Source organism: Mesorhizobium sp. (genome assembly GCF_004963255.1).
GTDB lineage: Bacteria > Pseudomonadota > Alphaproteobacteria > Rhizobiales > Rhizobiaceae > Mesorhizobium.
This window is the reverse complement of sequence record NZ_SUGA01000001.1, coordinates 344,205-401,875: the sequence shown is the minus strand read 5'-3', so window position 1 is coordinate 401,875 and position 57,671 is coordinate 344,205. Positions and strand designations below refer to the sequence as shown.

Genomic DNA, 57,671 nt, shown 5'->3' with positions numbered 1-57,671 from the left:
CATTATCGCGACAGCGCCGACAGCCTGCTGAAGAGCACCACGGTGACCGACGTCGACCTCGAAAACGTCATCGGTCCGCTCGATCAGCTGCGCAACCTGCCGGCGGGCTTCGAAAATGGCGACCAGGGCAGGCCGATCGAGGAGACGTTCGGGCTCAGCCAGCGCGAGCGGCTGCTGTCGGCTTCCAAGACCGCCTACCGGCAGGCACTGGAGCGAAGCTTCCGCTCGCGGCTGCTGGTGCAGGCCGAGCGGACGATCCAGGCCAGGATGGCCGATCCGATAGCGCTTTACGAGCCGCTCAAGATCTATCTGATGCTGGGCGGCAAGGCGCCGAAGGTCGACGACGAGCTGATCGTCTCCTGGATGAAGCAGGATTGGGAGGAGAACCGCTATCCCGGCGAGAACAACCGCGAGGGCCGCGCGCAGCTCGAAAAGCATCTGCGCGCCATGCTTGCGCTCGACGACGCCTATGATCCAACCTTCGCGCTCAACCAGCCGCTGGTCGAGGCCGCGCAGCGCTCGCTCGGACGCATGAGTCTTGCCGACCGCGCCTCGGCGCAGATCAAGTCGGCGCTCTACGCGGCGAGGCTGCAGGATTTCTCCGTCGCCGCGAAAGCCGGTCCGGAAGCGCAGCTGTTGTTCGAGCGCATAGACGGCAGCGAGCTCGCCGATCTCCGCGTTCCCGGCCTTTACACGCGTGCCGGGTTCAACCGCTTCTTCCTGCCGCAGCTGTCGCGCATCGCGCAGATGCTCGTCGACGACCGGTGGGTGCTCGGCGGCGGCGGCGAACAGGGCGGTATCGACCAGGACCTGCCCAAGCTCGGTCCCGAACTCATCGACCGCTACGGCAAGGAATTCGCCGCCGCCTGGAACGGCGTGCTCGACCAGCTGAAGCTCAAGGCGATGCTGAAGGACAAGCCGCAATATCTCGCGCTTTCCGCCCTAGCCGCGCCGGACTCGCCTCTAGACCAGCTGTTCACGGCGATCGCCGACGAGACCGCGTTAACCAAGGACCCTGCCGCCGGCCAGGGCGACACCGGGACGACTGAGCCGGATCCCGCGAGCATGGCCAAGGGCCTCGCCCGCATCGGCCTGCAGATCGCCGGCGGCAAGTCGCAGAGCCGCGCTGGCACAAGCGCGGCCGTCGCGCAGAATGCCGGCGCGAGCGTCGAGGCGCAGTTCCGCTCGTTCCAGGCATTGGTCAGCGGCAACCCCGGGCGCCGGCCGCTCGATGCGCTGACGCAGAACTTCCACGACATTTTTCAGAGCGTGAAGCTCGCCGCCGATGTCCCCACGCAGACCGAACGCGTCAACGCCAATCTGCAGCTGCAGATCTCGACCTTGCGGGCCAATGTCTCGCGTCTGCCCAAGCCGCTGGCGCGCATGGTCAATGCGGCGGCGGACGAATTCGAGGGCAATGTCGCGGAGACCTCGATCGCCAACCTCAACCAGAGCCTCGACCAGACGGTGACGCGCGCCTGCGAGGAGGCGGTCAACGGCCGCTATCCCTTCGCCGGCGACAGCAGCGAGGACATCTCGATGGCGGATTTCGCCAAGCTGTTCGCGCCTGGCGGCCTGATGGACCGTTTCTTCGCGCAGAACCTTGCGCCGCTGATCGACATGACCGGGCAGGAATGGAGCTGGAAGCAGAATGCGCGCTCCAGCAAGGACCTTGCGAAATCGACCTTGAAGGCATTCCAGGCGGCGGCGGAAATCCGCGCCGCCTTCTTCCCGTCGGGCGGATCGACGCCGTTGGTGTCGATCACCTTCACACCCACCTCGCTGAACAGCGAAGCCGACAGCGCGGTGCTCAACGTGGACGGGCAGACGGTGCAAAGCGCCCAGGCCGGCAACGCGCCGAGCATCGTGACATGGCCGAGCGGCGCCGCGTCCGGATCGGCGAGCCTCAGCCTCATGCCGGAAATGCCCGGACGCGAGTCGGCGCTCAAATTCGAAGGGCCGTGGGCGTTGAAGCGGCTTTTCGACAAGGCGACGATCAGCGGCGACGGCGCCAGCACCGAGGCGCGCTTCGTGATCGGCGGACGCGATGTCGCCTACACGATCCAGGCCGGCTCAGGGGCCAACCCCCTGATCTTGCCAGCCTTGTCAGGCTTCAGCTGTCCGAAGGCGTTCTGAGATGGCCGGAGCGCGTCTTCATTTCGATACTCTAATGTACACGCTTATGGCAGAGTGGCGTGGGCACGCGGCCCATGGCTGGTCACAGAGGACGCTCGCCGAGCGCTTGGTGGCAAATTGAGCACTGTCGGCCTTCCCATCGACAGCTTCGGCGTGAGCCACAAGGGCTGCGTGCGCGACCACAATGAGGACAATTACCTCATCGAACCGCAGACCGGGCTCTGGGTGGTGGCCGACGGCATGGGCGGGCATGAGGCCGGCGAGGTCGCCTCGGCCAGTATCGTCGACCATCTGGCGACAATCGGTATCGCGAGTTCCGCGCCGGACCTTCGCGCCCGCTTCGAGGACCGGCTCAGCCGCGCCAATGCCGAGATCCGGGGCATATCGCGATCGCGCGGCATCACCATCGGCTCCACTTTCGCGGCCCTGCTTGCCATGGACGGGCGCTTCGCCTGCCTGTGGGCCGGCGACAGCCGCATCTATCTCGTGCGCAACGGCTCGATCTTCCAGGTCTCGAAGGATCACACCGAGGTGCAGGAACTGCTCGACCGCGGCATGATCAGCGCCGAGGAGGCGCGCACCTGGCCGCGCCGCAATGTGATCACGCATGCGGTCGGCGTCAGCGACGAGCTCGAGATCGATTTCCAGCAGGGCGAATTAATGCCGGGCGACGTTTTCGTCCTTGGCACCGACGGGCTGACGGCGCATGTCAGCGACACCGAGATCGAGGCCGCGGCCAGGTCCGCCACGCCGCGGGCGGCATGCCAGGCCCTCCTGGATACGGTGCTGGCGCGCGGCGGTACCGACAATGTGACCATCGTACTTGTGAAGATCGGCGGCGGGCGCAACGGCGCGCCCCATCCGGATCGGTCCGCATCGGAGGGCCTGGCCAGATGAGCGACGACGACAAGACCCGGATCTCGGCGAACGTCACCTATGCTGGGGTCGGCACGCAGCTCAGCGGCATCTACGAGCTCGACGAGAGGATCGCGTCCGGCGGCATGGGTGAGGTCTATCGCGGTCACAACATCCAGACCGGGGACCATGTGGCGATCAAGATTGTGCTGCCCGAATTCGCCCGCGACCAGACGATCCTGTCGCTGTTCCGCAAGGAAGCGTCGATCCTCAACCACCTATCGCATGACGCGGTGGTGCGCTACCACGTGTTCACCATCGATACGGGGATCGGCCGCCCCTATCTCGCGATGGAGTTCGTGGACGGCCAGTCGCTGTTCGACATGATGCGGCGCGGGCCGATGCCAAGCGACGATGTGCGCCGGCTTTGCCACCGCCTCGCCTCGGGCTTGAGCGCCGTGCATCAGGCGGGCGCGGTGCACCGCGACCTCTCGCCGGACAACATCATCCTGCCCGGCGGCCGGGTCGAGCGCGCCAAGATCATCGATTTCGGCATCGCGCGCTCGGCCACCGTCGGCGGCGAAACGCTGATCGGCGGCAAATTCGCCGGCAAGTATAATTACGTCTCGCCGGAGCAGCTCGGCCTCTATGGCGGCGAGGTCAGCGAGCAATCGGATATCTACAGCCTCGGCCTGGTGCTGGCCGCGGCGCTGCGCGGCAAACCGCTCGACATGAGCGGCTCGCAGTACGAGGTCATCGAGAAGCGCCGGAGCGTACCGGACCTGTCGGATATAGATCCCGATTTCCAAGAACTCATCGAAGCCATGCTGCAACCGGATCCGCGCGACCGGCCGGCCAGCATGGCCGAGATCGCCCGAGCAACGCGCGGTGAGGATCTTGAGCCGACATTGCCGCCGCCGGTGCCGTTCGGCGCGCGCGAACGCTCGGGCCTGCCGCGCGCCGGGTGGACGGCGCCGCCGGACTCCAAGCCCCAGACACCGGCTCCTTCCGGCGAACCGCGTTTCGTCGAGCATGTGCGCCCCGCCTACCTTTCGGAGCCACGGCCCGCGGCGCCAGCCGTTCCAGCCAGCGCGCCCGCACCGGCCGCGCCCAAAAAGCCTTCGCGCATGCCTGCCATCGCCGGCGGCGCCGCGGCGATCGCCGTCCTGGCGGCGGCGGGCCTCTATTTCGGTGGCGTCCTGGCGCCCACGCCGGTGGCGCAGACACCCAAGCCGCTGACTCCGAAGCCGGCCATCGAGACCGCCAAACCAGTGGCCGAGGCGCAGCAAGCGGAGACGCCGAAACCTCAGCCGCAGGCGCCGGCCGCGGCTCAGCCGGAAGCACCGAAACCTGACAGCGCGAAGCCATCCGCCCAATCGGATGCGGAGGCCAAGACGCCCGTCGAGCAGCCAGCCACTCAGCAGGCGAGCGAGGCCAAAAGCCAGACGCCTCAGGTCGAGACCAAGCCGGTGCAGCCCTCAGCGCAACAGTCGCCTGCGCCGGCTCCCGGGCCAACGGCCGAAGGCCAGAAGCCGACGCGGCCGGCAAGCGAGCCGGCGGTCAAGGCGCCGGAACCGAGCCAGGCGGCTGAGAACAAGCCGGCGCAAGAGGCAAATCCGCCGGCAGCCAAGCCCAGCGTGAAAGACCTCGTGGACATGCTTTCCAAGCTGCCCAAGCCGAACCCATCCCCGCCCCCGGCTTCGCAAAGCCAGGCGTCGACGCAGCCGACCCCTGCGCCATCAGCGCCGAAGGCGCAGACCTCGACAGCCAGCCCGCCGGAAACGTCTACCGCGCCAACCCAGCCAGCGCAGCAGCCGCAACAGCCGGCGACAAAGCAGCCCGAGACCGACGTCGCCATCAATGTGCCAAAGCCGTCGCTTCCGTCAGCGGAAGATGACATGGCCAAGTGGAACGAGCAGCGCTCCTGGGTGCGCGATTTCAGCGGCGGCAATTGCTTCTACGCCAACGTGACATCCGGACCCGGCGGCGCCCCCAGGATCGAGGGCTACGGAACGGCGGTCCAGCCCTTCGAACAATTGCTCAACGATTTCCAGACCAGGTTCCATATCGAGCCGGACATCAGCGTGCGCCTCATCACGCTCTCCCAGTGCGGCGTGCCGACTTTCCTTCGCTTCCTCGACCGAAGCTCGGCCGCGAAGCCGCAGCTTGTGCTCGACAAGACATCGATCCCGGATGGTGCGCCGGTCAGCGGCGCGCTCTATACGGGCGGCGGACTCGTCTCCAACATCATGCTGATCGACCACAAGGGCGTCGCCTTCAACCTTGACGACCGCATGGTGGCGCAAACCGACAAGGTGACCTTCAACATCCCGATCGGCCTTGCCGCCGCAGACAAGGCGGCCGGCAAGGCGGTGCCGCAGATCATGCTGGTGATCACCGGGCCCAAGGACATCCAGGCCGCCATGTTCTCGAGGCCGACGCCGGCCTCGGAGCTGTTGCCCAAGATCCTTGAAGAGATTGAGGCCGACGGCTCGCAGTTCTCTGCCACAGCCACCTATTTCCGGCTCGGCGGATAGCATGGACGCCGATGGATCTTCGCAGCCCGCGTTCCTTGTGCCCGCCCTCGCCACGCAAGCTGCGTAGCCGGCTTCGATTGCCGTTGCCGGGTCGCATGACGCTTGCCGTGCTGCTCGGCGCGGCGCTGTTCTCGATGCTTTCGCCCGGCAAGGCGCGTGCCGAATTCACCGTCTGCAACCAGACGCTCGACGTCGTCAATCTCGCGGTCGGACAGAAGGTCGACAATGCCGACCAGACGGACGGCTGGTGGACGATCGGCGCCAACCAGTGCGTCAACGTCATCCGCGAGGAGCTGACCAACCGCTACATCTATCTCTACGCCACGGACGTCTTCGGCCACGCGATCCTCGACGGGTCGACCGAGATGTGCATCGACCGGCGGCGCTTTTCCATCCGCGGCATCGAGGAGTGCTGGCAGCGCGGCCATATCGCGGCGCGCTTCGTCGAGGTCGATACGCTCGAGCAGGTGCGCTGGACCTATTTCCTGACCGGAAACAGCCCGTGACGCACGCGATCGACACGAGCTTCAAACAGAAGAAGCTGGCGCGGCTGGCCGAGCGGCGGCGCAAGCTTTGGCGCCGGGCTCTTGCCGGCCTTGCCACGCTCGCCGTCGTTGCCGTCGCTACCGGCTTCTATCTGACCAGGGACTATTGGTCGTTCGGCGACGAGGACGAGGAGCTGCATCCGGTCGAGGGCATGGAAGACGTGCCGCCCGACGCGTCGGTCTATGTGCCGGCGATCATCGACCTTGCCGGCGATCCGATGTGGATCACGCTTGCGCCCGACGCCGACACCGCAACGAAGGGCAAGACCGTCGCGCGTCCGGCCGAGCTCGACAGTTCCGGGGCCTCGCCGCAGATCGAGATCCTCTCCGACGTGATGCTGAGCGCCAGCGAGAAGTTCATGACGACGATCCCGTCGACGCAGGAGGATTTCGCCTTCTTCCAGGCGCAGCGGCAGGCCGCGCCCAAGCCTTCGGCTACGGCGCCCGACGACCAGCAACCGGCCCCGCCGGCTCCGGCCGCGGCGCCGGACGATCAACAGGGCGATCTGCAGAACGATCTCCAGGCGGCGCCGGACGAGAGCGATGCCGGCTCGGCGCCCAAGGCGGACGCCGGAGACCCCGAGGCCGGCTGGGGCGAGACCATCGACCAGGGCGAGGCAGCACTCCCCGCCTTCAAGAAAACCGCGATCGAGAACAACACGACCGTCGCGACCGTCACCAGCGAATATCAGCGCTTCGAGGCGACCGAGGACACGTTCGTGAAGATCCTCAACGACCGCAGCCTGGACAGCGTGGCGCTCGACGCGCATTTCTCCGCCGATGACGCGAAGCTTGCCGGCGAGGCGCTGAAGACGCTGTTCAACCGCGACGGGCTGGAGGCCGGCTTTGTCGTCGCCATGCGCGGGTTCAGGCCGAACCGCGAAACGACGACCATGTCGCTGATGCAGGTCTCCGTCTACGCCAAGAACGTCTATGTCGGCACGCTGACGCGCAATGCGGCCGGCGCCTTCGTGTCGGGTGTCGACCCCTGGGTCCGCGAGGACCTGTTCAACTATTCCGGCGCCTCGGACCAGGGCGGGCCGAAGCGGCAGTATCGCCTGCTCGACGCGATCTATTCGACGGCGGCGCGCAATAAGGTGCCGACCAGCGTGATCGGCGAGGCGATCATGTATCTGTCGCGCGGCCAGGACCTCGACGCCTTCGCCAGCGAGGACCAGCGCCTGGTGCTGATCTATTCGCAGACGCCGCGCGGCCAAGGCGAGATCTCCGGGCGGGTGCTCTATGTCGGCGTCCAGGGCGCGGACCGAAGTCTCGCCTGTTTCGTCTTCCAGCAGAGCGACGGCCAATATGCCTGCGTGACCGGCGACGACCAGGTGCGCTCGCTGACCGTCACCAACGGCATGGTCACGCCCGTCGCCGGGGTGATGACCTCGACCTTCGGCCCGCGCAAACATCCGATCCTGGGCACGGTCCGCATCCACAAGGGCGTCGACTGGGCGGCGCCGGTCGGCACGCCGATCATGGCCGCCTTCGACGGCCAAATCTCCTTCCAGGGCGATGGCGGCGGCTACGGCAATCTGGTGAAGATCACGCACGCCAACGGCCGCGAGACGCGTTATGCACATATGCAGAAATTCGCCATCGCAGGCGGCGTCGGCACCAAGGTGAAGGCCGGCGACGTCATTGGCTATATCGGCACGACGGGGCTTTCGACCGGCCCGCATCTGCATTTCGAGCTCTACCAGAACGGCGAGGCGATCGATCCGCTGGGGACAGTCACCACGGTGGCCACCGCCGTTGCCGTCAGCTCCGGCGGTTCCGGCGATACCGCCGTCGAAACGCTTACGGAACGGATCGTGCACGTCGAAAGCGGCGGCAGCGCGCGGGCCAAGAACCCGCTTTCCTCGGCGACCGGCGCCGGCCAGTTCATCTCCAAGACATGGATCCGGATGATGAACACCTATCGGCCCGACCTCGCGCGCTCGCTTTCGACGGCCGACCTGCTTGCGCTTCGCTACGACGCCACGCTGTCGCGTGAAATGGTGCGCAACCTGGCGCGCGAGGGCGAGGCCTATCTGCGCGCGCGCGGCCACCAGATCACCGCCGGCCGCCTCTATCTTTGCCATTTCCTCGGCATGGAAGGGGCGGCCCAGGTCCTGGCGGCGCCCGGCTCGACGCAATTGAGTGCCGTGCTCGGATCGGCCGTCATCCAGGCCAACCCGTTCCTCACCGGCAAGACCGCGAGCTATGTCGTCGACTGGGCCGAGCGGAAGATGGGGCAGAAAGCGCCGCGCGTGGCGACCGACCAGGGCCAGCCGACGACGACCACGACCGAAGTGCGGCAGACGTCGCCGGAATTCGAGAAATACAAGCAGGCGATCACCGCGCTTATAGGGTCCCTCGAGGAGACGCTGGAGCCCGGTTAGCCGGTTCACCAACCTCGCATAGCTGGAAGGTCGATTGGTTTTCAGGCCCGCCAATGGTAAATTAGCGGATACTCACGGAGGAAATTTCGAGCCTCCGTGAACCAAATCTGTGGTCGAGATCACAGACGCTCAAGGACGATTTTGGCAGAAGCGACGTTGTCGCTTACGACATTCAGCATGCGCAGACATCGATAACGCGCCCCAAGGGGCGGAGGGCTGATCCATGAAAGCGTTCGCCATCCTTTTGGGCGGGTTGATCCTGCTTTTCCACGCCGCGTTCGGCGCCCAGGCCGCCACGCCCGACGGCAAGCGTGTCGCGCTGGTGATCGGCAACAGCAAATATGTCAATGCCGTCGCTTTGCCCAACCCGGCGAACGATGCCCGCCTTATCGCGTCCACGCTGCGCAACGCCGGCTTCGAGGTGATCGAAGGCGTCGACCAGGACAATGCCGGCATGCACAGCCTGATCAGCAAATTCACCGAAGAATCCTACAATGCCGACCTCGCCGTCATCTACTATGCCGGGCATGGCATGCAGGTCGACGGCAGGAACTACCTCATTCCGGTCGATGCGGAGCTGACGTCGCCGGCCTATCTCAAGACGCGTACCGTCCAGATCGACGAATTCATGGCGGCGCTGCCGGCCGATCCCGCCGTCGGCATCATCATCCTCGACGCCTGCCGCGACAATCCGCTGGCGCGCACGCTGGCAGCGGCGCTGCCGAAGAGCCGCTCGCTCGGCGCCGGCCTCGCGCCGGTCGACGCAAAGGCCGACGGCATGGGCACGGGCGGCGTCCTGATCGCCTATGCGACCGACCCGGGCGCCATCGCCTTCGACGGCAACGGCGTCGACAGCCCCTATTCGCTGGCTCTGGCCAAGCACCTGACCGAGCCGGGCGTCGAGATCCAGAGCGCCTTGACGCGTGTGCGCGGCGAGGTGACGGAAGCCACGCAAGGCCGGCAGCGGCCATGGCACAATGCCTCGCTGGGGCGCGAAGTGTTCCTCGGCAAGCCCGCGACGGAAACGGCCTCGCCCGCCGCGACACCGGTGGCCGACACGGCCAAGGCGACGGCAACCCCTGCCCCCGTGGCGAGCGAGCCGCCGTCCTGGGAAGTCGAGCAGCGGCTTTGGGACGAGGCTTCGAAGAAGAACGCCATCCCCTATTACGAGGCCTATCTCGACCAGTTTCCGAACGGCCGTTTCGCCACGGTGGCGAAGCTCAACATCGACCAGCTGAAGGATCCGGCGACGGGCAAGCAGGTGGCGGCGCTCGGCGCGGACGATGCCAGTGCCAATCCCGGGTCGGCCGTCCGCACCTCGGTCGGCATCACCGACGAGATGAGAAAGACGCAAGGCACCGAGCTGACGGAAAGCGCCATCGGGCTCGACCGCAACGGCCGCATCGACCTGCAATTGCGCATCGAAGCGCTGGGCAACGAGCTCGGCCAGGTCGACGGCAATATCGGCCCGAGGACGCGCCAGGCGATCGGCGTCTGGCAAGGCAAGAACGGTTTGCCCTCAACCACCTATCTGACGCGCGAACAGCTGGCTCTGCTGGTGATCCAGACCGACCCGATGATGGATGCCGTGCGCGCCAGGAACGCCGCCGACCAGGCGCGCGCCGCGCCGACCAGGAAGCAGGTCGTGCAGAAGACCCGCACATTGGACCCGACGGCGCAGCAAAAGCCGCGCCGGAAACAGACGCAGGTCGTTCAGCGCCGCCGCAACAGCGACACCGTGGTTCGCGAGGACGAGCCGCCGCCGAGAGAAAACAACGACTTCCTGACCAAGGCGCTGATCTTCGGCAGCGGCGTTGTGATCGGCAACGCGATCAAGAATTGATCGCTGAGCAATTTCGGGAAAAGTGTGAAGCGGTTTTCCGCCTGGAATTGCGTCGAAACAAACAGCAACAAAGGGGAGCCGGCGCTTGGCCGAGCTCCCCTTGACCTGTTTCGCTGTTGACGGGTCGGCTTGGCTGTGGCCGTCTATTCCGTCCTGATGCGCATTTCCACACGGCGGTTGACCGGGTCGTATGGATTGGCGACCCGCGGATGCGACTTGCCGAGGCCGATCGCTTCGAGCCGCGCCGATTCAACGCCGTTGGCTTCGAGGAAGGCGGCCACCGATTGCGCCCTTCGCTGCGACAGGCCCTGGTTGTAGCTGTCCGTGCCGGTCGCGTCGGTGTGGCCTTCGACGACGAAGCTGAACGTGCTCAGCCGGTTGTCCTTAAGCGCCTTGGCGAACTCGTCCAGCTCCGTGCGGGCGGTCTGGTCGAGCTGGGCCGAATCCAGGGCGAAGTTGATCATCATGTCGAGGCCAGCCTTCTGGGGCGGCGCCTCGCTCTTCTCGGCCTTGCTCTTGCACTCTTCCTCGGTGCCGACGCAGATGCCGCGTGAGGCGCCAAGATTACCCTGGCCGGCGAAGAATTTTACGATGTCTTCCGATTTCTGAAGCGGATCGGCGTAAACGTGCGTTGAAAAAAGCACGGCCGCCAATGCCAAGGCTGAGCTGCCCCACCGCATGACCGTCACTCCTTGTTTTGACCTGTTCGAGCGGGTTTTCGCTGGCGCGGACTATATCAAATCCCAAAGCGATTGTCTGTGAACAAGCGCACGTTGCCGATGGCCGCCGCCTGATAAGGTTGAGGCTTGACCGGCGCTTGGCCGCGGGTTTCAGTGCTGTTTGTGCCGATGCTCGGGGTGTGGCAGCGATGGCCAATGAACTCGGATACAGAACGGCAAGGGATCTGTTTCTTGCCTGTCCCGCGATCGCCCGGGACATGAAGTCGCCGGCCGTAGCCCAACCTCCGCTGGAATTCTGCCGCGCGCTGCTCGCCGGGCGCGTGCCGGAGGAGGCCGTGACCTTCTGCGCCTATCTGCTGCCCGAGCGCGCCGCCGTCTGGTGGGGGCATGAATGCCTGAGCCATCTCGCCGAGCTCCTTGCCGAAGGTGATCTCGAATTGCTGGCGCTCGTCAGCGATTGGGTGAGCGAGCCCGGCAATCCTCGCCATCGGGCGGTGCTCAGCAGCGCTGTCGATCCGTCGCCGGCAACGCCTGCTGCCTGGATCGCCTTGTCGGCGGCGTGGCGCGACCCGGCCTTCGATATGCTGTCGACCGGGTTCCCCGCCGCCCACGCCGTCAATGCCGGGATTCTGGCGGGGCTGGCGCGCGTCTCGACCGCCGACCGCTTCGCCGTGCTTTCGGCCTTCGTCGAAATGGGCATCCAGATGGTGGAGATGGAAGCGCAGCGGCAATCGGTCGACGCGTATTAGAGGCGCATGATCTTTTCCGAAGCCGGTTCCCGCTTTTCTGGATCAGCTTAGGTGAGCACTGAGTTGGATGCGCGCTGAAGAGTGAGGTCTTATCCCCAGCCACCGCCACCGCCCAAAGGAGCAACGACCGGTGGGGTTTCGTTGACTGGTTTGATCAGTTTCTTTGCAGTGACCTTCTGTTGCTTGACAACTTTTGGCGTCGTGGTGCGGACGACCTTCGCCTGAGGTCTCGCCGCCACCGGCGTCGGCTCTGGTCCGGGCGGCAACATGGACGTACAGCCCATGAGCGCCGCCAAAACCGTAGAGAAAGTTGTCCCAACGATTACCTGTTTCGATGCCCAGCCCACCACTTTTGCCTCCTGTTGATCAGAACAAGTCCCGGCGCGGATTGGCTTGTTCCCAGACCGCCCTGGCCGTCTTGACCAGTTGATCGTCCAACGAGCCGTCCGCCGAAATCTTCGATTTGAGTTCCCCACGCATCTGTTTCAGAGCCGCTGTCTTCGCCTTCGCGCCGAATTTCGCGAGCGTCGCCTTTGCGTCCGGGATTTCGTTGCGAAGATCTAGCGCGGCTGCGAAAGCAAGGTAGCGCGCGGCCACCGCCTGATTGGCCTTGTCGCCCCTTTGCATCTCCAGCGCCGCGCGATCATAGGCGGCCGACTGATCGCCACGGTCGGTCGCCAGCTCGAAAAGCCTTTGCGCTTCGGCCAGATCCTGCTGAACGCCGACTCCATCCCTGTACATGCGGGCAAGGCTGCCGGGCGCATAGGGCTGGCCGAGATCCATAGACTTCTGGAACAGCGAGAGGGCGGCCTTGGGGTCCTTCTCGACCCCCGTGCCGGCGAGATAATTGCGGCCGAGCAGGTTCATCGAATACATATCCTGCCGCTCCACGCCAGCTTTGAGGAAGGCCACCGCGCGCGCCGGATCTGCCGGCACGCCGTTGCGGCCCTCAGTGAAGATCGCCGCAAGATCGTTCATCGCGTAGGTATGGCCCATCGCCGCCGCCTTGAGCAGCAGGTCAAGCCCCTTGCCGGTATCGCGGTCTACACCGTAGCCGTTGAACAAAGCGCGGCCCCATGAGGTCATGCCATAAGGATCGCCCTTGTCGGACGCCGCCGCATAGAAAGTGTTGGCCTGCTTGCGGTTGGCTGGCATACCCGTCCCGGTTGCGTTGAGATAGCCGAGCTCGAACACAGCGCGGACATGTCCCTTGTCGGCGGCGACCTGGATCGCCTTCTTCGCCTCGTCGACCTTGCCGGCGGCGAGCAGCGCGCGGCCGAGTTCGTAGTGGAAACGCGCGACATCGGGATAGGCCTTCACCGCCGCCCGGCAGGCGTCCACCGCGCCGGCGCCGATCTCATTCGGCAACAGGCCGGGGACGACGCCCTGCAAGTCTAAAGGCTCGCCTGCCTTCTGGTCGCACGGATCGACACTGGGCGACAGCTTCATCGTCGCCGGCTTTGACGGTGTGTTGTCGGCCGTGATTTCGACGCCGACGATCAATGGCTGGACCGTGCCTATCTGCGGCTCGTAGCGCAGTTTATCGACTTCATCGGCCGTCAGGCTCGACTGCGGCGACAGGGTCCGATCCGGCAGGGACAGCGTCCCGGTTGCCGGATAGCTCGCGAGCTTCACGCTGACCGCCGGATCCTTGGTCGGCAAATCCAGCTTCAGCGGGACCGGACCGACACCGACCGGAACGTCCACGTCATGGTTCTCGATCGCGTCGGCGGCGCCGGCGATGTGGATGCCGCGCTCCACCACCTGCTGCTTCTGCTCGGACTCCAGCGAGGCCACGAGCTGCTTGCCGGCGGCGCCGTCGCCGTTCTTGACCCGGAACACCAGTATGCCTTGCGATCCGCCGCCCCATTCGTCATGCGTGGCATAGGCCAGCATATCGACCTGGTCCTCGGCGTCGGCGACCTTCGGCACGTCCATCTGGACCCGCGGCAGATCCTTGCCCTCTATCGGCTGGCCCGTCGCGACCGGCTTGCCGTCCAGGATCAGATGCCCCAGCTCCGGCGGCCTTTCGATGCTGATGGTGATGGCGCCGCCGTCGACATCGACGGGCACGGGCAGGTCGAGCGCGACCGGCCCGACTCCCGACGGCACCGTCTTTTCCAGCACCGGCGGCAAAGCCGGCCGGCTGGCTCGGCGCATCAGCACCACCTCGTCGATCAGCGAGGAATTCTCCCACGGAACCTGCGTCCCCTTGGTGACCTCGACCACATCGCGACGCACGGCCGCCATCACGGAGCGTATCTCCTGGTTCGGCGCCAGCGCGCGGCGGGAGAAGGCGGATGAGAAGGGGCTGAGATTGCCGGAGCCGTCATAGGCGACGGCGCCGGGCTCGGTGGCGAAGGCGATCAGCGTGTTCAGCGAGCTCTTCACCTGCGCAAGGCCGGTGCCGCCGGCCGCGATCAACTGGTCGCGCAGCCAGTAATCCTTGCGCGGGAAAGGATTGTTGCGGCAGGCATCGAGGATGATCACCTGGATCTTCGATTTGGCGCGCAATTGCTGCAGGACATCGTCGAGCTTCACCGCCTGGACCTCGATGTCGGCCGCAGCCTTGAGCGACGCATCGACCGGGATCAGGAAGTTCTCGCCGCCGATCTGAAAGCCGTGGCCCGAATAATAGACGACCGCCAGATCCGCGCCGTCCGCCGCCGCGAGGTAATTGCGGAACTCCTTCTCGAACTGGAGCTTGGTCAGGTCCTTGGCGACGAACACATCGAATCCGGCCTGCCGGAACGTGTTCGACACATCCTCGGCATCCTTGTCGGGATTCTTGAGCGCCGGGATTTCGCGGTATTGCGAATTGCCGATGACAAGCGCAACCCTTCGATCGGCCTGGGCCTGCACCGTCGTGAGGCCCACGACGATCAAGGCCGCAATCAGCGCGTAGCGTTGCAGCATGGCAAAATCCCCAACCGCTATGACCTGTCAGCCACAAGAATTCAGCTTGCAGCATCGCGGTCTGTTAAAGACTTCACAATCTGCCAAGGCGGCAAGGAACGCGCCCGTGATGGCAGGCAGGCGTATCCAATAAACTGCTAAAATAGCTCAGAGGCCCGGACGCCGCAATGACCTGGGCAAGCGCATCGCCGACTGCGAGGCGAGGACGCCCCGGTTTGTCCGGGCGTCCTCGAACACGCACGCCTGGAAGGCGTTTACTTCCCGGCGTATATCGGCTTGCCGTCCGCAGTCGCCGCGCTGGATATAGCGGCGGCTGAAGCCGCGCCGGGCGCTCCCTTCAGGATCAGGCGCCGCTCCACATCGCATCCGGCACCACGACCAGCTTGCCGACAAAGTCCTTGCCCATGAAGTCAGTCTGGGCGCGGTGGAAGTCCGACAATTTGTAGATCCCGCCGACCAGCGGCTTGATCTTCTTTTCCTCGATGTAGCGGACGATGCGGCGGAAGTCGGCGCGCGTGCCCTGGCTCGAACCGTGGAGCTGGAGCTGCTTCAGATACATGGTGCGCAGATCCAGCTGCACGACCGGCCCGGCAATGGCGCCCGCCGTGGTGTAGCGGCCCTCGGGCCGCAGGATGCGCAGCAGGTCGTTGAAGATGGCGCCGCCGACGAGGTCGGCGACCACGTCGATGGGCTGGCCGCCGGTCGCTTCGTTGACGGCGGCGGGCAGGTCGGCCACGCCGCGCGTGATCACCTTTTCGGCGCCGATGTCGAGCACGGCCTGCTCCTTGCCCTTGCCGACAATGGCATAGGGGACGGCGCCGCGCGCCCTTGCCAATTGCACGATGCCGGAGCCGACGCCGCCGGAGGCGCCGGTGACCAGCACGCGCTCACCGGCCTTCAGCGCCGCGCGCTCCAGCATCTGCTCGCCGGTGAGATAGGCGCAGCAGAAGGTGGCGAGCTCGACATCGCTCAGCTCGGTGTCGACGACATGCGCGTTCTCGGCCGGCAGCGCCTGGTATTCGGCGTAACCGCCGTCGCGCCCATGGCCCATATAGTCGATGTCGGCCAGCGAATCGTCGTCGCGGTTGTAGATCGAGAAGTCGACCATCACCCGTTCGCCGACGCGGTCGGCAGGCACGCCGTCGCCGACGGCGACGATCGTGCCCACCGTGTCGGTGCCCTGGATGCGCGGGAAGGTGAGCGTGTTGCCTTGCCGGCGCCAGGTCGATACCGCGGCCGCATCCTCCTCCGTGCCATAGGCGCCCTGGCGCACCCACACGTCGGTGTTGTTCATGCCGCAGGCGCTGACCTTGACCAGCACTTCGCCGGCGGCAGGTGCCGGCACCTTCACATCGGTGCGGTAGACGAGCTTCTCCAAGCCGCCGTGCCCGGTAAGCTGCACGGCGGCCATGGTGGCGGGAACGGTTCTGGTCATGGCATTCATGTCGTTTCTCGGATGTCGCTTCTCAGATGCTGGCGAGGACGCTGTTCACCGCGTCGGCGGTCTTTTCGACGACAATGTCGGCCTCCTCGCGCGTCAGGCAGAGCGGCGGCGCGAAGCCGAGGATGTCGCCCTGCGGCATGGCGCGACCGATGACGCCGCTGGCGGCAAGCGCCGTGGCGATCTGCGGCCCGACCTTCAGCGCGGGATCGAAGAAGACGCGGTCGTCGCGGTCCTTGACGAACTCGACCGCGGCCAGCATGCCGTCGCCGCGCACCTCGCCGACATTCCTGTGGCCGCCGACGGCCTTGGCGAGCTCGGCGCGGAAATAGGCGCCGGTCTCGCCGGCATTCCGCACCAGGTCCATCTCGTCGATCAGTTCTAGATTGGCGACGCCCGCGGCAACGCAGATCGGGTGCGCCGAATAGGTCCAGCCATGGCCGAGCGAGCCAAGCTTGTCGGAACCCTTGACCAGCACCTGCCAGACCTTGTCGGAGACGATGACGCCGGAGAGCGGCGCATAGGCCGAGGTCAGGCCCTTGGCGATGGTGATCAGGTCCGGCTTGATGCCGTAATGGTCGGAGCCGAACATGGTGCCGAGACGGCCGAAGCCGGTCACCACCTCGTCGGCGACGAGCAGCACGTCATATTTGTTCAGCACGGCCTGGATCTTCTGCCAGTACCCAGCCGGCGGCGGCACGATGCCGCCGGTGCCGAGGATCGGCTCACCGATAAAGGCGGCGACCGTGTCCGGGCCTTCGGCGAGGATCATCTCCTCGAGCTTGTCGGCGCAATGCTGCGAGAACTGCTCCTCGCTCATCGAGCGGTCGGCGCGGCGGAAATAATAGGGCGCCTCGGTGTGCAGGATCGGCGCGCGCGGCAGGTCGAAGGCGTTGTGGAACAGCTCGAGCCCGGTCAGCGAGCCGGTCATCACGCCCGAGCCGTGATAGCCGCGCCAGCGCGAGATGATCTTCTTCTTTTCCGGCCGCCCGAGAACGTTGTTGTAGTACCAGATCAGCTTGATGTTGGTCTCGTTGGCATCGGAGCCGGAAAGGCCGAAATAGACTCGGCTCATGCCCTCCGGCGCGCGATCGATGATCATCTTCGCGAGGGTTATCGAGGCCTCGGTGCCGTGGCCGACATAGGCGTGGTAGTAGGCGAGGTTCTTCGCTTGGCTTGCGATGGCGTCGGCGATCTTCTGGCGGCCGTAGCCGACATTGACGCAATAGAGGCCGGCGAAGGCATCGATGCTCTTCTTGCCGGTGTTGTCCCAGACGGTGACGCCCTCGCCGCCCGCCATGATGCGGGCCGGCGATTCACCGCGAGCATGCGTGCCCATATGCGTCGATGGATGGAAGAAGTGGTCGCGATCCCAGGCGGAGAGTTCATTGGACTGTTCGAGCATTTTTTGACTCCTGACGAGAATGAGGGCCTGCGCAGCTTAGGCTACATCGAGGCAGAGGTATTTGAGGTCGGTAAAGGCTTCGAGGCCGTGGCGCGAACCTTCGCGGCCGATGCCGGACTGCTTGACGCCGCCGAAGGGGATCGGCGCGCCGGTGATCTTGACCCGGTTGATCGCGACCATGCCGTAGTCCAGCGCACGCCCCATGCGCGCCTGCCGGGCGCCGTTCTCGGTGACGACATAGGCGACGAGGCCATATTCGGTGGCGTTGGCGCGGGCGACGACTTCCGCCTCATCGTCGAACGGCGTCACAGCGGCGACCGGCCCAAACGTCTCCTCGCGCATGATCAGCGCTTCGTCCGGCACATCGACAAGCAGCGTCGGCTGGTAGAACAGCGGGCCGGCAGCGTGGCGCTTGCCCCCGGTCAGGCAACGGGCGCCGTGAGCGATTGCGTCGGCGACCTGTTCCTCGACCTTCTTGGCCGCGCGCTCATGCATCAACGGCCCGATCTCGGCGTCCGCGGATAGCCCATTGCCGACGCGAAGCTTCTCGATGCGGCGCGCGAAAGCGGCGCAGAAGCGGTCGTAGATCGGCCGCTGCACATAGATGCGGTTGGCGGCAAGGCAATCCTGGCCCGAGGTGGCGAATTTGGCATCGAGCGCGATCGTGACGGCCTTGTCGATATCGGCGTCGTCGAAGACGATCAGCGGCGCGTGGCCGCCGAGCTCCATCACCAGGCGCTTCATCGTCGCAGCACTTTGCGCGGCGATCAGCCGGCCGACTTCGGTCGAGCCGGTGAAGCTCATGGCGCGGACTCGCGCATCGGCGCACATGGCGCCGACAATAGTGCGCGCGTCACCGGTGACGACGTTGAAGATGCCGGCCGGCAGCCCAGCGCGCTCGCCGAGCTCGGCCAGCGCCAGTGCCGACAGCGGCGTTTCGGAGGACGGATGCGCCAACACCGTGCAGCCGGCAGCAAGCGCAGCCGCGGCCTTGCGGGTGAGCATGGCCGACGGGAAATTCCAGGGCGTGACGACGCCGACCACGCCGAGCGGCTCGCGGCGCACCGACATCTCGGCGTTCGGCAGATGGCTGGTGACGCCTTCGGCGTTGAGGCGTTTCGCTTCCTCGGCATACCACTCGACGAAGGAGGCGGCGTAGTCGATCTCGCCAAGCGATTCCTTCAGCGGCTTGCCCTGTTCGAGCGTCATCAGCAGCGCCAGATCGTCCTTGGCTGCGACGATCAGATCGAACCATTTTCGCAAGATTTTCGAGCGCTCCTGCGGCAGGGCAGAGCGCCAGGCAGGAAACGCGCGGGATGCAGCGTTGATCGCCTTCGTCGTCTGGGCGGCGTCGAGTGCCGCCACAAAGGCGACGGTAGCGCCGGTCGCCGGATCGGTGACTTCAAAGCTTTCGGCCGCCTCGCTCGCCGTCCAGTGGCCATCGACATAGGCGAGCGCGCGCAACAGCCGGCGATCGGCGAGGCGGTCGAGCGCTTCATGGTGGTTGGTGCGGGCAAATTGCGCGGACATCGATCAGGTCTCCGGTGCCGGGGCGATATGGAGAGACTAGTCGCGTGATCGAGACAAAGAGGCTGTTTCGGCAAGCTGATAGAGAGAGATTGTCTCTATTGGCCGGCTGTCGCAGACAATCCTTCTACTTCAAGGTTGCTCCGGCAGCAGGTCGGCCACCGGCAGCACGGTCTCGTCCTTGACCGTCTTGGTGACGATGTAGGTGAAGTAGCGGTCGATGCCGATCTCGCGTTCGAGCAGGCTGTCGACCAGCCGCTGGTAGGCGTCGATGTCGCGCGCCATCACCTTCAGCACATAATCGACGCCGCCGCCCACCGACCAGCAGGCGACAATCTCCGGGACATCGCGCACCACGCGCTCGAAGCGATCGAAATCCGCCTGGCGGTGGTTGGCCAGCGTCACCTCCATCAGCACCGTCGCCACCGGCGCGATGACGCGCATGGCGATCGCGGCGTGATAGCCGGAGATGATGCCGGCTTTCTCCAGCTTGCGCAGCCGCATCCAGCACGGCGTTGGCGACAGGCCGACCTTCTCGGCCAGCGCCAGCTTGGTGATGCGCCCGTCGCGCTGGATGGCGTCGAGAATCCTGAGATCGATCGGGTCGAGCTTCGCTGCCGCCATGCGGTATCCGCCTTTCGTTCAGGACACCATGACGATGCATTATTTCGATTGTCAATTGCACTGATTTCGATCTCTAATAAGTCATGACATTATGGCAGCCAGATCCTGCTCTCATCCGTCGTCCGGCCTATCTCTCGCTGGCCGATCAGTTCGCGCGCGCGATCCATGACGGGCGGCTGGCCAACGGCACGCGGCTGCCGACGCATCGCCGGCTGGCGGACGACCTGAAACTTTCGGTGCAGACCGTCAGCCGCGCCTATGAGGAATTGATCCGCCGCGGGCTGATTTCCGGCGAGGTCGGCCGCGGCAGCTTCGTGCAGACACAGCGCCGCGAACCGGAGCCGCCCTACATCCCGGAACGGCTGGGCGAGGTCATCGACCTTTCCATCCTGAAGCCGGTCTGCGAGCCGATGCATCTGGAGAAATTGAAGCAGGCGCTGGGTTGGCTCGCCGAGAACCTGCCGTCCAGCTCGGCCCTGTCGTTCCGGCCGAACATGGTTTTCCCGCGTCACCGCGCGGTCGCGGTCGAGTGGCTGAAGCTGTGCGGGCTGGAGGCGTCACCGCAGAACATCAGCCTCACAAACGGCGCCACCGCCGGCATGACGGTGGCGTTGATGAGCGTGGCGCCGCCCGGCTCGACCGTCGCCACCGAGGCGATCGGCCACCACACGCTGGTGCCGCTCGCGCGCTATCTCGGCTTCAACCTGGAAGGGCTGCCGATCGACGGCAATGGGCTGATCCCCGAAGCGCTCGACGAGGCCTGCCGTCTCTCGGACATCCGCGCCGTCTTCGTGCAGCCGTCGGTGATCAACCCCACGGCGACCTTGATGGACGCCACTCGCCGCGAGCAGATCGCCGCGGTCGCGCGCAAGCACGACATCGCCATCATCGAGAACGATGTGCTGGGGCCGCTGGTCGAAGGCCGGCCGCCGGCGGTAGCCGCCTTCGCGCCGGAGCGGACACTCTACGTCACCTCCTTCACCAAGATCACCGTGCCCGGCCTGCGCATCGGCTATCTCGCCGTGCCGGACCGCTATGTGGCCGCCGTCGCCAACCGCCACCTCGTCTCGAACTGGATGGCGACGCCGATGGTGGCGGAGATCGCCACACGCTGGGTGAATGACGGCACGGCGATGGAGCTGGTCAACTGGCAACGCCAGGCGTTGAGGCGGCGCCAGGAGATCGCCGCGGAAGTCCTGGCGGGCGTCGACCATCGCGTCCACCGGGACGGGCTCCATCTGTGGCTGGAACTGCCGGGCGACCGCGCCGAGGAGAGCTTTGTCTCTCAAGCGCGCCTGCGCGGCGTGGCGATCGCGCCGGGCACCTCGTTCCGCATCGCCGACACGCCGTGGCGTCCGGCCGTACGCATCTCGCTCGGATCGACCACAGAGGGGGAACTGCGTGCGGGCCTGAGCGTTGTCGCCAAGCTGCTGCTCGGCGATCCGGAGCATCTCCTGCTCGCCATCTGATGCACAAAAGGAGTCCAGATTGCCCTGAAATTGTGCCACGCCGGAAATATTGTCATGATATTATTTTCCCAATTGACATGATTTGACGCGTTTCGCATCGTTAAGGGCATAGGCTTCTCCAGAACGGGGAAATGGATTGCCCGCGCCCATCATCAAGATCGATGCGATTTCGAAGAGCTTCGGCACCTTCAAGGTGCTGGACGGTTTGTCGATGCAGGTGATGCCCGGCGAGAAGCTGGCGCTGATCGGGCCGTCAGGCTCCGGCAAGACGACGATCCTGCGCATCCTGATGACGCTCGAGAAGATCGACGGCGGCCATATCCAGGTCGATGGCGAGCAGCTCTACCATATGGAGCGAAACGGCCAGCTGCTGCCGGCCGACGAGCGGCATCTGGCCAGGATGCGCCAGAAGATCGGCATGGTCTTCCAGCTCTTCAATCTCTTCCCGCACAAATGCGTCATGGACAACGTAACCCTGGCGCCGATGCTGACCAAGGGCGTCGCGCGCGCCGCCGCCGAGAAGCGGGCGATGGAACTGCTCGACATGGTGGGCCTCGCCGACAAGGCGAAAGCGATGCCGGCGCAGCTCTCCGGCGGCCAGAAGCAGCGCGTGGCGATCGCGCGCGCTTTGGCGCTGTCACCGAAGATCATGCTGTTCGACGAGGTCACCTCAGCCCTCGATCCGGAGCTCGTCGAGGAAGTTCTCAACGTCATGCGCAAGCTCGCGGCCGAGACCGACATGACGATGCTTCTGGTCACCCATGAGATGGGCTTCGCCCACGACTTCGCCGACCGCGTGCTGTTCTTCGACCGCGGCAGGATCGTCGAGGAAGGCAAGCCCGATGAGATTTTCCGCCATCCCAAACAGGAAAGAACGCAGAGCTTCCTGAAGAAGATCATCGCGGCCGGACATCGCGTCTGACCGCTATGCAGACGGGCGGCGCAAGCCGTCCACGGGCGGCCCAAGGCCGTCCTGAACCCGAGCAAACCAATAACAGAAACAAGGAGTTGGGAACGATGAAGAAACTTGGCATTCTGGCTGGCGTCGCCGGCCTCGCAGTGAGCACGATGCTGCTCGCCTCCGGCGCGCGTTCGGCCGACGATGCAAAGCTGGAGCAGCTCAAGCAGCAAGGCTTCGCCCGCGTCGCCATCGCCAACGAGCCGCCCTATACGGCGGTGGCCGCCGACGGCAAGGTCTCGGGCGCCGCGCCGGACGTGGCGCGCGAGATCTTCAAGCGTCTCGGCGTCAACGACATCGTCGCTTCCATCTCCGAATATGGCGCCATGATCCCCGGCCTGCAGGCTGGACGCTTCGACGTCGTCACCGCCGGCCTGTTCATGAAGCCGGAGCGCTGCGCGGCGGTCGCCTATTCCGAGCCGGTGCTTTGCGATGCCGAGGCGATGCTGGTGAAGAAGGGCAATCCGAAGGGCTTCAAGAGCTACGAGGATATCGCCAAGGACAGTTCCGCCACCGTCGGCGCGCCCGGCGGCGGCACCGAAGAGAAGCTGGCGCTGAACGCCGGCGTGCCGCGCGACCGCGTCATCGTCGTGCCGGACGGCCAGAGCGGCCTGAAGATGGTGCAGGACGGCCGCATCGACGCCTATTCGCTGCCGGTTCTGTCGATCAACGACCTGATGAAGAAGGCCAATGATCCGAACCTCGAAGTGATCGCGCCGGTGCAGGGCGCGCCGGTCTATTGCGACGGCGCCGCCTTCAAGAAGGGCGACGAGGCGCTGCGCGATGCCTATGACGTCGAGCTCGCCAAGCTGAAGAAGTCTGGCGAGTTCGCCAAGATCATCGAGCCCTACGGCTTCTCCGCCAAGGCGGCGATGTCGACGACGCGCGAGAAGCTCTGCGCGGCGAAGTAAGCTCTTTTTCCTTCTCCCCGTTCACGGGGAGAAGGTGTCACGAAGTGACGGATGAGGGGCGGCGCCAAGATATCAGAAGCTGGCTCCCGCACCTCATCTGCCTGCCGGCTTTCGTCGCTCGAAAAGCCAAGCAATTGGCTTTTCGTTCGCTGCGCGAACCGCTCCTCAACTCCCCGTTGAACGGGGAGAAGGGACTTGTCGCGGCGGCCCCGCACAACCGCAAACGATGGGAAATTTTACACCCCTATGACCCAGTGGTCCGGCTATCTCGGCCTGATATTGCAGGGAGCGCTTGTCACCATCGAGCTGACGCTGATGGGGTCGGTGCTGGCGCTGATCATGGCTTTCCTTGCCGGCATGGGGCGCGTGTCGCGCTTCTTCATCCTGCGCGCGATCGCCACGGCCTATATCGAATTCTTCCGGGGCACCTCGATCTTCGTGCAGCTGTTCTGGGCCTATTTCGTGCTGCCTTTCGCCGGCCTGTCGCTGACGCCGCTGCAGGCCGGCGTGCTGGCGCTGGGCTTGAATGTCGGCGCCTATGCGGCGGAAGTGGTGCGCGGCGCCATACTGTCGGTCGGCCGCGAGCAATATGAAGCCTGCACGGCGCTCAATCTCGGCCGCTGGCAGGGCATGCGCCATGTGATCCTGCCGCAGGCGCTGCTCGTCATGCTGCCGACCTTCGGCAACAACGCGATCGAGCTGCTCAAGGCGACCTCGGTCGTCTCGCTGATCTCGCTCGCCGACCTGACCTTCCAGGCGCAGGTGGTGCGTTCGCAGACCGGCAGCACGCTGATGCCGTTCCTGTCCGTGCTGATCACCTATTTCGCGCTGGCGCTGATCATTTCCTGGGGCGTGCGCACGCTCGAGCGCCGCATGGCGCGCGGCCTCGATGGAGTGCGGATCTGATGGATTGGGATTGGGATTTCGTCTGGCAGATCATGCCGACCCTGATCCAGGGGGTGAAGATCACCATCCTGGCAACCATTCTGGGCTCGATCCTGGCCGCGATCGTGGGGCTCGGGATTGCGCTGGGGCGGCGCTCGGAGAACCCGCTGGTGTCACGCAGCATCAGCTGGTTCGCCGAGTTCATCCGCGGCACGCCGCTTTTGGTGCAGCTCTACTTCATCTTCTACGTGCTGCCAGATATCGGCATCCTGCTGCCGCCGCTGGTGGCGGGCGTCATCGGGCTCGGCCTGCACTACGGGACCTACACGGCCGAGGTCTACCGCGCCGGCATCGACAACGTCCCGCGCGGCCAGTGGGAGGCGGCCAAGGCCTGCAATCTCAATGGTCGCCACACCTGGACGCATATCATCCTGCCGCAGGCGATCCCGCCGATGATCCCTGCCCTGGCCAATTACTTCATCGCCATGTTCAAGGAGACGCCGCTGCTCTCCGCGATCACAGTGCTTGAGCTGATGAACCAGGCCAAGAGCGTCGCCAACACCTACTACCGCTATATCGAGCCGATGACGCTGGTCGGCGCCTTCTTCCTCGTCATCAGCCTCTGCTCCGTCGTGCTGTTGCGCTGGCTGGAGCATCGCTACGGCAGGATCGAAAGATGAAAGTCATGAAAGCATTGCCCGAGATCCGCGTCGAAACGGCGCGCCCGATGCTTGACGCGCGTCCGCTGGAAAAGCGCGTCGGGCTGATCGCTCTGGCCACCGACCACACAAGCGAGGTCGACTTCCGCCGCATGGTGGCGAGCGAGCGCATCGGCGTCTATGTCGCGCGCATCCCTTACGCCAATCCGACGACGCCGGAGAATCTGCGCAAGATGCAGCCGTCGCTCTCGGCGGGCGCGGCGCTGATCCTGCCGGACGAGACGCTCGACGCCGTCTGCTACTCCTGCACCTCCGCCTCTGTGGTAATCGGCGATGCCGAGATCGAACAAGCCATCCAGGCAGCCAAGCCCGGCGTGCCCGTGGTCACGCCGCCGATGGCCGGCATGCGCGGGCTCAATGCTTTTGGGGTGAAGCGCATCAGCATTCTGACCCCCTATACGGTCGAGACCAGCCGGCCGATGGCGGCCTATTTCGAGACGCACGGTTTCGACATCCAGAGCTTCACTTGCCTCGGCTTCGAAGATGACCGCGAGATGGCGCGCATCAAGCCGGCGTCGCTCATTGAGATGGCGCGGAAGGTCACGCATCCGCAGGCCGACGCGCTGTTCGTCTCCTGCACCGCGCTGCGCGCCGCCCTCGCCGTCCCCGGCATGGAAGAGGCGATCGGGCGTCCGGTCGTGACCAGCAACCAGGCCAGCGCATGGAACTGCCTGCGGCTCTGCGGCGACGACACGCCACGACCGGAGTTCGGCCGCTTGTGGACCAAGCCGCTGGCCCAGTGATCGTAATGCCCGTGATCGAAATGCCAGTTACGCTTCAGCATATTCGCGCCGCGCGCGAACGCATTGCCGGCAAGGTCGAGCGGACACCCTGCGCGCTGTCGCAAAGCCTGTCGGAGCGCGCAGGCCATCCTGTTCATCTCAAGCTGGAGCATCAGCAGCCCACGGGCGCGTTCAAGCTGCGCGGCGCCTCCAATGCCATCGCCGCCCTGAGCCCGGAAGAAAGATCGCGCGGCGTCGTCGCCGCCTCGACCGGCAATCACGGCCGCGCGCTGGCGCATGCGGCCAAGCTCGAAGGCATTCGCGCGGTGATCTGCATGTCGAGGCTGGTGCCCGAGAACAAGCTCGATGCCATCCGCCGCCTGGGCGCCGACATCCGCATTGTCGGCAACAGTCAGGATGATGCCCAGCAGGAGGTCGACAGGCTCGTGGCGGAGGAAGGGCTGGTCATGCTGCCGCCCTTCGACCATCCCGACATCGTCGCCGGGCAAGGCACGCTCGGGCTGGAAATCATGGAGCAGGTTCCGGACGCGGCATGCGTGCTGGTGCCGCTCTCCGGCGGTGGGCTCGCGGCCGGCGTGGCGGCGGCAGTCAAAGGCGTGAGCCCGGGCGCGAAGGTCATCGGCATCTCGATGGCGCGGGGCGCCGCGATGAAAGCCAGCCTCGACGCAGGCCGGCCCGTGCAGGTCGAGGAACTGCCGACGCTGGCGGACTCGCTCGGCGGCGGCATCGGCCTCGACAACCAGCTAACCTTCGCCATGTGCCGCGACCTGCTCGACGACGTGGTCCTGCTTTCAGAGGACGAGATCGCCGCCGGCATTCGCCATGCCTATGAAGAGGAACGCGAGATCGTCGAGGGCGCGGGCGCCGTCGGCATCGGCGCGCTGCTTGCCGGCAAGGTCAAAGTGAGCGGCCGGACTGTGCTCATCCTTTCCGGCCGCAACATCGACATGAGCCTGCACCGCCGCATCGTCTGCGGCGAATCCTCCGCAAGGGAGCGCGCCGCATGAGCCGGATGACAATTCTCACCGAAGGCGATCTTCGCAAGATCGTGACGCTCGACCTGGACGCCGTCGCCTGCGTCGAGAACGCCTTTCGCGCCCTGGCCACGCTGCCGGTGGCGATGCCTCCAATCTTGAGGCTCGATATTCCCGAGCATCGCGGCGAGGTCGACGTGAAGTCCGCCTATGTGCCGGGCATAGACGGCTTCGCCGTCAAGATCAGCTCCGGCTTCTTCGACAATCCTGCCCTCGGCCTGCCGAGCGGCGGCGGCATGATGGTGCTGCTTTCGGCCAAGACCGGGGTGGTCGAGGCGCTGCTGCTCGACAATGGATATCTGACCGATATCCGCACGGCCGCCGCCGGCGCGGTCGCGGCCAGGCATCTGTCGCGCGAGGACTCCAAGATAGCCGCAATCTTCGGCGCCGGTCTGCAGGCCGGCCTGCAATTGGAAGCGCTGCGCCTCGTGCGTCCGATCGAGGAAGCGCGGATCTGGGCGCGTGACGCCGCCAAGGCCGAAGCAACCGCCGCCCGCTTGCGCGACAGGCTGGGCATCATGGTTCGCGCCGAGCCGGATGCGGCGAACGCGGCAGCCGGCGCCGACATCATCGTCACCACGACGCCGTCGACCGAACCGCTGATCAAGCCCGGTTTCGTTTCCGCCGGACAACACATCACCGCGATGGGCTCGGATGCCGAGCACAAGAACGAGATCGCGCCGGCGATCCTGCGCATGGCCGACCTCTATGTCGCCGACAGCGCCAGGCAGACACGGCGCCTCGGCGAGCTCCATCACGCGATCGAGGCTGCGGTCTTCGCAGCCGACGCCGAGGTCACCGAACTCGGCCAGATCATCGCCGGCAAAAAGCACGGCCGGCGCGCGGCAAGCGACATCACCATCGCCGACCTCACCGGCACCGGCGTGCAGGACACCGCGATCGCCACGCTTGCGCGGGATCGCGCGCGGGCGGCGAACGCCGGAACGATTTTCGAGAGCTAGTACCGGCCGCAAGGCCCAACAAACGAGGACCAGAACGATGCAGCCAAACCTGAAATTCTCGCGGGGCGAATTTGCCGATCGCCTCGCCAAGACGCGCAGAGCGATGGAGGCCAAGGGCGTCGATCTGCTGATCGTCAGCGATCCCTCCAACATGGCCTGGCTGACGGGTTACGACGGCTGGTCCTTCTACGTGCATCAGGCGGTCATCGTGCCGCCTTCCGGCGAGCCGGTCTGGTACGGACGCGGCCAGGATGCGAACGGCGCCAAGCGCACCGCCTATCTCGCGCATGACAACATCATCGGCTACGCCGACCACTATGTGCAGTCGACCGAGCGGCACCCGATGGACTACCTCGCCGGGGTGCTGGCCGAACGCGGCTGGGACAAGCTCTCCATCGGCGTCGAGATGGACAATTACTGGTTCTCGGCAGCCGCCTTCGCGTCGCTGCAAAAGCACTTGCCCAACGCCCGCTTCGCCGACGCCACCGCGCTGGTCAACTGGCAGCGCGCGGTGAAGAGCCCGACCGAGATCGAATACATGCGCAACGCCGCCCGCATCGTCGAGGCGATGCACCAGCGCATCGTCGACAAAATAGAGGTCGGCATGCGCAAATGCGATCTCGTCGCCGAGATCTACGATGCCGGCACGCGCGGCGTCGCCGGCATCGGCGGCGACTATCCGGCGATCGTGCCGCTGCTGCCGTCGGGAGCGGACGCCTCAGCGCCGCATCTCACCTGGGACGACAAGCCGATGAAGGCGAACGAGGGCACGTTCTTCGAGATCGCCGGCTGCTACAACCGCTATCATTGCCCGCTGTCGCGCACGGTCTTCCTCGGCAAGCCGACGCAGGCCTTCCTCGACGCCGAGAAGGCGACGCTGGAAGGCATGGAGGCAGGCCTGGCCGCCGCCAAGCCCGGCAATACCTGCGAGGACATCGCCAATGCCTTCTTCGCCGTCCTGAAGAAATACGGCATCGTCAAGGACAACCGCACCGGCTACCCAATCGGTATCTCCTATCCGCCGGACTGGGGCGAGCGCACCATGAGCCTGCGTCCCGGCGACCGCACCGAGCTCAGGCCCGGCATGACCTTCCACTTCATGACCGGGCTGTGGCTGGAGACGATGGGGCTGGAAATCACCGAGTCGATCCTGATCACCGAGACCGGCGTCGAATGCCTGGCCAATGTGCCGCGCAAGCTCTTCGTGAAGGACTGAACGATGTCCGCTCTGCGTCCATCGCCGATCGCGCCGACCGTCGACTTCGAGCGCGACGGCGTCCAGCACGGCTTCCTGCGCCTGCCCTACAGCCGCGACGATTCTGCCTGGGGGTCGGTGATGATCCCGGTCTGCGTCGTACGCAACGGCAAGGGCTCGACGGCGCTGCTGACCGGCGGCAATCACGGCGACGAGTATGAAGGGCCGTTGGCGCTTTACGAGCTCGCCCGCACGCTCGATCCGAAACAAGTCTCCGGCACGATCATCATCGTGCCGGCGATGAACTATCCAGCATTCCGGGCCGGCACGCGCACCTCGCCGATCGACAAGGGCAACATGAACCGCTCGTTTCCCGGCCGTCCCGACGGCACGGTGACGGAGAAGATCGCAGACTATTTCCAGCGCGAATTGCTGCCGCGCGCGGACCTCGTCTTCGACTTCCACTCAGGCGGCAAGACGCTGGACTTCGTCCCGTTCTGCGCGGCGCACACGCTGCCGGACAAAGAGCAGGAGAGAAAGGCCTTCGCCGCGGTCGAGGCTTTCTCGGCGCCGTTCTCGATGCGCATGACCGAGATCGACGCGGTCGGCATGTACGACACGGCGGCCGAGGAGATGGGCAAGGTCTTCGTCACCACCGAGCTCGGCGGCGGCGGAACCTCTCGCGCAGAGACCGTGCGAATTGCCCGGCGCGGTATCCTCAACGTGCTGCGCCACGCCGGCATCGTCGATGGTGCGGTCGAGAAGGGCAGAACTCAGTGGCTGGACATGCCGTCTGGCGATTGCTTCGCCCTCGCCGAGGAGGACGGGATGATCGAGACCATGGTCGATCTCGGCGAGCCTGTCGAGGATGGCCAGGTGGTTGCGCGCATCCATCCGCTCGGGCGCACCGGCCAGGCGCCGCAGGAGATCAGGGCCCGGATGTCGGGGCTGCTCGCCGCACGTCACTTTCCAGGTCTGGTCAAGGCGGGCGACTGCGTCTTGGTGCTGGCCGTGGCGGTCGGATAGTTATTGCACCACGCGCTTCTCGAGCTTGCGGGCGAGCGTGCGCCGGTGCAGGCCGAGACGGCGCGCGGTTTCGGAAATGTTGAAGCCGGTCTCGACCAGCGTCTCGTGGATGCGCTCCCATTCGAGGTTCTTGATCGAGGTGGGACGGCTGGTGAGCGGCACAGACACATCTCCCTCGTCGCGGCCGAAGGCGGCTTCGATGTCGTCGGTGTTGGCGGGCTTGGCCAGATAGTGACAGGCGCCGAGCTTGATCGCCTCGACCGCCGTGGCGATGCTGGCAAACCCCGTCAATACGACGATCCGCGTCGACGGGTTGCGGGCGCCGAGCAGCTTGACGCATTCTAGACCCGATCCCGCTCCGAGCTTGAGGTCGACGACGGCATAGGCCGGAACGGCCGTCTCCAGCGCGGCCAGCAGCGCCTCACGGTCATGGCAAACCACGACATTGTAGTCGCGCTTCTCAAACGAGCGTTTGAGCGTGCGCGCGAAAGTCGCGTCGTCCTCGACAATGAACAAGGATCGATCAGATTTCACGATCGTCTCCATCGGTCAGCGCCGCCAGCGGCAGCGAAAGGGTAACGCAGGCGCCCTCCTCCATGTTGCGCGCTGAAACGTCGCCGCCGAGCTTGCGCACGACATTGAACACCAGGAAGAGGCCAAGGCCGCCGCCCGGACGCCCCTTGCTCGACATATAGGGCTGGCCGAGCCCGGCCAGAATATCCTTGTCGAAACCCGGTCCGCGATCCTTGACGGTGAACACCAGTTTCTCATCCTGCCGCTCGGCAGCGATGCCGACCCAATCGTGCGATGCTTCCAGCGCATTGTCGAGCACATTGAAGATCACTTGCCGCAGCGCCGTGTCGGACACGATCGGCTCGTCCGGCTGGAACCCGTTGCTGAAGTCCAGCCTGGAAGGCTGGCGGCTGACACGCCACTCCTGGACGAGGTCGTCGAGGAAGTGGCGGATCGTGGTGCGGATCGTGCCTTCTCCCCGCGCCTGGCCGGAGGACATGAGGATGCCGGTCACGATGCTTTTGCAGCGCTCGATCTGGGCCTGCATCTCGGCCACGTCCTCGGAAAGCTCGCGGTTGCGCTTGACGCCCTGCATCTGGCGCCAGTCGGACAGGATGACGGATATGGTCGAGAGCGGCGTGCCGAGCTCATGCGCGGCGCCGGAGGCGAGCAGGCCCATGCGCACGATGTGGTCTTCTTCGGCCGAACGCTGGCGCAGGTCCGCGAGATAGGCGTCGCGTTCGCGCAAATTGCGGTTGATGCGTGTCATGAAGATCACGATCAGGCCGGCCGCCAGCACGAAGCAGATGAACATGCCGCGCAGATGCAGCGCCAGGAGGTCGCTGCCGCCGTGATGGGAGAGCGCGATCGGCTGGAACACGAAGATGAGGAAGACGAAGCAGGCCGAGGCGGTCACCACCAGGATCCACGTCGACCATGGCGCCAGCAGCACGGCGCCGAGCGTGATCTGCAGCAGATAGAGCGACACGAACGGGTTCGAGGCGCCGCCGCTCAGATAGAGCTGCGTGGTCAGCGCCGCCATGTCGAAGATCAGCGCCACGAAAAGCTGCGCGTTGCTAATGCGGCGATTGCCGCGCAAGGCGAGCAGGCTGAAGATGTTCAGCCCGACGAGGAACAGCACCACGCCGGCCATCTCGGTGAGCGGCAGCGGGATGACGAACCAGTATTGCGTCACCAGGATGGTCAGCACCTGCCCGGCCACCGCCAGCCAACGCAAGTGGATGAGAAGCAGCAGGTTCTTCCTGTTCGTCACGTCGGCGTTCGAGGCGGCGCCTCCGTGGCCGGCAAGAGGAGCCGCTGGGAACGGCTTCCCCTGATGAAGCCGCGCGATCGAGATGTTCATCTTGCCGCGTCCCGCTTCCGACGCCAGCCAAGAATCGGCCTGGCGATGGCGATCGCCAGCATCGCTGCCAGGGCGAACCAGGTCAGAGCATAGGCAAGGTGGCTGTTGCGGAAGGTGACGACAGTCAGGCCGCCGCGCGGCCAGATCTCCGCGCCGGATGGCCCGGCGTCGATGAAATAGGGCGCGACATCGGTCAGGCCGCGCGCCTTGGCGATTGCCACGACGTCGCGCGAATACCAGCGGTCGGCAGCCGGATCGTTGCTGCGCAGGAAACCGCCGCCGGGTTCGCTGATGCGCAGCAGCCCGTCAACCGTCGTAGGCGACTCAAGGCCGCCGCTCTCTTGTTGAAATTCGGCCTTGCGTTCCTGCGGAACGAAGCCGCGGTTGACGAGGACCGTGAAGCCGCGGTCGCCGCGCATCGGCGTCAGCACCCAATAGCCGCCGCCAAGCTCGGTCACCGCCTTGACCAGCGTGTTGGCTCCGCCGGAGAAACTGCCGGTGAGGCGTACATGGCGATATTCATAGCCGGCCGCGTTGATATCAGCCCATGGCGCGGGTCCTGGCGCATCGACGACCGGAGCATGGATGCGCTGGTCGACGCGGGCGATCAGGTCGAGTTTCCAGACCCGTCTTTCCAGCTGCCAGATGCCGAGCGCAAGAAACACCAGAACGCCAACAAGTCCGAGCAGCGCAAGCAAGAAGCGCGACGCGGAGCCTTTCGACGGCGCGGCGTGAGCGCCTATGTCTGCCCGGCCGACCGTGACTTCTGCCTTGAGATTGACCCTCCCCACGCCCGAAACAGGGCTCATGGCATCTCCCGCATTTCGTGGAGCCCAGGCATCATGTTGGCGTTGAGATGGTACATCACCCAGAGCGAGCCGCTCAGCACGATGACGACGAGGATCACCGTGAAGATGAGCGCCAGCATCGACCATCCGCCCTCGGAGGCCGGGTTCATGTGCAGGAAGAAGATCATGTGCACGACGATCTGCACCGCGGCGAAGGCCATGATGATGACGGCCGTGGCCTGCTTGTTGTCGATGACGCCATCCATCACCAGCCAGAACGGGATGGCGGTGAGGATCACCGACAGGAAGAAGCCGATCAGGTACCCCTTCAGCGAGCCATGCGCGGCACCGCCATGCGCGTGGTCGTGACCGGTATGATCATGAGCGCTCATCGCAACGTCCCCATCAGATAGACGAAGGTGAAGACGCCGATCCAGACGACGTCGAGGAAGTGCCAGAACATCGAGAGGCACATCAGCCGGCGGCGGTTGGCCTCGATAAGGCCGTATCGCGCGACCTGGACCATCAGGGCCACCATCCAAACGATGCCGAAGGTGACATGCAGGCCGTGCGTGCCGACCAGGGTAAAGAAGGACGACAGGAAGGCGCTGCGCTGCGGCGTCGCGCCCTCATGGATCATATGCGCGAACTCGTAGAGCTCGATCGACAGGAAGGCGAGGCCGAACAGCATGGTCACCGCGAGCCAGGCTTGCGTCGCGCCGACACGGCCCTTGTCCATGGTCAGCATGGCGAAGCCATAGGTGATCGAGGAGAGCAGCAACATGGTGGTGTTGACTGCCACCAGGCCGAGATCGAACAGGTCCTTCGGCGCGGGGCCCGCCGCGTAATTGCCGCCGAGCACGCCAAAGGCCGCGAACAGCATGGCGAAGATCAGGCAGTCGCTCATCAAATAGAGCCAGAAGCCGAGCATGGTGCTGCCGCCTTCGGCGTGCGCATGCTCCTCTTCCAGGTGGAAGACCGGCTCGGCGCCGGCCGTGATCGCCGTCGATGCCATGCTCAAGCCCTAGCCTCCTCAGCGGCGAGGAGCGCCGTCCTCGCCTCTTCCGTTCGCGCGACCTCGGCCGCCGGGATGTCGAAGTCGCGGTGATAGTTGAAGGTGTGGCCGATCGCGGTGGCGATCAGGCAGACGAAGCTCAGCGCCGCCAGCCACCACATGTACCAGATCAGCCCGAAGCCGAGCGCCACGCTGAACACGGCGAGGACGACGCCCGTGCCGGTGTTCTTCGGCATGTGGATCGGCTTGAAGCCGGAGAGCGGGCGACGGTAGCCGGCTCTCTTCATGTCGAACCAGGCGTCGTTGTCGCGGATGACCGGCGTGAAAGCGAAATTATAGGCCGGCGGCGGCGAGGAGGTCGACCATTCGAGTGTGCGGCCGTCCCAGGGGTCGCCGGTGACGTCGGCCAGTTCGGCGCGCTTGCGGATCGAGACGAAGATCTGGACCAGGAAGGCGGCGATGCCGGCGGCGATCAGCACGGCGCCGAAGGCAGCGATGACGAACCAGATCTGCAGCGAAGGGTCGTCGAACACGCGCATGCGGCGCGTCACGCCCATCAGGCCGAGGATATAGAGCGGCATGAAGGCGAGCCAGAAGCCGAGCACCCAGCACCAGAACGAGACCTTGCCCCAGAACGGATCGAGCTTGAAGCCGAAGGCCTTGGGCCACCAGTAGGCGATGCCGGCGAACAGGCCGAAGAGCACGCCGCCGATGATGACGTTGTGGAAATGCGCGATCAGGAACAGGCTGTTGTGCAACACGAAGTCGGCCGGCGGCACCGCAAGCAGCACGCCTGTCATGCCGCCGACGACGAAGGTGAGCATGAAGGCCACCGTCCACATCATCGGCAGCTCGAAGCGGATACGGCCGCGATACATGGTGAACAGCCAGTTGAACATCTTCGCCCCGGTCGGGATCGAGATGATCATCGTGGTGATGCCGAAGAAGGAATTGACGCTGGCGCCGGAGCCCATGGTGAAGAAGTGGTGCAGCCAGACCAGATAGGACAGGATGGTGATGACCACCGTGGCGTAGACCATCGAGGTGTAGCCGAACAGGCGCTTGCCGGAGAAGGTCGAGGTGACCTCGGAAAAGACGCCGAACAGCGGCAGGATGAGGATGTAGACCTCCGGGTGACCCCATATCCAGATGAGGTTCACATACATCATCGGGTTGCCGCCGAAGTCGTTGGTGAAGAAGTTGGTGCCGACATAGCGGTCGAGCGCCAAGAGGGTGAGCACCGCCGTCAGCACAGGGAAGGACGCCACGATCAGCACGTTGGTGCAAAGCGAGGTCCAGGTGAAGATGGGCATGCGCATCATCGTCATGCCGGGGGCGCGCATCTTGACGATGGTGCAGATCAGATTGATGCCGGATAAGGTCGTGCCGACGCCGGCGACCTGCAGCGCCCAGATGTAGTAATCAACGCCGACATCGGGACTGTAATTGATGCCCGAGAGCGGCGGATAGGCCAGCCAGCCGGTGCGGGCGAACTCGCCGACGAACAGCGAGGCCATGACCAGGATGGCGCCGCCCACCGTCATCCAGAAGCTGAAATTGTTGAGGAAGGGGAAGGAGACGTCGCGCGCGCCGATCTGCAGCGGCACGACGAAGTTCATCAGCCCAGTGACGAAAGGCATCGCCACGAAGAAGATCATGATCACGCCATGCGCGGTGAAGATCTGGTCGTAGTGATGGGCGTTGAGATAGCCGTCCGAACCGTTAAAGGCGATCGCCTGCTGCAGGCGCATCATAATGGCGTCGGAGAAGCCGCGAAGCAGCATGACGAGGCCGAGCACCATGTACATGATGCCGATCTTCTTGTGGTCGACGCTGGTGAACCACTCGCGCCAGAGATAGCCCCAGAGCTTGAAATAGCTGACGGCGCCGAGAACCGCGAGGCCGCCAAGCGCCACCACGATGAAGGTGACGACGACGATCGGCTCGTGCAGCGGCAGCGACTCCAAAGTGAGGCGGCCGAAGATGAATTTGGTCAGCGTCTCAGGCATCCGCCATTCCTCACAATTCGAAGCGCAGCAGGCCGAACGACGGCGCCTCGGCGTCGGCGCGGCGGCTGCCGGCGCCGGGCGCGAGCAAGCCGACGCCACGCAGCGGCGACAGGTCCCTGAGCGGCCAGCTCTTTTCATCGTCATTACGAGCCGCGCGAGAGGCGGCTGCCGCCTCCTCCGCCGTGCAGATGCTGGCGACATAGGACGGATCGCTACCGAACACCGCGCCGCGCCGGGCAAGCTTGTCATATTGCAGCGGCTGGGTATTGCGCACGCCGGCGAGCCCGAGGCCGCCCTTGGCGTCGATCGACATCATCTCGTTCATGCACATCTTGCCGGGCTCGACGCACAGATTGAGGATCGCACCATAAAGATCGGGGTCGACGGAGGCATAGTGGCGGACCGGCTCGTTCTCGCTCGGGCGTTCAAGCTCGAGATAGGTCTCGCGGGTAAGCGTGGACTGCGCGCCTTTGGCCTGCGCCACCCAGTCGGTGAAGGCCTGGTCGGAGAGGCCGTGGAACGCAAAGCGCATGCCGGAAAAGCCGGCGCCGCTGTAATTGGCCGAGAAGCCGGTATAGGTGCCCGGGCGGTTGATGACGGCGTGCAGCTTCGTCTCCATGGCAGGCATGGCGTAGATCTGCCCGGCGAGGGCCGGAATGTAGAAGGAGTTCATCACCCTGGACGAGGTGATGCGGAAGTCGATCGGCTGGTTGACTGGCGCCGCCAGCTCGTTGACGGAGGCGATGCCGTAATCCGGATAGATGAAGAGCCATTTCCAATCGAGCGCGACGACCTCGACCCTGAGCGGCTTGTTGTTTTGCGTGACCGGCTGTCCGGGCTCGATGCGGTCGATCCGCCGGTAAGGATCGAGCAGATGCGTGCCGAGCCAGGTCAGCGCGCCGAGGCATATGATGATGAGCAGAGGCGCTGCCCAGATCACCAGCTCCAGCTTGGTCGAATGGTCCCAGTCCGGCGTGTAGGTCGCCGTCGTGCTGGACTGTCGGTAGCGCCAGGCGAACAGCACGGTCAGCGCCATGACGGGCACGATGATGAGCAGCATCAAAAGGGTCGAGACGACGAGCAGGTCGCGCTGCTGCACTGCCACGTCGCCCGCGGGCGCCAGCACGACGAAGTCGCAGCCGCTCAGCAGCACGGCCAGGGGAAACAGAAGCAAAGCTCCGGATCGTCTCATCAACGCTGCCCTCGATGGCGTCGCAACGGGCTTTTGCAAGCTACAACGCGGTATGGGCCAACGGCTACTGCCGCCGGCACGGGGACGACATTGGACAATTTGTCCAATGCCGGATTGCTATGGCTTTAGCGAAACTGTGCACGCATAATGGGACGAGGACAATCGCGTTCCGAACTTGAGCTCGGTGGCGACGGACAAGATGGCTGAAACTTCGACTGCCGAAACGGACAGCAGGCTGATCGGTTCGCATCACGGCCAGGTCAGCGCTGGCGATATCGCTGTCGGCGTGATCATCGGCAGGACGTCGGAGTTCTTCGATTTCTTCGTCTATGCGATCGCTTCCGTGATCGTATTCCCCAAGCTTGTCTTTCCGACGCACGATCCGCTGGTCGCAACGCTCTATTCCTTCGCGATCTTCGCGCTGGCCTTTATCGCGCGTCCGTTCGGCACGGTGCTGTTCATGGCGATCGACCGTGCCTATGGCCGCGGCGCCAAGCTGACGATCGCGCTGTTCCTGCTCGGCACCTCGACCGTCGCCATGGCGTTCCTGCCGTCCTATGAAGATGTCGGCGCTGTCGCCGCCTGGCTGCTGGCGCTTACCCGCTTCCTGCAGGGCCTGGCGCTCGGCGGAACCTGGGATGGGTTGCCCTCGCTGCTGGCGCTGAACGCGCCGCAGAACCGGCGCGGCATCTATGCGATGATCCCGCAGCTCGGCGCGCCGATCGGGCTTATCGTGGCGAGCTCGCTGTTCGCCTTCTTCGTCGCCAATCTCTCGGCCGACGATTTCTTCGCCTGGGGCTGGCGCTATCCGTTCTTCGTCGCTTTCGCCATCAATGTCGTGGCACTGTTTGCCAGGCTGCGCATTGTGGTGACGCCCGAATTCTCGAAGCTCTACGAGAGCGGCGACCTGCAGCCGACCCGCATCAGGGACATGATCAGCACGGAAGGACGCAACGTCGTCGTCGGCGCCTTCGCGCCGCTGGCCAGCTTCGCGCTGTTCCATATGGTGACGGTGTTCCCGCTGTCCTGGGTGTTCCTGTTCACCAATGAGGGGCCGGAGCGCTTCCTGGTCATCGAAGCGGTGAGCGCGCTGTTCGGCATCGCCGCGATCGTCGCGTCAGGTCCGCTGGCCGACCGTGTCGGGCGCCGCGCCTTGCTCGGCGGCGGCGCCGTCGCCATCGCCGCTTTCAGCGGCTTTGCCCCTCAGCTTCTCAATGGCGGCACCGTCGGCGAGACGGTGTTCATGGTGCTGGGCTTCATCCTGCTCGGCTTGAGCTTCGGACAATCCTCGGGCGTCGTCGCGTCGAGCTTCTCGCGCCAGCACCGCTACACCGGCTCGGCGGTGACGTCGGATCTCGCCTGGATGTTCGGCGCCGGCTTTGCGCCGCTTGCCGCGCTCCTTTTGGCCGGCACGTTCGGCCTCATCGCCGCCGGCGCCTATCTGCTTTCAGGCGCGGCCTGCACGCTGATCGCGCTGTGGATAGACAGGCAGGCCTCGACGACCGGCCGCTAGTACCCGGCCGCTGGCACATTGCCGCAGGCGCCCAATCAGACCCGGTAGAAATCCCGATACCATTCGACGAAGCGCGGGACGCCGACCTCGATCGGGATCGTGGGCTTGAAGCCGGTCACCGCCTCGAGCGAGGTGATGTCGGCGTAGGTCGCCAGCACGTCGCCCGGCTGGAGCGGCATCAGGTTGCGGATTGCCTTGCGCCCAAGCGCGTCTTCCAGCACGTCGATCAGCCGGCTCAGTTGGACGGGTGAGCTGTCGCCGATGTTGTGGATCCTGTAGGGCGCATTGCTGGTCGCTGGATCTGGGGCCGCGCTTGTCCAATCGGTATTGGGCGTCGCGGGATGCTCCATGACGCGGATTACGCCCTCGACGATGTCGTCGATATAAGTGAAGTCCCGCTGCATGTTGCCATGGTTGAAGACGTCGATCGGCTGGCCGGCGAGGATGGCCTTGGTGAAGATGAACAAGGCCATATCGGGCCGGCCCCACGGACCGTAGACGGTGAAGAAGCGCAAGCCCGTGGTCGGCAGCCCGAACAGATGGCTGTAGGTGTGGGCCATCAGCTCGTTCGCCTTCTTGCTGGCGGCATAGAGGCTCAAGGGATGGTCGGCGGAATCATGCACCGAGAACGGCATGCGCGTGCTGCCGCCATAGATCGAGCTCGACGATGCATAGACGAGATGACCGACCGAGGCCTGACGGCAGCCCTCCAGGATGTTGAGGAAACCGTTGAGATTGCTGCGCGCATAGACGTGCGGATTGGTCAGCGAATAGCGGACGCCCGCCTGCGCGGCGAGATTGACGACGATCTCCGGCGCGGCGGAAGCAAAGACCGCCGAGACGTCATCGCGGTCGGCGAGGTCGACATGCTCGAAGCGAAAGTTCGCGAACCCTTTCAGCCGCTCGAGCCGCGCCTGTTTCAAGGCAACGTCGTAATACTCGTTCATGGAATCGAGGCCGACAACCTGCTGGCCTTCGGCGAGCAGCCGGTGGCAGAGGTGAAAACCGATGAAGCCGGCCGCGCCGGTGATCAGTATGGGCCTGCTCGACGTCAATCCATGCCCCCAAAAATTGTGGTCAGATCGGACCGATCTTTCACCGACAGCCCGCGGTCACGTCCGGAATTCCTCAAGCCGGTCGAGAACTTGCGCCTTTTATGGCAGGCCGTCGACGAATTCAACGATACGCCTTTCTCCGCCGTCTCGACACGACTTACCGGTCCTTGCGGCGCCGTTGGCTGCAAGGCTGGCACGGGCAGATGCGGCAGCAGCGCACCGAGCCCGTCGACCTCAGCCTGCGCCAACCCGTCGTCCCACCGCTTCGGAACGGAGGCCGCCTCGTATAGGGTTTCAATCAGCTCGATCATGGTCGCCTGGAGACGATGTGGACGGGGCCGGCCCGGGAGGCTCCAGTATCCGACTGCGGAAATGCAATCTCAAGCCAATGCTGATATGCGAGCGCGGTCAGGGATCGGACCCATTCATGCAGAATGAGATTGCGCTCCTGAGGCCAGTTGAGGATTTTATTTTCTTGGTGATCCTCCTTTGCTGAGGCAAACTGCTACAGGGCTGTCAGGAGGAGAAATGAGAGCACGCGCGGCGACGGTCGGAGACCTGGAAGATGTGTTCCACGGCCTGTCCAAGCGGATGTCGGACGAATATGTCGCGGCCGGCAAGGACAGCAAAAGCGCCTATGACAACCTGATGATGAATTTGAAGGAAGGCCGGGCGCATGCGCTCGTCCAGGACGACAGGACGGTGGCAATCATCGCCTGGCACGAGCATGCGGACGCCGCCGACACACTGTTCGCCGCGCAGGAGGATTTCTTCAACGCCGCGACGGTCCGCTTCTGCAGGCGGCACATCCGCCATGTCCAGGCGCTTGCCGGCAACCTTCCCATACATTCGCGCAGCTGGCTGGACAGGCCGGACGTGGCGAAATGGTTCCGCGTGATCGGCTATGTCGACCGTGGGCGGGAGAATGGCGCCCACCTGTTCGAGCTGCCGCCGGCCGCCAACAGCTGACGAAAGCGAGGACATTCCCTGCAGCTCTCGAATACAGGGTGGCTTGCGCGAAAATCCGATTGGAAAGATTGTACGCGCAGGCAGCCGGGCAACCTGGCACGCCGGATGGGGTATGGCTGCTGGAAATGGGGATGTTGCGCGTCTGCCTGGCGGTTGTCGCCATCGCTGCCCTGACGAGACCGTCAGGGGCGGAACCGCGCGCGTCCCATCTTTTCGACCGAGCTGACCTCGCCACAGCCTATTCCGGAGAATCCGACCTCGTCACCGCATACACGACCGGCATGGCGCGCTACCGGCTTCAATATTTGGCTCCCGCGACTCAGTCCGGCTTGGCCGCGCCGCTCGAGCCTCGGCTGCTGCGGCCTGAATTCCAGCAACGGACATGGCGTTCGGCCGATGGCAGCCTGCTGCAGGGATTTGCCGGCAAGGGCGGCTTTCGCCTGACCACGGGCAACTGCGTGAGCCGCATCTGCGTGGCCAGCGAGTGCAGCGAAGCCGGCTGGCCGCTCTATGCCTGCAGCGACGGGCGCAAGCGCAAGATGTCGGTCAAGAGCTTCGTGACGGCAACATTCGACGGCGTCCCCTACCGGCGGCTGAGCGCGCCGAGGGAGTGACATTGGCAACCTGACCGAGGTAACGGAGCCGCTTGCGCCCATCTCGCCAAGCGTGGCATCGGTTGCGGCGTTCCGAGCAAGTCCGAAGACAAAGACAGTGGCACGCCAACCCGACAGACGAACCGCAACCCCAAAGGTCAGCCTCGCCCGGGCGCTCTCCAAGCTTGGCTTCTGCTCGCGCACGCAGGCAGAGCGTCTCGTCGCCGAGGGACGCGTCCAGGTCGGCGGCAAGACGGTGCGCGATGCGCTGCTGCGCATCGATCCCGACCGCGACCGTATCACTGTCGACGGCGAGCGCGTCGTTGCCGAGCGCAAGGTCTATCTGATGCTCAACAAGCCGCGCGGGCTGGTCACCACCCGCGACGATCCCGAAGGCCGCGGCACCGTCTATGACTGCCTGGAAGGGCTCGACCTGCCCTTCGTGGCGCCGGTCGGCCGGCTCGACAAGGCAAGCGAAGGGCTGCTTTTGATGAGCAACGACACGCGCTGGGCGAACGGTTTGCTCGACCCCGCCTCGCATGTCGCCAAGACCTATCACGTGCAGATCGCGGCCGTGCCCGACGACGCGATGCTGGTGCGCTTTCGCCAAGGCGCGGTCGTCGACGGCGAGTTGCTCACCGCAAGGTCGATCACGCTGTTGCGCAGTGGCGGACGGACAGCCTGGCTGGAGATCGTGCTCGACGAAGGCCGCAACCGGCAGATCCGCAGGCTGCTCGGCGCTTTCGACATCGAGGTGCTGCGGCTGGTTCGCGTGGCGATCGGCGGGTTGCAGCTCGGCGAGCTTGCCAAAGGCAAGGCGCGGCATTTGACGAGTGACGAGCTGGCGACTTTGGCGATTTGACGAGCAAGGCGCTCCCCCTCACCCGGATTGCCAGCCGAATTGCGAAGGCAATCCGGGGCAATCCGACCTCTCCCCGAGGGGAGAGGAGTTCGCCAGCGCAGCGCCAATCTCTTCTCCCCTAGGGGAGAAGGTGGCCGCGGAGCGGCCGGATGAGGGGAGTCGCGCTCGCTATTTCTGGTTCCACCGCCGGATCACCGGCTCCGTCAGGTCGTGCTCGTAGCCGAGGATGCTCAGGCTGGCGGTGTCGAGCACGAAATGTTTGCCGCCTTCCGGCGGCAGGCCGACCCAGCGCGCCGCGAGGACACGCAGGAAATGCGAGCTGGAGAAGACGAGCACATTGCCGGCAATCGCGCGCAGCCCTGCGATGATCGCGTCGGCGCGGGCGCCAATATCGGCCGCAGTCTCGCCGTTCGGGCAGCCGTCGCGGAACAATTGCCAGCCGGGGCGCTTCGACAGGATTTCCCCGGTCGTCACGCCCTCGTAAGCGCCATAATCCCATTCCTGCAGGTCCGGCTTCTTGACCGCGCCCTCGCCGAAGCCGGCCAGGCGGCAGGTGTCGAAGGCGCGCTGTGAGGGGCTCGACCAGACCGCCTGGAAGGTCAGGCCCTTGAGCCGGTCGGCCACGCCGCGCGCGGCCTCCTCGCCTTTTGCCGTCAGCGGGATGTCGGTGCGGCCGGTATGCCTGCCCGAGAGGCTCCATTCGGTCTCGCCATGACGGACAAGATGGATCTCGGGATACGCGCTGCTCATTGACCGCCCTCGGCTGACTATTTCGCCGGGAATCCGGCTCGGGCACCCTATGCGGCGGCCGACAAAAAGAACAGGCCGCGGCTAGTGGGTTTCACCGTTTCACAGAAACGGTGAAACCCACTAGCTCCTTGTTTTTACGCAATTCCGGACGGAAAACCGCTCACACTTTTCCTGGAATTGCTCCAATCCGCGACCTGCACAGGTTCGGGACGGATGCCTGAAGTTGCCTGTCACTCCGCCGGCTGCAAACCACCCGACAGCGCAAGGTCAGCCTCTTCCGGCAACTGGCCGGCCATGGCGGCGGCAAATTGCTTGTGGTCGAGCTCGCCTTCCCAGCGCGCCACGACGATGGTCGCCACCGCATTGCCGACGAAGTTGGTGAGCGCGCGGCACTCAGACATGAAGCGGTCGACGCCGAGGATCAGCGCCATGCCGGCGACCGGCACCGAAGGCACGACCGAGAGCGTGGCGGCCAAGGTGATGAAACCGGCGCCGGTGATGCCGGCCGCGCCCTTGGAGCTCAGCATGGCGACGAGCAGAAGCAGGATCTGGTCGCCGAAGGTGAGCGGCGTGTCGGTCGCCTGGGCGATGAACAGAGCGGCAAGCGTCATGTAGATATTGGTGCCGTCGAGATTGAAGGAATAGCCGGTCGGGATGACCAGGCCGACCACCGAGCGGTTGCAGCCGGCGCGCTCCATCTTGGCCATCAGGCCGGGAAGCGCCGCCTCGGACGACGAGGTGCCGAGCACCAGCAGCAGCTCTTCCTTGATGTAGCGGATCAGCGCCAGGATTGAGAAGCCGTTGTACCATGCGACCGCGCCCAGCACGACGAGCACGAAGAGCAGCGACGTCAGGTAGAAGGTGCCGATCAGGAAGGCGAGGTTGGCGATCGTGCCGATGCCGTATTTGCCGACGGTGAAGGCCATGGCGCCGAAGGCGCCGATGGGCGCCGCCTTCATCAGGATGGCGACGAGGCGGAAGATCGGAGCGGTCAGCGCCTGCAGGAAATCGACCACAGGGCGGCCGCGTTCGCCGACGAGCGCCAGCGCAATGCCGAACAGCACCGAGAAGAACAGCACCTGCAGAATGTCGCCCTGCGCGAAGGCTCCGGTGATCGTGTCGGGGATGATGTTCATCAGGAAGCCGACGATGGTCGTGTCATGCGCCTTCTCGGTGAAGGTCGAGACCTTCGAAGCATCGAGTGTCGCGGGATTGATGTGCATGCCGGCGCCGGGCTGGATGACGTTCGACACAACCAGGCCGACGATCAGCGCCAATGTCGAGAAGACAAGGAAATAGATCATCGCCTTGCCGGCGACGCGGCCGACCTTGTGCAGGTCGGAGACGCCCGCGATGCCGGTCGCCACGGTGAGGAAGATCACAGGCGCGATGACCATCTTGACCAGCTTGATGAAGGCATCACCAAGCGGTTTCAGCGAAGCGCCCAGATCGGGATAAAAATGGCCAAGCAGGATGCCGGCGGCGATCGCCACCAGGACCTGCACATAAAGATGCCGGTAAAAGGGAACCTTGCCGCGCGGTTCGGCGGCAGCGATTGCTGTCTGCATGATATCCTCCGTTCGGCCCCCGATCGAGAACGCTCGACCTCCCAGGGGGCTGTTGACCTCCACAGCCTCGCGGCTGCTGCGGATGCAGTTGCAACGCGCGTGCCAGATGGCGCCCGGACTTTCGCTTCGTTGATTTTGCTGAATTTTTCGAGCTCGCGAGGTGCGTTTTCAGCGGCATCAGTGCGGTTATCCGCATAGGTAGAATTGCGCCTTGTGCGAAAACATGCACAAATACGCCATGCTGCAACGCCCCGCCGCTGCTCTCGCTTCGACGCCCGAACTGCTTGCCGGGCGAGCGCGGCGCGCCTGGCTGCTGTTCACGGCGGTGGCGCTGACGATCATCGCGGCAGCGCTCTACGGCGCAGGCCTCTATGGCCGCTCGACGGAGATCGAGGCATTAGCCACGCAAGGACGCACGGACGCCAACCTCAAGGTCGCGCTGCTGCGCGCGGTGCTGGAAAATCCGCGCGCGCTGCCGCTGCTCCTGTCGGAGGACCAGCAGGTGCATGACGCGTTGACCGAGCGAAGCCCTGCCGCGATCGACGTGCTCAACCGCAAGCTGGAAGGGCTGGTTTCCGGCACCAAGGCCTCGGTGCTCTACGTCACCGGCACCGACGGTCTGGCGGTCGCCTCCAGCAACTGGCGCGAACCGGTGAGCTTCGTCGGCAGCGACTACAGTTTCCGCGCCTATTTCTCAGGCGCGATGCAGACCGGCACCGCCGAATATTTCGCGCTCGGCAATGTCAGCAAACGTCCCGGGCTCTACATCTCGCGGCGCGTCGACGGCGCCTCGGGCGCCCTCGGCGTGGTCGTGGTCAAGATGGAGTTCGACCAGCTCGAAGCCGACTGGCACGAAGCAAACCGGCCGGCCTTTGTCACCGACGCGCATGGCGTGGTGCTGATCACGAGCGTCCCCTCCTGGCGCTTCCTGACGACGGAGCCGCTCAGCCGGCCGGTGCTCGCCGAAATCCGCGCCAGCCAGCAATTCGGCGATGCGCCGCTGATGCCCTTGCCGATCACGAGGCCGCAGGCGCTGAGTTCCGATGTCGCGCTGGTCCATGCCATCACGCCCGGAGGCAGCGATGCCGAATATCTGCGGCTCTCGACCGCTGTGCCGTCGACACCGTGGCAGCTCGACTATCTTGTTCCAGCCGAAGCGCCGATCGCCGCCGCGCAGCGCGAAATGCGGCTCCTGGCGCTGGGCGTCCTTGTGCCGCTCATCGCCTTGGCTGCCTATCTGCTTTGGCGCCGGCAGTCTGCCCAGATGCGGATCGCCGCCGAACAGGCGGCGCGCGCCGAGCTGGAGCGGCGCGTCGTCGAGCGCACGCAGGATCTCAGCCTGGCGCGCGACCGGCTGCAGGCCGAGATCGCCGACCATCGCAGCACCGAGGCGAAGCTGCAGGTCATGCAGCAGGAGCTGGTGCAGGCAAACCGGCTTGCCACGCTTGGCCAAGTCGCGGCCGGCGTCGCGCATGAAATCAACCAGCCGGTGGCGACGATCCGCGCCTATGCCGACAATGCGCGCGTGTTCCTCGAGCGCAAGCAAAGCGCCGCAGCCGAGGAGAATCTGGGCGCGATCGCCGCGCTGACCGAGCGCATCGGAGCCATCACGGAGGAGCTGAAAGCCTTTGCCCGCAAGGGCCGCACCGCCGCCGAGCCCGTCGAATTGCGCAGCGTGATCGAGGGCGCAGTCGTGCTGCTCAGGAGCCGCTTCGCCGGCCGGCTGGATGCCCTGGCGATCACGCTGCCGCCGCCGGCGCTGAAAGTAATGGGCAATCGGCTGCGGCTGGAACAGGTGCTGATCAACCTGTTCCAGAACGCGCTGGAGGCGCTCGATGGCCGCGACGGCGCAAGGGTCGAAGTCTCCGCCGCCGAAACCGGCGAAGACGTGGCGCTGGTCGTTTCCGACAACGGACCGGGCATCCCACCCGCGATCCTGAAATCCCTGTTCACGCCCTTCAACACCTCGAAGGAGAAAGGCCTTGGGCTCGGCCTGGTCATCTCCAAGGACATCGTCGCCGATTATGGCGGGCGCATCGAGGTTTCGACCAGCGATCAGGGCACACGCTTCACCATCCATCTGTCGAAAGCCGGCGCAGCATGACCACGAACGATCCCGCACCGGTGATCCTGATCGACGACGACAGCGACCTGCTCAAGGCGACGAGGCAGACGCTGGAGCTTGCCGGCTTTGCGGTGTCCGCCTATTCGGTGGCGAGGGAAGCGCTGGCGACGCTCGACAGGAGTTTCGCCGGCGTGGTTGTCTCGGACATCCGCATGCCGGAGATCGACGGGCTGCAGCTTTTCGGCCGCGTCTTGCATCTCGACCCCGATATTCCCGTGATCCTGGTCACGGGGCACGGCGACATCGCCATGGCCGTCAAGGCGATCAAGGACGGCGCCTACGATTTCATCACCAAGCCTTTCGCCACTGAGCGGCTGGCGCAGAGCGTTGCCCGCGCCGCCGAAAAACGCCGGCTGGTGATGGAGAATCGCGCCTTGCGCGAAGCGGCCGAGCAGGCGCAGGAGGGCTTGCCGCTGATCGGACAGACGCCGGCGATGGAGCGGCTGCGCCGCACGCTCAGGCAGATCGCCGACACCGATGTCGACGTGCTGGTGACCGGCGAGACCGGCTCCGGCAAGGAGGTGGTGGCGAACCTGCTGCATCGCTGGAGCCGCCGCGCCAAGGGCAATTTCGTCGCGCTCAATTGCGGCACGCTGCCGGAGACGGTCATCGAAAGCGAGCTGTTCGGACACGAGGCCGGCGCCTTCACCGGCGCACAGAAGAAGCGCGTCGGCCGTATCGAGCATTCGAGCGGCGGTACGCTGTTCCTCGATGAGATCGAAAGCATGCCGGCCTCGACGCAGGTGCAGATGCTGCGCGTGCTCGAAATGCGCGAGGTGACGCCGCTCGGCACCAACGAGGTCAGGCCAGTCGACCTGCGCGTTGTCGCCGCTGCCAAGCTCGATCTCGGCAATGCCAGCCAGCGCGGCGCTTTCCGCGAGGACCTCTATTACCGGCTCAACGTGGTGACGCTCTCCATTCCGCCGCTGCGCGAACGACGGGACGACGTGCCGCTGCTGTTCGGCTATTTCGCCGAGCGGGCCGCCGCACGCTTCCGGCGAGCCGTGCCGGCGACGTCGGCGGCAGTCCAGCGCCATCTCAGGGAGCATGACTGGCCGGGCAATGTACGCGAACTCGCCCATTTCGCCGAACGCTTCGTGCTCGGGCTTGAAGATGTCACCGAAACGCCTTCCCCAGCGGCAATCGAGAACGACGCCGCGATGCCGTTGCCCGAGCGGCTCGATCGCTACGAGGCCGAGATCATCCGCGAGACACTTGGTCGCAATGGAGGCGACGTTCGCCGCACCATCGAGGCGCTCGGCATTCCGCGCAAGACCTTCTATGACAAGCTGCAGCGGCACGGTATCGTGCGCAGCGATTTCTCCAGATAGATCAAGCTCGTGGAACCCGATCCAATCTCCAGCCGTTGAGCTTGTCCGGCAAACCGTGGCACGTTGGCACCAGCCGGCCAGCGAACGCATCGCCGCGATGGCGTTGCCGGGTTGCGCTTGGCAGGCGTTGATGGTTTGTTGCCGCCCAGCGGAGAACGAATGATGCGCGAATCCCTCGGTCAAGACGAATACGGCTCGGCCAATCCTTTCGATCCGGACGACCTGCCCAATCTCAACGCGATGGGTCCGGTGATGGGCGGCGGCAATGACTTCGAGAAATACGCGGTCGCCGTCATCATCGTGTTCGGCGCGCTGATCATCGGCGGCCTGATGGCCGCCTCCATGTCCTTCGGCCACCGCAACGGCTTTCTGTTCGCGCTCGGCGGCGCCACGGCGGCCTGGATTTCCGGCAATGCGCTGCTGCTCGACCGGCCGCGCATCTACGCGCTGTTCGTGGCCATTGCCGCCGTCATGCTGATCGCCTCGACCATCACGTTGGTGACCTGATCAGACAATCGGGTTGGCGTGCGATAAACCAACCTAAAGCGCGTCGCGATCTTTTCAGATTCGCTCCATGCGCTTCAGGTTTTTGCTTTTACGCATGTCTTTATCCCGAAACCGGTTCCCACTTTCGGGAGACATGCTTCAGGCCTCTCCGCATCAGATGGCCTGGGATGACGCCACAGGCGCTTCAGCTTCCCATTCGGCCACGTCGGCCTTGATCGGATGGTAAAGCATGGCCCGTTGCGTGAATGCGGCATCGTCTTCGTGAAAATAAGCCGTCATCGATGGGCGCCAGACGAACGTGCCCGGACTGAGATAGGGGTCCTTCGCCGCATTCACATAGTTCCGTCTCCTTCGGCGCCAAGGTACGAACGGCCCGGTCCCGCCGATATCCTCGATCCTGAGACCATGAACTCGCGCGATGGTCGGCACGAGGAATTCGTAGTGCCCACTCCACTCGCCTGTCGAAAGCGCCTCCTCGAAGATGCCGATAAAGCGCCTCGAAACGCGCATGATGGGCATAAATGCTCTCGTGAAGCGTGATTTCGGGCACGGTCCGTTTGCCGAGCCCCAGAATGTCCAGCGCCGATCGCGGCGGCGCGTGTTGAGTGTCGTCGTCAGCAAGTCCGCGCCATTACTTGAAAACTGCTGGAAAAAATCGAGCCACCGGCCGGCAAAGTCGACGTCATACTCAAGAATCCAGACGAATTCCCGATTTGCGGACTTCGCCAAAGGGAAGAAGACGATGTCCATATAGCCCGCCAAGTTTCCGTTATTCATGGCCTGACGCACGCGCGCGGAGGTCCGGTCGATCTCGAATTCTCCTCGTCCGGCGGCGAGGTCATCCACCGTCCACGGATTATAGGCGAACTGCCAGTCGATGATCGCCTCCGTTTCTCGGCGGAGACGGTCAAAATGAGCCTGTATTCGATGGTTCAGCACATGCGTTATGAAGATTCCTGCCTGCCGGCCACCTGCCGATGGCCCGGGCAATGGCCGCTGAACCGACACGAAACGAAAGGGATTCATCGATACGCGACCCTGCGAAAAAACCGCGTCCATCCCCGGGTCGCCTCCGCGGGCAGAGGCCGCTCGTCATGGAGCCGAAGGGCCAGGGTCGATACGTCAGAATCATCCACCGGGGTAAATTCATAAAGGGCCGGATCGAAATCCTCGTAGAGATACTGATACTTCATCAATTCGAACGCTCCGGGCTCCATCCTCTCGTAGAATTCGAGTTTGCCGGCACGCTGCTCGCGGCTTCGTACAACCCAGTCGAAATGGTAGATGTGGCACTCCGAAGGCGCGTACAAGACGTCGGATTCATTGAACGAGAACCCCGGCGTGTGGATTTTTTTCTTGAATTTTACCGAATCGACGAGGAACCCTCTAAACTGAAAGTCGTGCGGCGGCAAATTGGGCAACTTCGCAGCAAAGACAGCCTTGGAATCGATAACAGCTACGGCGCGGCGCGGGATGGCGATCACCGGTTTATTTGTCGGCGCTGCAACATCGCGCAGCCAGGTCAGCAAGGCACGCGAGGGAAATTCATCGTCGTCCAGCCGGAAAATACGCTTTGCGCGTGAAACGGCTGCAATCTTCGGCAGAATGCCTTCGACATAAGACCGCCCCCACCTGACGGATAGCTTGGTGGCCAAGTCTACTTTGCGAAGCACATCTTCTATGTATCGCGGCGATGAACGGCTATCGACGAAATACCGAATTTCAATCCCGAGCCGTCGATATTCTTCGGCAATGATCAGACTGTGCGGTGCTCCGTCCCGCGTAGGAACCACCAAAGAAAAACTCTCGCTCATTCATCGACCGCCACCATAGACCCCGGTTTATTAAGGCATGGAGGAGCCGCGTCCGCTACTGCCCCGAACGGTTTTAGCCAATCTTTAATTGCTTAAGCCATCGTGGCGCCGGGCCCGATTGGCCGGCAAATCAACTGTCCTTCGCCACCCGCCCCTTCGATCCCTAATATCCCAGCGCCTCGCCGGCAGCCGCGCGGCTGTCCATGGCGCCGTTGTAGCGGGCGCCGCCCTTCTCGATCTCCGCCAGGCTCTTGCCGCCGACAAGGATGCCGGCTGCCCGGCCCCAGGTCTCGTCGCTCAGGTCGAGATGATAGCCCATGCCGGCAAGCAGCTTCTCCGTGTCCGGCGACAGCCCGAATGGCTCGACATAGACCGTATCCGGCAGCCATTGATGGTGAATGCGCGGCGCGTCGATGGCTTCCTGGATGTCCATGCCGTGATCGATGACGTTGACGATCGCCTCCAGCGTGATGGTGATGATGCGCGAACCGCCCGGGCTGCCTATGACCATGAACGGCTTGCCGTCCTTGGTGACAATCGTCGGGCTCATCGATGACAAAGGCGTCTTCTTCGGCTGAATGGCGTTGGCCTCGCCCTGGACAAGCCCGTAGAGGTTGGGCACGCCGGGCTTCTGGGTAAAGTCGTCCATCTCGTTGTTGAGCAGGATGCCGGTGCCGTCGGCGACGACGCCGGCGCCGAAGGAGCCGTTCAGCGTGTAGGTGACCGCAACCGCGTTGCCGTCCTTGTCGATGATCGAATAGTGGGTGGTCTCCTTCGGCTCGCCAAGACCCTTCGGCATCAAGTCCTTCGAGACGCCGGCGCGGAAGGGATCGATCTTGTCACGGATGCCCTTGGCATAGTTCTTGTCGAGCAGCTTCGAGACCGGATTGTCGACGAAATCCGGGTCGCCGAGCGCTGAGTTGCGGTCGACATAGGCATGGCGCATCGCCTCGACCATGACATGGACCGTCTCGGCCGATCCGGCGCCGAGATAGGACAGCGGGTAGCCTTCCAGCACGTTGAGGATCTCGCAGATGATGACGCCGCCCGAACTCGGCGGTGGCGAGGAGATTATCTCGTAGCCGCGGTAGGAACAGGTCACCGGCTTCAATTCGCGCACCGAATATTGCTCGAAATCGGCCTTGGCGAGGATGCCGCCCCTGGCGCCGCTCGCCTTGACGATTGCGTCCGCAATGGCGCCTTTGTAGAAGGCGTCCGCCCCTTTTTGCGAGATCGTCGACAGCGACGCGGCGAGGTCCGGCTGAACGAGCTTCTCGCCGATGCCATAAGGCTTGCCGTCTTTTTTCAGGAAGATCGCGGCCGCCGCCGGGTCCTTCGCCAGCCGGTCGGCGCTGTCGGCGAACCAAGCCGCGTCGCCCTGGTTGAGGACAAAACCATCCCTGGCGTAGGCGATCGCCGGCGCCATCAGATCCTGCCTTGAGAGCGTGCCGTACTTCTCGCGCACCATCTCGAAGCCGGCGACCGAACCCGGCACGCCGACAGCCAGATAGCCGTCGAGGCTGGCGCCCTTGATCGGCTTGCCGTCCTTGTCGAGATACATGGTCCTCGTGGCGGCGAGCGGCGCGCGCTCGCGGAAGTCGATGAAGGTAGTGCGGCCGTCCTTCAGCCGGATGGTCATGAACCCTCCGCCGCCGATATTGCCGGCGTCGGGAAAGACGACGGCAAGCGCATAACCGACCGCGACGGCGGCATCGACGGCGTTGCCGCCTTTCTTCAGCACGTCGACACCGACTTCGGTCGCCAGATGCTGCTCCGTGACCACCATGCCGTGCTCGCCCTTGGCCGGAGCGGGCGACGCGGCGAAGGCGGTGATCGACGGCGTGAGGGTGAGTGCGAACGAAAGGGTGACGCCGATCAGCGTCCGGCGGGTCAAGGGCATGGCGGTGCTCCAAGTGCTGCGCGCTTAGAAGAACTACTTGGAGCGGCCGAGTCCATCCATCAATACGACCGAACACATGTTAGTTTTCGCTCGCAGGCAAGCTCCAGGTTGCAGGAAGCGAGCCTAGGCCGATGCCAGCCAATCTCCCCCCTCGTGGGGGAGATCAGCTAATCTCAGACAATCCCGCCACCGCCGCTCGCAACAGCCGGCCGTTCCGCCGCAACCTTCGCCCGGTAGCCGGCCTCGCGGTATGCGGCGACCGGATCGACGGCGCCGCCGGTCCGCAGGCGCGCCATGGCGAGGATCGGCTCGACATCGGTGCGGTAGGCCGCCTTTAGCGTTTGCGTGGCCATCAGCGCATCGTTCTTCTCCTGGAAGCCTTCGAGCGCCTTGCGGTCGACCAGCAGCGCCTGCGCGTAGGCGCGCTGCACCTCGACCGCCGACAGCATCAGGCTCTCGATCGGATCGGTGACGTTGTGGCTCTGGTCGAGCATATGCGCCGGGTTGAAACCCTTGGCGCCGGAGAGCTCCGCATCGACCAGCTCGTTGAAGACGAGGAACAGCCGGTAGGGGTCGATCGAACCGGCATCGAGGTCGTCGTCGCCATATTTGGAATCGTTGAAGTGGAAGCCGCCCAGCTTGCCGAACTGGATCAGCCGCGACACGATCATCTCGATGTTGACGTTGGGCGCGTGGTGGCCGAGGTCGACCAGGCAGAAGGCCTTGTCGCCGAGCTCCCTGGCGATGATGTAGTTGGTGCCCCAGTCCTGCACGACGGTCGAATAGAAGGCCGGCTCATACATCTTGTGCTCGGTAAACAGCCGCCAGTCGTCGGGGAGGCCGGCATAGATTTCGCGCATGGCGTCGAGATAGCGTTCAAAGGCCTTTGCGAAATTGACCTGGCCGGGGAAGTTCGAGCCGTCGCCGATCCAGACCGTCAGCGCCTTGGAGCCCAGCGTCTTGCCGATCTCGATGCATTCGAGATTGTGCTCGACCGCCTGCCGGCGCGTGCCGGCATCGGCATGCGACAGCGAGCCGAATTTGTAGGAGAGCTCTTGGTCCCTGGCGTCGGAGAAGGTGTTGGAGTTCATGGCGTCGAAGCCGAGGCCGAAGCGCGAGGCCGCCTGCTTCAGCCGGTTCGGATCAGCCTTATCCCAGGGGATGTGCAGCGAGACGGTCGGCGTCGCCTGCGTCAGCTGGGCAATGACGGCGCAGTCCTCGATCTTGTCGAAGATATCGCGCGGCTCGCCGGGACCGGGGAAGCGGGCGAAGCGCGTGCCGCCGGTCCCGACGCCCCAGGACGGGATCGCCACGCCGAATTTTTCCACCTTGTCGCGGATGACGTCGATGGCGATGCCGCGGCGGTCGAGACGCTCGCCGAGCGAGGCGTAGTCGCGTTCGAGGTCGGGCTGGCGCGCGGCGTTGTGGCTGGCGACGAGGTTGGCGGAAATGATTGTTTCGGACACTGCAATTCCTCCCAAGAATGCGTACGGCCGGCGCTGTCCCTCATCCGCCTGCCGGCACCTTCACCCCGTTGGACGGGGAGAAGGAAGCTTATCGCGTAAAGCTCTGCGCGTTGCCGGCGTCGACGTTGACGATGTTGCCGGTCGATTTGGCCGACATGTCGGAGGCGAAGAAATAGATCGCCTCGGCGATGTCTTCCGGGAAGACCGAGCGCTTCAGCATCGAGCGCGACCGGTAATGCTCCTCCAGATCGTCGGTCGACATCTTATAGGCCGCGGCGCGCTGTTCCTTCCACTCGCCGGTCCAGATTTTCGAGCCGCGCAGCACGGCGTCCGGATTGACCACGTTGACCCTGATCTGCGCTTCGGCCCCCTCCAGCGCCAGGCAGCGCGCAAGATGGATCTCGGCGGCCTTGGCGGTGCAATAGGCGGCAGCATTGGGTGAGGCGGCGAGCCCGTTCTTGGAGGCGACGAAGACGACGTTGCCGCCGATCTTCTGTGCCCGGAACAGGCGGAAGGCCTCGCGCGAAACGAGGAAATAGCCGGTGGACAGGATGTCCATATTCCGGTTCCACAAGGCGAGTGTCGTCTCCTCGATCGGCGCCGAGGAGGCCAGGCCGGCATTGGAAACCAGGATGTCGATGCCGCCGAATTCGACCGCCGTTTCGGCGAAGCCCGAAAGCACTTGCTCCTCGGAGGTGACGTCGATCCGCACCGGACGGACGAAGTCTTTGCCGAAGGCTTTCGAGAGCTCGTCATTGGCGCTGGCCAAAGCGGCCTCGTCTATATCGGCAAGCACGACGCAGGCGCCTTCGCGCAGCAGCCGGTTGGCGGTGGCGCGGCCGATGCCGCCGGCGCCACCGGTGACCAGCGCGATCTGGCCGGCCAGCGCCTTGGGTTTCGGCAGGCGCTGCAGCTTGGCTTCCTCGAGCTGCCAATATTCGATGTCGAAAGCTTCCTGCGCGGGCAGGCCGACATAGGACGAAACCGTGGAAGCGCCGCGCATGACGTTGATGGCGTTGACGTAGAATTCGCCCGAGATGCGCGCCGTCGCCTTGTCGCCGGCGAAGGTGAACATGCCGACGCCGGGCATCAGGTAGACCACGGCATTGGGATCGCGGATGGCCGGCGAATCCGGATGCGCGCAGGCGTCGTAATAGGCCTGATAGCCGACGCGGTATTCAGCAATGTCGTCGGCGAGCCGCGCGATGACGGCGTCTATATCGGGCTTTGCCGGATCGAACTCGATCACCAGCGGCCGGATCTTGGTGCGCAGGAAATGATCCGGACATGAGGTGCCGAGCGCCGCCAGCGGCCGCAAATCCCTGGAATTGACGAATTCGAGCACGGCCGGTTGGTCGTCGAAATGGCCGAGCTTATGGCTCTTTTCGGAAATCAGGCCGCGAATCCTCGGCATCAGCTTGGCGGCAATAGCGCGGCGTGCCGGGGCATCGAGCGACTGGACTGCCTCGCCGCCAAAGATAGCCACGCCTTCCGACCGGCGCTCGAACCACTCGATTGCCTGGTTGATCACGGAGACCGTGGTCTCGTAGCATTCCTTGGGCGTGTCGCCCCAGGTGAATAAGCCGTGGCTTTCAAGCACGACGCCCTTGGCATCGGGGTTGTCGAGGCAGAATTTCTCCAGCCATAGGCCAAGCTCGAAGCCCGGCCGCTTCCATGGCAGCCAGCCGATGGCGTCGCCGAAGATCTCCTTGGTGATCGCCTTGGAATCCTTGGCCGCGGCGACCGCAATGATGGCGTCGGGATGCATGTGGTCGACGCAAGCCTTCGGCACGTAAGCGTGCAGCGGCGTGTCGATCGAGGCCGCGCGCGGATTGAGGTTGAAAGTGCAGTGGGGGAGATAACCCACCATCTCGTCCTCATGCTCGACGCCGCGGTAGAGCCCCTTGATGGCGCGCAGCTTGTCCATGTACAGGGTGGCGAAACCGTCAAGCTTGATCGAGGCGCTGTCGCCGCCGGAGCCCTTGACCCACAGGACCTCGACGTCCTCGCCGGTCAGCGGGTCCTTCTGCCACACCTTGGACGAGGTGTTGCCGCCACCATAATTGGTGACGCGCTTGTCGGAGCCGAGCGTGTTCGAGCGATAGACCAGGAGCTCGGGGCCGCTCATGCCTTCGGCCTTTGCATCGTCCCACAGATTGGCGAGGCGCGAGCCGGAGCGCTTGTCGAGCATGGATATCCTCCCTTGGAGCGCATGTCGCGCTCCTCATTTCTTGCTCGGGAATGTCTACGCTAGTGACCTGCTTGTCAATCACAAACGATCAATATCGATCATATTGCACTGCACAATGAAAATATATGATCGGAAATGATTGACACTGCGCGTTTTCTAAGGCCTGATGCTTGGGCAGGGAGGAACCATGCACGAAAAAGAGCGCCACAGGATCATTCTGTCCGCCGTCCAGGAAAAGCCTGTGGTGACGGTGCAGGAGATGGTCGAGCTGACGGACTCCTCCGAAGCGACGATCCGGCGCGACATCGCGGCGCTGCATGTGCAAAAGCGCCTGCGCCGGGTGCGCGGCGGTGCCGAGGCGATCTCGCCGCCGCAATTCATCGGCCTTGCCGGCCGGCCCTTCTCGGTCAACGAGACGCTGAACGCCGCGCAGAAACGGGCGATCGCGCGGGAAGCGGTGAACCTTTGCGCCGACGGCGAGCCGATCATCATCAATGGCGGCACCACCACCTTCCAGATGGTGCATTTTCTGACCGGACGCCGCATGCCGATCTTCACCAATTCCTTCCCGATCGCCGAACACCTGCTCAAGCACTCGAAGAACACGGTGATGCTGTCGGGCGGCACGATCTACCGCGAGCAGAACATCATCCTGTCGCCCTTCGACAATGACGTGACGCGCAACTTCTATGCGCGGCGCATGTTCATGGGGGCGCAAGGCCTGGGGCCGCTCGGGCTGATGGAGGGCGATCCGCTGCTGATCCAAGCCGAGCAGAAGCTGATCGACCAGGCCGACGAGCTGGTGGTGCTGGTCGACTCCTCGAAATTCCGCATGCGCTCCAGCCTGATCCTGTGCGGCCTGTCGCGCATCGCGACCGTGATCACCGACGACGGCATCGAGGACCGGGAGGCCAAGATGCTGGAAACGGCGGGCGTGGCGCTGATCGTCGCCCGCAAGCAGCCAAGCGATAAGGAAGAATCTTCACTGCAGGCCTGAGGGGAACTCGCGCCCGCAGCGGCGATGGAATGCAACGCTCAAGGGAGGATATTCGATGAGCTTTTTGAAGAAACTGCTGGTCACGGCGGCCTTTTCCGCCGCCATGTTCGTGAATGCCGCCTATGCCGAGAACGTCAAGATCGCGCTGGTGGTGAAGTCGCTCGGCAACGGCTTCTTCGACGCCGCCAACAAGGGCGCCGAGGAAGCGGCCAAGGAATTGGGCGATGTCGATGTCATCTACACCGGCCCGACCAAGGCCACCGCCGAGGCGCAGATCGAGGTGATCAATTCGCTGATCGCGCAAAAGGTCAACGCGATCGCCGTTTCGGCCAATGACGCCGATGCGCTGGTGCCGGTGCTGAAGAAGGCGATGGATCGCGGCATCACCGTCATCTCGTGGGACTCGGGCGTTGCCAAGGAAGGCCGCCAGCTCCACCTCAACCCGTCCGACACCGGCCTGATCGGCGAGACCATCATCAAGCTCGCCGCCGATTACCTGCCGGAAGGCGGCGACGTCGCCATCCTCTCGGCCTCCTCGACGGCGACCAACCAGAACGCCTGGATCGAGGCGGCCAAGAAGGTGCTGCCGGAGAAGTTCCCGAAGATCAAGCTGGTCGCCACCGTCTATGGCGATGACGACTCGGCCAAGAGCACCGACGAAGCCAAGGGCCTCTTGAAGTCGTACCCGAACCTCAAGGCAATCATCGCGCCGACTACCGTCGGCGTCGTTGCCGCCGCGCAGGTCGTCACCGACGAGAACCTGATCGGCAAGGTCAACGTCACCGGTCTCGCGCTGCCGTCGGAGTTCAAGAAGTTCATCGACAACGGCGCTTCACAGGCTGTTGCTTTGTGGAACCCGATCGATCTCGGCTACTCGGCGATCTATCTCGCGCATGACCTGGCGGTGAAGAAGGAAGAGGCCAAACCCGGCGCCACGCTGTCGATCGGCCGCGTCGGCAAGGTGACGCTCGACGACACCAACTCGGCCGCGATGGCGCCGCCGTTCCAGTTCGACAAGACCAACATCGAGAAGTTCTCCAAGATCTATTGATCCTGGACCGACGGCGCTGCCCCCTCATCCGGCCGCTTCGCGGCCACCTTCTCCCCGGCGGGGAGAAGAGCCTGGAGCCAAGCTCGCAAACCTCCTCTCCCCTCGGGGAGAGGTCGACCGAGCGAAGCGGAGGTCGGGTGAGGGGGAGTCGACACGCAAGCGATTCACTGGGCTTGATACGAGTATGGATACGACGGCCCATCACGGCAAGGTAGACGAGCGGCTCCCAGCCTCGGCCCCTCGCCTGACACTCACGGGCATCTCGAAAAGCTTCCCGGGCGTCCGCGCCCTGCACAATGTCAGCCTATCGCTCTACCCGGGGCAGGTGACGGCGCTGATCGGCGAGAACGGCGCCGGCAAGTCGACGCTGGTCAAGATCATGACCGGCATCTACCAGCCCGATTCAGGCGAAATCGGCATTGACGGCCAGGTGACGACGCTGCCCAGCGCACATGCCGCCTTCGGCCATGGCATCACCGCCATCCACCAGGAGACGGTGCTGTTCGACGATCTTTCGGTCGCCGAAAACATCTTCCTTGGCCATGCGCCGCG

49 protein-coding genes (2 of these 49 cut by a window edge) are annotated in these 57,671 nt (G+C 64.6%); 27 read left to right on the top strand and 22 right to left on the bottom strand.

All coding sequences use genetic code 11. The annotated features are described in order from the left end of the window. The 6 genes from tssM to E5X34_RS01755 form a co-directional block, all read left to right on the top strand. A protein-coding gene (gene tssM / locus E5X34_RS01780) for a type VI secretion system membrane subunit TssM (RefSeq protein ID WP_292560234.1) crosses the window boundary here: on the top strand, window positions 1-2,136 show its 3' portion. Its footprint begins 1,395 nt before the window's first position; only the last 2,136 of its 3,531 coding nucleotides appear in the window; its start codon lies off the left edge, out of view; it ends in the stop codon at window positions 2,134-2,136. A gap of 117 nt (window positions 2,137-2,253) precedes the next feature. Beyond that, complete coding sequence (locus E5X34_RS01775) at window positions 2,254-3,033, top strand: PP2C family serine/threonine-protein phosphatase (protein WP_292560231.1); 780 nt, start codon at window positions 2,254-2,256, stop codon at window positions 3,031-3,033. Next, window positions 3,030-5,528 (top strand): serine/threonine-protein kinase, encoded by a 2,499-nt coding sequence (locus E5X34_RS01770; RefSeq protein ID WP_292560229.1) that lies wholly within the window; start codon window positions 3,030-3,032, stop codon window positions 5,526-5,528. The genes E5X34_RS01775 and E5X34_RS01770 overlap by 4 nt, the downstream gene beginning before the upstream one ends. A gap of 11 nt (window positions 5,529-5,539) precedes the next feature. Further along, on the top strand, window positions 5,540-6,034 hold the full coding sequence (locus E5X34_RS01765; RefSeq protein WP_366664864.1) for a DUF1036 domain-containing protein: 495 nt from the start codon (window positions 5,540-5,542) through the stop codon (window positions 6,032-6,034). Further along, entirely contained in the window at window positions 6,031-8,460 is a 2,430-nt protein-coding gene (locus E5X34_RS01760) for a M23 family metallopeptidase (RefSeq protein WP_292560222.1), read from the top strand. The genes E5X34_RS01765 and E5X34_RS01760 overlap by 4 nt, the downstream gene beginning before the upstream one ends. Window positions 8,461-8,683: 223 nt before the next feature. Beyond that, the gene (locus E5X34_RS01755) at window positions 8,684-10,303 is read left to right on the top strand and encodes a caspase family protein (RefSeq protein ID WP_292560218.1); all 1,620 of its coding nucleotides are present in this window, start codon (window positions 8,684-8,686) and stop codon (window positions 10,301-10,303) included. A gap of 143 nt (window positions 10,304-10,446) precedes the next feature. Here E5X34_RS01755 and E5X34_RS01750 read toward each other — a convergent pair whose 3' ends face one another. Continuing rightward, the gene (locus E5X34_RS01750) at window positions 10,447-10,947 is read right to left on the bottom strand and encodes an OmpA family protein (RefSeq protein WP_292560215.1); all 501 of its coding nucleotides are present in this window, start codon (window positions 10,945-10,947) and stop codon (window positions 10,447-10,449) included. Between the two features lie 173 nt (window positions 10,948-11,120). On the opposite strand from E5X34_RS01750, the gene E5X34_RS01745 reads away from it, so the two are divergent. Continuing rightward, a complete protein-coding gene (locus tag E5X34_RS01745) occupies window positions 11,121-11,732 on the top strand; it encodes a hypothetical protein (RefSeq protein ID WP_292560213.1) in 612 nt (203 codons plus the stop codon). 366 nt (window positions 11,733-12,098) lie between these two features. On the opposite strand, the gene E5X34_RS01740 is transcribed toward E5X34_RS01745, so the two are convergent. From E5X34_RS01740 to E5X34_RS01720, 5 genes are all read right to left on the bottom strand, one after another. Next, complete coding sequence (locus tag E5X34_RS01740) at window positions 12,099-14,648, bottom strand: caspase family protein (RefSeq protein WP_292560210.1); 2,550 nt, start codon at window positions 14,646-14,648, stop codon at window positions 12,099-12,101. A gap of 343 nt (window positions 14,649-14,991) precedes the next feature. Beyond that, on the bottom strand, window positions 14,992-16,092 hold the full coding sequence (locus E5X34_RS01735; RefSeq protein WP_292560207.1) for an alcohol dehydrogenase family protein: 1,101 nt from the start codon (window positions 16,090-16,092) through the stop codon (window positions 14,992-14,994). 22 nt (window positions 16,093-16,114) lie between these two features. Next, window positions 16,115-17,494, bottom strand: a complete 1,380-nt coding sequence (locus tag E5X34_RS01730) for an aspartate aminotransferase family protein (RefSeq protein ID WP_292560204.1) — start codon at window positions 17,492-17,494, stop codon at window positions 16,115-16,117. Window positions 17,495-17,530: 36 nt separating this feature from the next. Beyond that, a complete protein-coding gene (locus tag E5X34_RS01725; RefSeq protein ID WP_292560201.1) occupies window positions 17,531-19,024 on the bottom strand; it encodes an NAD-dependent succinate-semialdehyde dehydrogenase in 1,494 nt (497 codons plus the stop codon). 129 nt (window positions 19,025-19,153) lie between these two features. After that, window positions 19,154-19,645 (bottom strand): Lrp/AsnC family transcriptional regulator, encoded by a 492-nt coding sequence (locus E5X34_RS01720; protein ID WP_292560199.1) that lies wholly within the window; start codon window positions 19,643-19,645, stop codon window positions 19,154-19,156. Window positions 19,646-19,728: 83 nt separating this feature from the next. On the opposite strand from E5X34_RS01720, the gene E5X34_RS01715 reads away from it, so the two are divergent. The 10 genes from E5X34_RS01715 to doeB all read left to right on the top strand — a co-directional run bounded on the left by E5X34_RS01715 (window position 19,729) and on the right by doeB (window position 29,547). After that, the gene (locus E5X34_RS01715; protein WP_292560197.1) at window positions 19,729-21,114 is read left to right on the top strand and encodes a PLP-dependent aminotransferase family protein; all 1,386 of its coding nucleotides are present in this window, start codon (window positions 19,729-19,731) and stop codon (window positions 21,112-21,114) included. Window positions 21,115-21,250: 136 nt separating this feature from the next. Then, complete coding sequence (gene ehuA, locus E5X34_RS01710; RefSeq protein ID WP_292560194.1) at window positions 21,251-22,036, top strand: ectoine/hydroxyectoine ABC transporter ATP-binding protein EhuA; 786 nt, start codon at window positions 21,251-21,253, stop codon at window positions 22,034-22,036. A gap of 95 nt (window positions 22,037-22,131) precedes the next feature. Further along, window positions 22,132-22,983, top strand: coding sequence for an ectoine/hydroxyectoine ABC transporter substrate-binding protein EhuB (gene ehuB, locus E5X34_RS01705; protein ID WP_042638470.1), 852 nt, complete (start codon window positions 22,132-22,134; stop codon window positions 22,981-22,983). A 246-nt stretch (window positions 22,984-23,229) separates the two neighbouring features. Next, a complete protein-coding gene (gene ehuC / locus E5X34_RS01700; protein ID WP_292560192.1) occupies window positions 23,230-23,889 on the top strand; it encodes an ectoine/hydroxyectoine ABC transporter permease subunit EhuC in 660 nt (219 codons plus the stop codon). Further along, window positions 23,889-24,548 (top strand): ectoine/hydroxyectoine ABC transporter permease subunit EhuD, encoded by a 660-nt coding sequence (gene ehuD, locus E5X34_RS01695; protein WP_292560190.1) that lies wholly within the window; start codon window positions 23,889-23,891, stop codon window positions 24,546-24,548. The genes ehuC and ehuD overlap by 1 nt, the downstream gene beginning before the upstream one ends. 5 nt (window positions 24,549-24,553) lie before the next feature. Then, window positions 24,554-25,330 carry an ectoine utilization protein EutA gene (eutA, locus tag E5X34_RS01690; RefSeq protein ID WP_292560762.1) on the top strand — a complete coding sequence of 259 codons (777 nt, stop codon included), beginning with the start codon at window positions 24,554-24,556 and terminating at the stop codon, window positions 25,328-25,330. Between the two features lie 20 nt (window positions 25,331-25,350). After that, window positions 25,351-26,337 (top strand): hydroxyectoine utilization dehydratase EutB, encoded by a 987-nt coding sequence (gene eutB, locus E5X34_RS01685; RefSeq protein ID WP_292560187.1) that lies wholly within the window; start codon window positions 25,351-25,353, stop codon window positions 26,335-26,337. Further along, window positions 26,334-27,326, top strand: coding sequence for a cyclodeaminase (locus tag E5X34_RS01680; RefSeq protein ID WP_292560184.1), 993 nt, complete (start codon window positions 26,334-26,336; stop codon window positions 27,324-27,326). Before eutB ends, E5X34_RS01680 begins: the two co-directional genes overlap by 4 nt. A gap of 37 nt (window positions 27,327-27,363) precedes the next feature. Next, a complete protein-coding gene (doeA, locus tag E5X34_RS01675; RefSeq protein WP_292560181.1) occupies window positions 27,364-28,542 on the top strand; it encodes an ectoine hydrolase DoeA in 1,179 nt (392 codons plus the stop codon). 3 nt (window positions 28,543-28,545) lie between these two features. Continuing rightward, entirely contained in the window at window positions 28,546-29,547 is a 1,002-nt protein-coding gene (gene doeB, locus E5X34_RS01670; protein ID WP_292560178.1) for a N(2)-acetyl-L-2,4-diaminobutanoate deacetylase DoeB, read from the top strand. Here the strand turns inward: doeB and E5X34_RS01665 are convergent, their stop codons facing one another. The 7 genes from E5X34_RS01665 to cyoA are packed head-to-tail and all read right to left on the bottom strand — an operon-like array spanning window position 29,548 to window position 36,427. Further along, the gene (locus E5X34_RS01665; protein WP_292560175.1) at window positions 29,548-30,081 is read right to left on the bottom strand and encodes a response regulator transcription factor; all 534 of its coding nucleotides are present in this window, start codon (window positions 30,079-30,081) and stop codon (window positions 29,548-29,550) included. Continuing rightward, the gene (locus E5X34_RS01660; protein ID WP_292560172.1) at window positions 30,071-31,423 is read right to left on the bottom strand and encodes an ATP-binding protein; all 1,353 of its coding nucleotides are present in this window, start codon (window positions 31,421-31,423) and stop codon (window positions 30,071-30,073) included. Before E5X34_RS01660 ends, E5X34_RS01665 begins: the two co-directional genes overlap by 11 nt. Beyond that, on the bottom strand, window positions 31,420-32,232 hold the full coding sequence (locus tag E5X34_RS01655) for an SURF1 family protein (protein ID WP_292560170.1): 813 nt from the start codon (window positions 32,230-32,232) through the stop codon (window positions 31,420-31,422). Before E5X34_RS01655 ends, E5X34_RS01660 begins: the two co-directional genes overlap by 4 nt. Further along, on the bottom strand, window positions 32,229-32,603 hold the full coding sequence (gene cyoD / locus E5X34_RS01650; protein ID WP_042638457.1) for a cytochrome o ubiquinol oxidase subunit IV: 375 nt from the start codon (window positions 32,601-32,603) through the stop codon (window positions 32,229-32,231). Before cyoD ends, E5X34_RS01655 begins: the two co-directional genes overlap by 4 nt. Then, window positions 32,600-33,226 carry a cytochrome o ubiquinol oxidase subunit III gene (gene cyoC, locus E5X34_RS01645; protein ID WP_292560759.1) on the bottom strand — a complete coding sequence of 209 codons (627 nt, stop codon included), beginning with the start codon at window positions 33,224-33,226 and terminating at the stop codon, window positions 32,600-32,602. The genes cyoD and cyoC overlap by 4 nt, the downstream gene beginning before the upstream one ends. A 2-nt stretch (window positions 33,227-33,228) precedes the next feature. Further along, on the bottom strand, window positions 33,229-35,235 hold the full coding sequence (gene cyoB / locus E5X34_RS01640) for a cytochrome o ubiquinol oxidase subunit I (protein ID WP_292560166.1): 2,007 nt from the start codon (window positions 35,233-35,235) through the stop codon (window positions 33,229-33,231). A 10-nt stretch (window positions 35,236-35,245) separates the two neighbouring features. Then, window positions 35,246-36,427: a ubiquinol oxidase subunit II gene (gene cyoA, locus E5X34_RS01635; RefSeq protein ID WP_292560163.1), complete on the bottom strand. Its 1,182-nt coding sequence runs from the start codon at window positions 36,425-36,427 to the stop codon at window positions 35,246-35,248. Between the two features lie 199 nt (window positions 36,428-36,626). On the opposite strand from cyoA, the gene E5X34_RS01630 reads away from it, so the two are divergent. Further along, window positions 36,627-37,940 carry an MFS transporter gene (locus E5X34_RS01630; protein ID WP_292560160.1) on the top strand — a complete coding sequence of 438 codons (1,314 nt, stop codon included), beginning with the start codon at window positions 36,627-36,629 and terminating at the stop codon, window positions 37,938-37,940. 35 nt (window positions 37,941-37,975) lie between these two features. On the opposite strand, the gene E5X34_RS01625 is transcribed toward E5X34_RS01630, so the two are convergent. Beyond that, a complete protein-coding gene (locus E5X34_RS01625) occupies window positions 37,976-38,995 on the bottom strand; it encodes an NAD-dependent epimerase (RefSeq protein WP_292560158.1) in 1,020 nt (339 codons plus the stop codon). Further along, window positions 38,992-39,306, bottom strand: coding sequence for a hypothetical protein (locus tag E5X34_RS01620; protein WP_292560156.1), 315 nt, complete (start codon window positions 39,304-39,306; stop codon window positions 38,992-38,994). The genes E5X34_RS01625 and E5X34_RS01620 overlap by 4 nt, the downstream gene beginning before the upstream one ends. A 217-nt stretch (window positions 39,307-39,523) precedes the next feature. Between E5X34_RS01620 and E5X34_RS01615 the strand changes: the two genes are divergently transcribed. The 3 genes from E5X34_RS01615 (at window position 39,524) to E5X34_RS01605 (ending at window position 41,419) form a co-directional block, all read left to right on the top strand. After that, window positions 39,524-39,964, top strand: coding sequence for a hypothetical protein (locus tag E5X34_RS01615; RefSeq protein ID WP_292560155.1), 441 nt, complete (start codon window positions 39,524-39,526; stop codon window positions 39,962-39,964). A 131-nt stretch (window positions 39,965-40,095) separates the two neighbouring features. Continuing rightward, window positions 40,096-40,578 (top strand): hypothetical protein, encoded by a 483-nt coding sequence (locus E5X34_RS01610; RefSeq protein WP_292560152.1) that lies wholly within the window; start codon window positions 40,096-40,098, stop codon window positions 40,576-40,578. Window positions 40,579-40,675: 97 nt separating this feature from the next. Continuing rightward, window positions 40,676-41,419 carry a pseudouridine synthase gene (locus tag E5X34_RS01605; RefSeq protein ID WP_292560149.1) on the top strand — a complete coding sequence of 248 codons (744 nt, stop codon included), beginning with the start codon at window positions 40,676-40,678 and terminating at the stop codon, window positions 41,417-41,419. Window positions 41,420-41,587: 168 nt separating this feature from the next. Here E5X34_RS01605 and E5X34_RS01600 read toward each other — a convergent pair whose 3' ends face one another. Together E5X34_RS01600 and E5X34_RS01595 are read right to left on the bottom strand one after the other, a co-directional pair. Further along, entirely contained in the window at window positions 41,588-42,169 is a 582-nt protein-coding gene (locus tag E5X34_RS01600; RefSeq protein WP_292560147.1) for a histidine phosphatase family protein, read from the bottom strand. A gap of 230 nt (window positions 42,170-42,399) precedes the next feature. Beyond that, the gene (locus E5X34_RS01595; RefSeq protein WP_292560143.1) at window positions 42,400-43,737 is read right to left on the bottom strand and encodes a dicarboxylate/amino acid:cation symporter; all 1,338 of its coding nucleotides are present in this window, start codon (window positions 43,735-43,737) and stop codon (window positions 42,400-42,402) included. A 238-nt stretch (window positions 43,738-43,975) separates the two neighbouring features. Between E5X34_RS01595 and E5X34_RS01590 the strand changes: the two genes are divergently transcribed. The 3 genes from E5X34_RS01590 to E5X34_RS01580 all read left to right on the top strand — a co-directional run bounded on the left by E5X34_RS01590 (window position 43,976) and on the right by E5X34_RS01580 (window position 47,700). Then, entirely contained in the window at window positions 43,976-45,841 is a 1,866-nt protein-coding gene (locus E5X34_RS01590; RefSeq protein WP_292560140.1) for a sensor histidine kinase, read from the top strand. After that, a complete protein-coding gene (locus tag E5X34_RS01585) occupies window positions 45,838-47,193 on the top strand; it encodes a sigma-54 dependent transcriptional regulator (RefSeq protein WP_292560137.1) in 1,356 nt (451 codons plus the stop codon). Before E5X34_RS01590 ends, E5X34_RS01585 begins: the two co-directional genes overlap by 4 nt. Before the next feature lie 159 nt (window positions 47,194-47,352). Beyond that, window positions 47,353-47,700 (top strand): hypothetical protein, encoded by a 348-nt coding sequence (locus tag E5X34_RS01580; RefSeq protein WP_042637278.1) that lies wholly within the window; start codon window positions 47,353-47,355, stop codon window positions 47,698-47,700. A gap of 153 nt (window positions 47,701-47,853) precedes the next feature. Here the strand turns inward: E5X34_RS01580 and E5X34_RS01575 are convergent, their stop codons facing one another. The 5 genes from E5X34_RS01575 to E5X34_RS01555 all read right to left on the bottom strand — a co-directional run bounded on the left by E5X34_RS01575 (window position 47,854) and on the right by E5X34_RS01555 (window position 55,071). Beyond that, window positions 47,854-48,759, bottom strand: coding sequence for a hypothetical protein (locus tag E5X34_RS01575; protein ID WP_292560134.1), 906 nt, complete (start codon window positions 48,757-48,759; stop codon window positions 47,854-47,856). Further along, window positions 48,723-49,514 carry a hypothetical protein gene (locus E5X34_RS01570; RefSeq protein WP_292560131.1) on the bottom strand — a complete coding sequence of 264 codons (792 nt, stop codon included), beginning with the start codon at window positions 49,512-49,514 and terminating at the stop codon, window positions 48,723-48,725. Before E5X34_RS01570 ends, E5X34_RS01575 begins: the two co-directional genes overlap by 37 nt. Before the next feature lie 163 nt (window positions 49,515-49,677). Further along, window positions 49,678-51,414, bottom strand: a complete 1,737-nt coding sequence (gene ggt / locus E5X34_RS01565) for a gamma-glutamyltransferase (protein WP_292560128.1) — start codon at window positions 51,412-51,414, stop codon at window positions 49,678-49,680. 173 nt (window positions 51,415-51,587) lie between these two features. Next, window positions 51,588-52,880, bottom strand: coding sequence for an L-rhamnose catabolism isomerase (rhaI, locus tag E5X34_RS01560; RefSeq protein WP_292560125.1), 1,293 nt, complete (start codon window positions 52,878-52,880; stop codon window positions 51,588-51,590). A gap of 88 nt (window positions 52,881-52,968) precedes the next feature. Further along, window positions 52,969-55,071 carry a bifunctional rhamnulose-1-phosphate aldolase/short-chain dehydrogenase gene (locus tag E5X34_RS01555; protein ID WP_292560122.1) on the bottom strand — a complete coding sequence of 701 codons (2,103 nt, stop codon included), beginning with the start codon at window positions 55,069-55,071 and terminating at the stop codon, window positions 52,969-52,971. Window positions 55,072-55,258: 187 nt separating this feature from the next. On the opposite strand from E5X34_RS01555, the gene E5X34_RS01550 reads away from it, so the two are divergent. The 3 genes from E5X34_RS01550 to E5X34_RS01540 form a co-directional block, all read left to right on the top strand. Continuing rightward, window positions 55,259-56,068, top strand: a complete 810-nt coding sequence (locus E5X34_RS01550) for a DeoR/GlpR family DNA-binding transcription regulator (protein ID WP_292560119.1) — start codon at window positions 55,259-55,261, stop codon at window positions 56,066-56,068. Window positions 56,069-56,123: 55 nt separating this feature from the next. After that, window positions 56,124-57,119 (top strand): rhamnose ABC transporter substrate-binding protein, encoded by a 996-nt coding sequence (gene rhaS, locus E5X34_RS01545; protein ID WP_042637283.1) that lies wholly within the window; start codon window positions 56,124-56,126, stop codon window positions 57,117-57,119. Between the two features lie 184 nt (window positions 57,120-57,303). Continuing rightward, window positions 57,304-57,671, top strand: the beginning of a protein-coding gene (locus E5X34_RS01540) for a sugar ABC transporter ATP-binding protein (protein WP_292560116.1). The gene runs 1,174 nt beyond the window's last position; 368 of the gene's 1,542 nt are visible here — the first part of the coding sequence; the start codon lies at window positions 57,304-57,306; the stop codon falls past the right edge of the window.

Excerpts from the sequence above, each read along its gene's own strand:
- E5X34_RS01765 (WP_366664864.1), top strand. The coding sequence starts at position 5,540 with ATGGATCTTCGCAGCCCGCGTTCCTTGTGCCCGCCCTCGCCACGCAAG.
- ehuC (WP_292560192.1), top strand. The coding sequence starts at position 23,230 with ATGACCCAGTGGTCCGGCTATCTCGGCCTGATATTGCAGGGAGCGCTT.
- E5X34_RS01755 (WP_292560218.1), top strand. The coding sequence starts at position 8,684 with ATGAAAGCGTTCGCCATCCTTTTGGGCGGGTTGATCCTGCTTTTCCAC.
- E5X34_RS01610 (WP_292560152.1), top strand. The coding sequence starts at position 40,096 with ATGTTGCGCGTCTGCCTGGCGGTTGTCGCCATCGCTGCCCTGACGAGA.
- E5X34_RS01720 (WP_292560199.1), bottom strand. The coding sequence starts at position 19,645 with ATGGCGGCAGCGAAGCTCGACCCGATCGATCTCAGGATTCTCGACGCC.
- cyoD (WP_042638457.1), bottom strand. The coding sequence starts at position 32,603 with ATGAGCGCTCATGATCATACCGGTCACGACCACGCGCATGGCGGTGCC.
- eutB (WP_292560187.1), top strand. The coding sequence starts at position 25,351 with ATGCCAGTTACGCTTCAGCATATTCGCGCCGCGCGCGAACGCATTGCC.
- E5X34_RS01595 (WP_292560143.1), bottom strand. The coding sequence starts at position 43,737 with ATGCAGACAGCAATCGCTGCCGCCGAACCGCGCGGCAAGGTTCCCTTT.
- ehuD (WP_292560190.1), top strand. The coding sequence starts at position 23,889 with ATGGATTGGGATTGGGATTTCGTCTGGCAGATCATGCCGACCCTGATC.
- E5X34_RS01660 (WP_292560172.1), bottom strand. The coding sequence starts at position 31,423 with ATGAACATCTCGATCGCGCGGCTTCATCAGGGGAAGCCGTTCCCAGCG.
- E5X34_RS01680 (WP_292560184.1), top strand. The coding sequence starts at position 26,334 with ATGAGCCGGATGACAATTCTCACCGAAGGCGATCTTCGCAAGATCGTG.
- ggt (WP_292560128.1), bottom strand. The coding sequence starts at position 51,414 with ATGCCCTTGACCCGCCGGACGCTGATCGGCGTCACCCTTTCGTTCGCA.
- E5X34_RS01730 (WP_292560204.1), bottom strand. The coding sequence starts at position 17,494 with ATGCTCGAACAGTCCAATGAACTCTCCGCCTGGGATCGCGACCACTTC.
- E5X34_RS01590 (WP_292560140.1), top strand. The coding sequence starts at position 43,976 with ATGCTGCAACGCCCCGCCGCTGCTCTCGCTTCGACGCCCGAACTGCTT.
- cyoC (WP_292560759.1), bottom strand. The coding sequence starts at position 33,226 with ATGGCATCGACGGCGATCACGGCCGGCGCCGAGCCGGTCTTCCACCTG.
- E5X34_RS01630 (WP_292560160.1), top strand. The coding sequence starts at position 36,627 with ATGGCTGAAACTTCGACTGCCGAAACGGACAGCAGGCTGATCGGTTCG.
- E5X34_RS01620 (WP_292560156.1), bottom strand. The coding sequence starts at position 39,306 with ATGATCGAGCTGATTGAAACCCTATACGAGGCGGCCTCCGTTCCGAAG.
- E5X34_RS01740 (WP_292560210.1), bottom strand. The coding sequence starts at position 14,648 with ATGCTGCAACGCTACGCGCTGATTGCGGCCTTGATCGTCGTGGGCCTC.
- cyoA (WP_292560163.1), bottom strand. The coding sequence starts at position 36,427 with ATGAGACGATCCGGAGCTTTGCTTCTGTTTCCCCTGGCCGTGCTGCTG.
- rhaS (WP_042637283.1), top strand. The coding sequence starts at position 56,124 with ATGAGCTTTTTGAAGAAACTGCTGGTCACGGCGGCCTTTTCCGCCGCC.
- E5X34_RS01770 (WP_292560229.1), top strand. The coding sequence starts at position 3,030 with ATGAGCGACGACGACAAGACCCGGATCTCGGCGAACGTCACCTATGCT.
- doeB (WP_292560178.1), top strand. The coding sequence starts at position 28,546 with ATGTCCGCTCTGCGTCCATCGCCGATCGCGCCGACCGTCGACTTCGAG.
- E5X34_RS01715 (WP_292560197.1), top strand. The coding sequence starts at position 19,729 with ATGACATTATGGCAGCCAGATCCTGCTCTCATCCGTCGTCCGGCCTAT.
- E5X34_RS01735 (WP_292560207.1), bottom strand. The coding sequence starts at position 16,092 with ATGAATGCCATGACCAGAACCGTTCCCGCCACCATGGCCGCCGTGCAG.
- E5X34_RS01570 (WP_292560131.1), bottom strand. The coding sequence starts at position 49,514 with ATGAGCGAGAGTTTTTCTTTGGTGGTTCCTACGCGGGACGGAGCACCG.
- E5X34_RS01585 (WP_292560137.1), top strand. The coding sequence starts at position 45,838 with ATGACCACGAACGATCCCGCACCGGTGATCCTGATCGACGACGACAGC.
- E5X34_RS01725 (WP_292560201.1), bottom strand. The coding sequence starts at position 19,024 with ATGTCCGCGCAATTTGCCCGCACCAACCACCATGAAGCGCTCGACCGC.
- E5X34_RS01655 (WP_292560170.1), bottom strand. The coding sequence starts at position 32,232 with ATGAGCCCTGTTTCGGGCGTGGGGAGGGTCAATCTCAAGGCAGAAGTC.
- doeA (WP_292560181.1), top strand. The coding sequence starts at position 27,364 with ATGCAGCCAAACCTGAAATTCTCGCGGGGCGAATTTGCCGATCGCCTC.
- cyoB (WP_292560166.1), bottom strand. The coding sequence starts at position 35,235 with ATGCCTGAGACGCTGACCAAATTCATCTTCGGCCGCCTCACTTTGGAG.
- E5X34_RS01555 (WP_292560122.1), bottom strand. The coding sequence starts at position 55,071 with ATGCTCGACAAGCGCTCCGGCTCGCGCCTCGCCAATCTGTGGGACGAT.
- E5X34_RS01575 (WP_292560134.1), bottom strand. The coding sequence starts at position 48,759 with ATGGACGCGGTTTTTTCGCAGGGTCGCGTATCGATGAATCCCTTTCGT.
- eutA (WP_292560762.1), top strand. The coding sequence starts at position 24,554 with ATGAAAGCATTGCCCGAGATCCGCGTCGAAACGGCGCGCCCGATGCTT.
- E5X34_RS01550 (WP_292560119.1), top strand. The coding sequence starts at position 55,259 with ATGCACGAAAAAGAGCGCCACAGGATCATTCTGTCCGCCGTCCAGGAA.
- E5X34_RS01615 (WP_292560155.1), top strand. The coding sequence starts at position 39,524 with ATGAGAGCACGCGCGGCGACGGTCGGAGACCTGGAAGATGTGTTCCAC.
- E5X34_RS01600 (WP_292560147.1), bottom strand. The coding sequence starts at position 42,169 with ATGAGCAGCGCGTATCCCGAGATCCATCTTGTCCGTCATGGCGAGACC.
- ehuB (WP_042638470.1), top strand. The coding sequence starts at position 22,132 with ATGAAGAAACTTGGCATTCTGGCTGGCGTCGCCGGCCTCGCAGTGAGC.
- E5X34_RS01580 (WP_042637278.1), top strand. The coding sequence starts at position 47,353 with ATGATGCGCGAATCCCTCGGTCAAGACGAATACGGCTCGGCCAATCCT.